This is a genomic window from Bradyrhizobium brasilense (assembly GCF_029714345.1).
Classification (GTDB): domain Bacteria; phylum Pseudomonadota; class Alphaproteobacteria; order Rhizobiales; family Xanthobacteraceae; genus Bradyrhizobium; species Bradyrhizobium australafricanum.
Window position 1 is genome coordinate 7,025,623 of the sequence record NZ_CP121669.1, and the last position, 57,671, is coordinate 7,083,293.

The 57,671-nt window shown below is 61.0% G+C and carries 52 protein-coding genes and 1 pseudogene (2 of these 53 only partly in view); 23 read left to right on the forward strand and 30 right to left on the reverse strand.

The window, feature by feature from the left end; translation table 11 throughout:
• Positions 1-265, forward strand: the final stretch of a protein-coding gene (locus QA635_RS32600; protein WP_283063762.1) for an MFS transporter. 914 nt of this gene lie to the left of the window's left edge; the window shows 265 of its 1,179 coding nt (coding positions 915-1,179); its start codon lies off the left edge, out of view; it ends in the stop codon at positions 263-265.
• 16 nt (positions 266-281) lie between these two features.
• A complete protein-coding gene (locus QA635_RS32605) occupies positions 282-656 on the forward strand; it encodes a DUF3088 domain-containing protein (RefSeq protein WP_283063765.1) in 375 nt (124 codons plus the stop codon).
• Positions 657-700: 44 nt separating this feature from the next.
• Here the strand turns inward: QA635_RS32605 and QA635_RS32610 are convergent, their stop codons facing one another.
• The 8 genes and pseudogenes from QA635_RS32610 to QA635_RS32645 all read right to left on the reverse strand — a co-directional run bounded on the left by QA635_RS32610 (position 701) and on the right by QA635_RS32645 (position 10,874).
• Positions 701-1,633 carry a LysR substrate-binding domain-containing protein gene (locus tag QA635_RS32610; RefSeq protein WP_283063767.1) on the reverse strand — a complete coding sequence of 311 codons (933 nt, stop codon included), beginning with the start codon at positions 1,631-1,633 and terminating at the stop codon, positions 701-703.
• A gap of 566 nt (positions 1,634-2,199) precedes the next feature.
• Complete coding sequence (locus QA635_RS32615; RefSeq protein WP_283063769.1) at positions 2,200-4,320, reverse strand: prolyl oligopeptidase family serine peptidase; 2,121 nt, start codon at positions 4,318-4,320, stop codon at positions 2,200-2,202.
• 584 nt (positions 4,321-4,904) lie between these two features.
• A pseudogene (locus tag QA635_RS41855) lies at positions 4,905-6,058 on the reverse strand (alpha,alpha-trehalose-phosphate synthase (UDP-forming)).
• Between the two features lie 93 nt (positions 6,059-6,151).
• Positions 6,152-6,748, reverse strand: a complete 597-nt coding sequence (locus tag QA635_RS32630; protein ID WP_283063774.1) for a hypothetical protein — start codon at positions 6,746-6,748, stop codon at positions 6,152-6,154.
• Positions 6,749-7,060: 312 nt separating this feature from the next.
• Positions 7,061-8,296, reverse strand: coding sequence for a glycoside hydrolase family 18 protein (locus tag QA635_RS32635; protein ID WP_283063775.1), 1,236 nt, complete (start codon positions 8,294-8,296; stop codon positions 7,061-7,063).
• A 649-nt stretch (positions 8,297-8,945) separates the two neighbouring features.
• Entirely contained in the window at positions 8,946-9,479 is a 534-nt protein-coding gene (locus tag QA635_RS32640; RefSeq protein ID WP_341850448.1) for a DUF2285 domain-containing protein, read from the reverse strand.
• A gap of 58 nt (positions 9,480-9,537) precedes the next feature.
• Positions 9,538-9,726, reverse strand: a complete 189-nt coding sequence (locus QA635_RS41860; RefSeq protein ID WP_425249079.1) for a transcriptional regulator domain-containing protein — start codon at positions 9,724-9,726, stop codon at positions 9,538-9,540.
• A gap of 482 nt (positions 9,727-10,208) precedes the next feature.
• Entirely contained in the window at positions 10,209-10,874 is a 666-nt protein-coding gene (locus QA635_RS32645) for a type VI secretion system ImpA family N-terminal domain-containing protein (protein WP_283063776.1), read from the reverse strand.
• Positions 10,875-11,634: 760 nt separating this feature from the next.
• Between QA635_RS32645 and aepX the strand changes: the two genes are divergently transcribed.
• The 6 genes from aepX (at position 11,635) to QA635_RS32675 (ending at position 16,421) form a co-directional block, all read left to right on the forward strand.
• A complete protein-coding gene (aepX, locus tag QA635_RS32650) occupies positions 11,635-12,546 on the forward strand; it encodes a phosphoenolpyruvate mutase (protein WP_283071950.1) in 912 nt (303 codons plus the stop codon).
• On the forward strand, positions 12,521-12,796 hold the full coding sequence (locus QA635_RS32655; protein WP_283063777.1) for a hypothetical protein: 276 nt from the start codon (positions 12,521-12,523) through the stop codon (positions 12,794-12,796). Before aepX ends, QA635_RS32655 begins: the two co-directional genes overlap by 26 nt.
• Positions 12,797-12,891: 95 nt before the next feature.
• Positions 12,892-13,695: a phosphocholine cytidylyltransferase family protein gene (locus tag QA635_RS32660; RefSeq protein WP_283063778.1), complete on the forward strand. Its 804-nt coding sequence runs from the start codon at positions 12,892-12,894 to the stop codon at positions 13,693-13,695.
• Between the two features lie 18 nt (positions 13,696-13,713).
• Positions 13,714-14,328: a CDP-alcohol phosphatidyltransferase family protein gene (locus QA635_RS32665; protein ID WP_283063779.1), complete on the forward strand. Its 615-nt coding sequence runs from the start codon at positions 13,714-13,716 to the stop codon at positions 14,326-14,328.
• Positions 14,329-14,358: 30 nt separating this feature from the next.
• On the forward strand, positions 14,359-15,495 hold the full coding sequence (locus QA635_RS32670) for an aminotransferase-like domain-containing protein (protein WP_283063780.1): 1,137 nt from the start codon (positions 14,359-14,361) through the stop codon (positions 15,493-15,495).
• 137 nt (positions 15,496-15,632) lie between these two features.
• Positions 15,633-16,421, forward strand: a complete 789-nt coding sequence (locus QA635_RS32675; RefSeq protein ID WP_283063781.1) for a class I SAM-dependent methyltransferase — start codon at positions 15,633-15,635, stop codon at positions 16,419-16,421.
• A 75-nt stretch (positions 16,422-16,496) separates the two neighbouring features.
• Here the strand turns inward: QA635_RS32675 and QA635_RS32680 are convergent, their stop codons facing one another.
• Both QA635_RS32680 and QA635_RS32685 read right to left on the reverse strand, forming a co-directional pair.
• Positions 16,497-17,855: an LLM class flavin-dependent oxidoreductase gene (locus QA635_RS32680; protein ID WP_283063782.1), complete on the reverse strand. Its 1,359-nt coding sequence runs from the start codon at positions 17,853-17,855 to the stop codon at positions 16,497-16,499.
• Positions 17,856-18,165: 310 nt separating this feature from the next.
• Positions 18,166-18,609: a hypothetical protein gene (locus QA635_RS32685; protein ID WP_283063783.1), complete on the reverse strand. Its 444-nt coding sequence runs from the start codon at positions 18,607-18,609 to the stop codon at positions 18,166-18,168.
• Positions 18,610-18,702: 93 nt separating this feature from the next.
• Between QA635_RS32685 and QA635_RS32690 the strand changes: the two genes are divergently transcribed.
• Entirely contained in the window at positions 18,703-19,509 is an 807-nt protein-coding gene (locus QA635_RS32690; RefSeq protein WP_283063784.1) for a class I SAM-dependent methyltransferase, read from the forward strand.
• A 184-nt stretch (positions 19,510-19,693) separates the two neighbouring features.
• Here QA635_RS32690 and QA635_RS32695 read toward each other — a convergent pair whose 3' ends face one another.
• On the reverse strand, positions 19,694-21,391 hold the full coding sequence (locus QA635_RS32695) for a carbamoyltransferase N-terminal domain-containing protein (protein ID WP_283063785.1): 1,698 nt from the start codon (positions 21,389-21,391) through the stop codon (positions 19,694-19,696).
• Positions 21,392-22,634: 1,243 nt separating this feature from the next.
• Between QA635_RS32695 and QA635_RS32700 the strand changes: the two genes are divergently transcribed.
• Entirely contained in the window at positions 22,635-24,179 is a 1,545-nt protein-coding gene (locus QA635_RS32700) for a carbohydrate porin (RefSeq protein WP_283063786.1), read from the forward strand.
• Between the two features lie 369 nt (positions 24,180-24,548).
• On the opposite strand, the gene QA635_RS32705 is transcribed toward QA635_RS32700, so the two are convergent.
• Both QA635_RS32705 and QA635_RS32710 read right to left on the reverse strand, forming a co-directional pair.
• Positions 24,549-25,199 (reverse strand): hypothetical protein, encoded by a 651-nt coding sequence (locus QA635_RS32705; protein WP_283063787.1) that lies wholly within the window; start codon positions 25,197-25,199, stop codon positions 24,549-24,551.
• Positions 25,196-25,690, reverse strand: a complete 495-nt coding sequence (locus QA635_RS32710) for a toll/interleukin-1 receptor domain-containing protein (RefSeq protein ID WP_283063788.1) — start codon at positions 25,688-25,690, stop codon at positions 25,196-25,198. Before QA635_RS32710 ends, QA635_RS32705 begins: the two co-directional genes overlap by 4 nt.
• Positions 25,691-25,725: 35 nt before the next feature.
• Here QA635_RS32710 and QA635_RS32715 point away from each other — a divergent pair, with 35 nt between their 5' ends.
• Entirely contained in the window at positions 25,726-26,100 is a 375-nt protein-coding gene (locus QA635_RS32715) for a helix-turn-helix domain-containing protein (RefSeq protein ID WP_283063789.1), read from the forward strand.
• 1 nt (position 26,101) lies between these two features.
• Here QA635_RS32715 and QA635_RS41595 read toward each other — a convergent pair whose 3' ends face one another.
• Positions 26,102-26,545, reverse strand: coding sequence for a hypothetical protein (locus QA635_RS41595; protein ID WP_341850399.1), 444 nt, complete (start codon positions 26,543-26,545; stop codon positions 26,102-26,104).
• A 221-nt stretch (positions 26,546-26,766) separates the two neighbouring features.
• On the opposite strand from QA635_RS41595, the gene QA635_RS32725 reads away from it, so the two are divergent.
• Positions 26,767-27,756, forward strand: coding sequence for a hypothetical protein (locus QA635_RS32725; protein ID WP_283063791.1), 990 nt, complete (start codon positions 26,767-26,769; stop codon positions 27,754-27,756).
• A 78-nt stretch (positions 27,757-27,834) separates the two neighbouring features.
• Here the strand turns inward: QA635_RS32725 and QA635_RS32730 are convergent, their stop codons facing one another.
• From QA635_RS32730 to QA635_RS32760, 7 genes are all read right to left on the reverse strand, one after another.
• Positions 27,835-28,605: a hypothetical protein gene (locus QA635_RS32730; RefSeq protein WP_283063792.1), complete on the reverse strand. Its 771-nt coding sequence runs from the start codon at positions 28,603-28,605 to the stop codon at positions 27,835-27,837.
• Positions 28,605-29,738, reverse strand: a complete 1,134-nt coding sequence (locus tag QA635_RS32735) for a DUF2235 domain-containing protein (protein ID WP_283063793.1) — start codon at positions 29,736-29,738, stop codon at positions 28,605-28,607. The genes QA635_RS32730 and QA635_RS32735 overlap by 1 nt, the downstream gene beginning before the upstream one ends.
• Before the next feature lie 107 nt (positions 29,739-29,845).
• On the reverse strand, positions 29,846-30,961 hold the full coding sequence (locus QA635_RS32740) for an aminotransferase-like domain-containing protein (RefSeq protein ID WP_283063794.1): 1,116 nt from the start codon (positions 30,959-30,961) through the stop codon (positions 29,846-29,848).
• A gap of 86 nt (positions 30,962-31,047) precedes the next feature.
• Entirely contained in the window at positions 31,048-32,157 is a 1,110-nt protein-coding gene (locus tag QA635_RS32745) for a hypothetical protein (RefSeq protein ID WP_283063795.1), read from the reverse strand.
• Between the two features lie 81 nt (positions 32,158-32,238).
• Entirely contained in the window at positions 32,239-34,953 is a 2,715-nt protein-coding gene (locus tag QA635_RS32750; protein ID WP_283063796.1) for a CehA/McbA family metallohydrolase, read from the reverse strand.
• An 86-nt stretch (positions 34,954-35,039) separates the two neighbouring features.
• A complete protein-coding gene (locus QA635_RS32755) occupies positions 35,040-36,305 on the reverse strand; it encodes an ABC transporter substrate-binding protein (RefSeq protein WP_283063797.1) in 1,266 nt (421 codons plus the stop codon).
• A 17-nt stretch (positions 36,306-36,322) separates the two neighbouring features.
• Complete coding sequence (locus QA635_RS32760) at positions 36,323-37,168, reverse strand: carbohydrate ABC transporter permease (RefSeq protein ID WP_283063798.1); 846 nt, start codon at positions 37,166-37,168, stop codon at positions 36,323-36,325.
• A gap of 423 nt (positions 37,169-37,591) precedes the next feature.
• On the opposite strand from QA635_RS32760, the gene QA635_RS32765 reads away from it, so the two are divergent.
• The 3 genes from QA635_RS32765 (at position 37,592) to QA635_RS32775 (ending at position 41,645) form a co-directional block, all read left to right on the forward strand.
• The gene (locus QA635_RS32765; protein ID WP_283063799.1) at positions 37,592-37,882 is read left to right on the forward strand and encodes a hypothetical protein; all 291 of its coding nucleotides are present in this window, start codon (positions 37,592-37,594) and stop codon (positions 37,880-37,882) included.
• 283 nt (positions 37,883-38,165) lie between these two features.
• Positions 38,166-39,158: an AAA family ATPase gene (locus QA635_RS32770; RefSeq protein ID WP_283063800.1), complete on the forward strand. Its 993-nt coding sequence runs from the start codon at positions 38,166-38,168 to the stop codon at positions 39,156-39,158.
• 189 nt (positions 39,159-39,347) lie between these two features.
• The gene (locus QA635_RS32775; protein WP_283063801.1) at positions 39,348-41,645 is read left to right on the forward strand and encodes a S8 family peptidase; all 2,298 of its coding nucleotides are present in this window, start codon (positions 39,348-39,350) and stop codon (positions 41,643-41,645) included.
• Positions 41,646-41,777: 132 nt separating this feature from the next.
• On the opposite strand, the gene QA635_RS32780 is transcribed toward QA635_RS32775, so the two are convergent.
• Both QA635_RS32780 and QA635_RS32785 read right to left on the reverse strand, forming a co-directional pair.
• Complete coding sequence (locus tag QA635_RS32780; protein WP_283063802.1) at positions 41,778-42,023, reverse strand: DUF2971 domain-containing protein; 246 nt, start codon at positions 42,021-42,023, stop codon at positions 41,778-41,780.
• A gap of 82 nt (positions 42,024-42,105) precedes the next feature.
• Entirely contained in the window at positions 42,106-42,369 is a 264-nt protein-coding gene (locus QA635_RS32785) for a hypothetical protein (protein ID WP_283063803.1), read from the reverse strand.
• Positions 42,370-42,431: 62 nt separating this feature from the next.
• On the opposite strand from QA635_RS32785, the gene QA635_RS32790 reads away from it, so the two are divergent.
• The 8 genes from QA635_RS32790 (at position 42,432) to QA635_RS32825 (ending at position 50,377) form a co-directional block, all read left to right on the forward strand.
• Positions 42,432-43,316 carry a hypothetical protein gene (locus QA635_RS32790; protein WP_283063804.1) on the forward strand — a complete coding sequence of 295 codons (885 nt, stop codon included), beginning with the start codon at positions 42,432-42,434 and terminating at the stop codon, positions 43,314-43,316.
• Positions 43,317-43,515: 199 nt separating this feature from the next.
• On the forward strand, positions 43,516-44,793 hold the full coding sequence (gene dcm, locus QA635_RS32795) for a DNA (cytosine-5-)-methyltransferase (protein ID WP_283063805.1): 1,278 nt from the start codon (positions 43,516-43,518) through the stop codon (positions 44,791-44,793).
• On the forward strand, positions 44,786-45,238 hold the full coding sequence (locus QA635_RS32800) for a very short patch repair endonuclease (protein WP_283063806.1): 453 nt from the start codon (positions 44,786-44,788) through the stop codon (positions 45,236-45,238). Before dcm ends, QA635_RS32800 begins: the two co-directional genes overlap by 8 nt.
• On the forward strand, positions 45,238-45,591 hold the full coding sequence (locus tag QA635_RS32805; RefSeq protein WP_283063807.1) for a hypothetical protein: 354 nt from the start codon (positions 45,238-45,240) through the stop codon (positions 45,589-45,591). The genes QA635_RS32800 and QA635_RS32805 overlap by 1 nt, the downstream gene beginning before the upstream one ends.
• 12 nt (positions 45,592-45,603) lie before the next feature.
• Positions 45,604-47,487 carry a DEAD/DEAH box helicase gene (locus QA635_RS32810; protein ID WP_283063808.1) on the forward strand — a complete coding sequence of 628 codons (1,884 nt, stop codon included), beginning with the start codon at positions 45,604-45,606 and terminating at the stop codon, positions 47,485-47,487.
• Positions 47,484-47,909: an EcoRII N-terminal effector-binding domain-containing protein gene (locus tag QA635_RS32815; protein WP_283063809.1), complete on the forward strand. Its 426-nt coding sequence runs from the start codon at positions 47,484-47,486 to the stop codon at positions 47,907-47,909. The genes QA635_RS32810 and QA635_RS32815 overlap by 4 nt, the downstream gene beginning before the upstream one ends.
• A gap of 67 nt (positions 47,910-47,976) precedes the next feature.
• On the forward strand, positions 47,977-49,542 hold the full coding sequence (locus QA635_RS32820; protein WP_283063810.1) for an ATP-binding protein: 1,566 nt from the start codon (positions 47,977-47,979) through the stop codon (positions 49,540-49,542).
• A complete protein-coding gene (locus QA635_RS32825; protein WP_283063811.1) occupies positions 49,532-50,377 on the forward strand; it encodes an HNH endonuclease in 846 nt (281 codons plus the stop codon). The genes QA635_RS32820 and QA635_RS32825 overlap by 11 nt, the downstream gene beginning before the upstream one ends.
• 254 nt (positions 50,378-50,631) lie before the next feature.
• On the opposite strand, the gene QA635_RS32830 is transcribed toward QA635_RS32825, so the two are convergent.
• The 7 genes from QA635_RS32830 to QA635_RS32860 all read right to left on the reverse strand — a co-directional run.
• The gene (locus QA635_RS32830) at positions 50,632-51,663 is read right to left on the reverse strand and encodes a hypothetical protein (RefSeq protein WP_283063812.1); all 1,032 of its coding nucleotides are present in this window, start codon (positions 51,661-51,663) and stop codon (positions 50,632-50,634) included.
• Between the two features lie 54 nt (positions 51,664-51,717).
• The gene (locus tag QA635_RS32835) at positions 51,718-53,124 is read right to left on the reverse strand and encodes an amidase (protein WP_283063813.1); all 1,407 of its coding nucleotides are present in this window, start codon (positions 53,122-53,124) and stop codon (positions 51,718-51,720) included.
• Positions 53,124-53,327 carry a hypothetical protein gene (locus QA635_RS32840; protein ID WP_283063814.1) on the reverse strand — a complete coding sequence of 68 codons (204 nt, stop codon included), beginning with the start codon at positions 53,325-53,327 and terminating at the stop codon, positions 53,124-53,126. The genes QA635_RS32835 and QA635_RS32840 overlap by 1 nt, the downstream gene beginning before the upstream one ends.
• 326 nt (positions 53,328-53,653) lie before the next feature.
• Positions 53,654-54,346: a cyclase family protein gene (locus tag QA635_RS32845; RefSeq protein WP_283063815.1), complete on the reverse strand. Its 693-nt coding sequence runs from the start codon at positions 54,344-54,346 to the stop codon at positions 53,654-53,656.
• Between the two features lie 259 nt (positions 54,347-54,605).
• The gene (locus QA635_RS32850) at positions 54,606-55,868 is read right to left on the reverse strand and encodes an ABC transporter substrate-binding protein (protein WP_283063816.1); all 1,263 of its coding nucleotides are present in this window, start codon (positions 55,866-55,868) and stop codon (positions 54,606-54,608) included.
• 209 nt (positions 55,869-56,077) lie between these two features.
• Positions 56,078-57,040 (reverse strand): carbohydrate ABC transporter permease, encoded by a 963-nt coding sequence (locus QA635_RS32855; protein ID WP_283063817.1) that lies wholly within the window; start codon positions 57,038-57,040, stop codon positions 56,078-56,080.
• Positions 57,040-57,671, reverse strand: partial view of an ABC transporter ATP-binding protein gene (locus tag QA635_RS32860; protein ID WP_283063818.1) — the 3' portion only. The gene runs 544 nt beyond the window's last position; only the last 632 of its 1,176 coding nucleotides appear in the window; its start codon lies beyond the right edge, outside the window; its stop codon occupies positions 57,040-57,042. Before QA635_RS32860 ends, QA635_RS32855 begins: the two co-directional genes overlap by 1 nt.

Genomic DNA, 57,671 nt, shown 5'->3' on the forward strand with positions numbered 1-57,671 from the left:
CCAGATATTTGCGGCTGCCGCTCACACCCACATGGTCTCGTCAGTGGCTCCGGAACGGGCCGGCCGCCTTTCCGGACTATTTCAATGTTGCACTTACAGCGGCGTCGCGGGAAATGGCATCGCTTTGTCGCGTTTGAGTGATCGGCTCCCCTTCGGCATGATCGTGCTGCTATGCGCGGCGAGCGCATTTGTTGCTTTCGCCGTCGCGAGCGTTGCCGTGGTCAGATCAAGACATTCTCAAGGTTCATGTCCTGTCGCTCGCTAGATCGGGGATGCACACGATGCCATTGCCATGGGATCAGCTGTTCCTTTTAGAACGCCCCTTTGCAGATCCGGCCTTGCCGGGACGAGAATTCTATTGCTGGCAATGCTTGCTGTTGGACGGGATATTGTCCGCATTTCCAAGCCGCGCTGCGAGGCTGGACGTTCGTCGGATTGCCTGGGCCAAGCCACGAACCGCACTCATCGAGAGGCTTGGCCAGGATCATCAGTCCGCACCCGTTCTCATCTTCGAGAAGGAAGGCCCCGCACCGGAGAATGCGAAGTACGCGAACGGGCTCGCCTATGTCGACGATTCATTTGCAATCCTTCATCTTTTAGCTCTGCGCCACGGGTTCCCGGCCCCTTATCCGGGAAGAGTGACGCTTTCCCCATGATGATCATCAACGCTTTGACGCCAGCATTGGCCTAACGGGAAGCTCTAATTGAGAACGGCCCGTTCGATCTCTCGAGTTACGACCTGGAAAGACGAGAGCGGATCCTGAGTGAGTATTTCTGACAGGACCCATCGTTCAAACTCTTTAACAGCCGTCATATTTCGCGCGTGCCCATTGACAAACATGTAGATTGAGCGATTGACCGGCACAAAGCCAAACGGAGCCACAAGTTCTCCCTTCTCAAGGTTGCTTCGGACCAGAATTTGCGAGGATATTGCGGCTCCAAGCCCGCTTTTGGCAGCCTCGACAGCCAAGGAAAATGTATCGAACACGACGTGGCGCGACCCCTGCAAGCATATTGCAGCTGCGCTTGCCCATTCGTTCCAGCCGTCCACCCTGGCGGCCTCGTGAAGTAGAGGAATAGATAGGATGTCTGCCGGGCTTTTGATCGTCTCAAGCATAGCAGGCGCACAAACAGGACCAATCATCTCGTTCGATACGTGCACTTCACGGACGGGAAGCGGTCGCTTCAACAGGCCCGAAACGAACAATACGTCCAAGGCCCCGACAGCCAGCGCGTCCAGATCGGCACCGGTCTCAAAGACAAAATCAATATCCTGGTACAGTTGGCGGAACCGACCGATCCGGGGCAACAGGCCGTGCGACAAAAATGTGGTTGAGCATCCCACCACTACTGAACGTCCTCCATCGCTCCTTCGTAGCTCGTAGCACCCTTTCTCCAGCATTGTGAAAGCGCTCGCACAGCTGCGCTTGAGCTGTTCGCCGTCGGACGTCAGCCGCACGCCCGAGCTATGGCGAACGAATAGCCTTCTGCCGAACCAATCCTCAAGAAGCCGCATCTGGTAGCTTACCGCGCCGGTCGTCATGTTTAACCGGTCGGCCGCCCTTGAGAAGCTTGGAAACTCGCTGACCGCCTCAAACAAATGGAGGCTTTTCAGAATAGGCAGCTTGCGCATCTGACTTACTTCATGGCCGTCGCCAACTGCGATGAGTTATTGTTATTGGGCTCGCATGCCCCATTTTCCTTAGGCACCAACGACGCTATTGCTGATTGGCCGGACGCTCTTGGCCACTGAGGCCTCTTGCCTGGCCTATCAACGCGACTTCAGCGAGCAAGCTCGCTGCCTCAGTTTCGATCTGGTCTCGATCGAGGCACACGGACGCTTCGGGTCTGGCGGCTCCTGGTGCGCTAATATGAGAATCCCGCTTGGCGGCGTGATATTGCTGCGCGATCTCTCCAGAAAGATGGAACGAGCTTGAGACATCAAACAGCAAGGCACGGCTGGGCTAGCCATACAAAAAAACGAGCTGCTAGTTGACGGGCTTGTGTTCGAACGCCTCTCGCGCTCATGGAATTGCTCCAATCATTCTCAAACTCCGAACATCACATCTTGTCCACCAATTGGATGGTTCGCTGCTATCGCCTCCCGTCCGCCTCGATCAATTCAGCCAGGGAACGTGGTGACGTCGAGATATGCAATGCCCTGGATTTACCTGCCTCGATTCGAAGCTTGCGCCGAATTTAATCAGAACAAAGCCGCTTCGATGCATAGGTATATTCAAGCGCTAGTCGACGCGCATGTTCGACCAGATTCGCCGCAGCGCTGTGTCCTCCATCGATGTTCTCGTAGTAGAAGTAGGGCTGACCGAGCGCAGCTAGTCTCGCAGCAGCCTTGCGGCCGTGCGCCGGATGGACGCGGTCGTCCTTGGTGGAGGTGAGAATGAAAGGAGCGGGGTAGGTCTTGCCCGGTACCAGCTTCTGATAGGGCGAGTAGGCTTCGATCCACGCACGCTGCTCGGCGATGGCAGGATCACCGTACTCGGCAATCCAGGAGGCGCCTGCGCCGAGGCTGGTGTATCGAAGCATGTCAAACAGCGGCACCTGGATGATCGCCGCGTTGAAGAGTTCGGGACGTTGGGTGATTGCGGCACCAACGAGTAGGCCGCCCTGGCTGCCGCCTATTACGCCCAGCCGCCGCGGACTCGTGATCTTGCGGCGGATCAGGTCCTCGGCAACGGCAATGAAATCATCCCATGTCGTCTGCTTCGTTGCCCCCTGGGCTGCTTGATGCCATTGAGGACCAAACTCGCCGCCGCCGCGCAGATTTGCCACGACATAGGCATTGCCCTGCTCGAGCCAGAGCCGCCCCACGGGTCCGAGATAGGAAGGCAGAAGCGAGGCCTGGAACCCACCATAGCCATAAAGAAGCGTCGGGATGGCGCCGTCAAACCTCGCGTCCTTCGGCCGCACCAGAAAATAGGGAATTGACGTGCCGTCACGCGAAGTCGCTTCGAACTGGTCTACGACATGATTGGACGCATCAAAGGCAGTAGGTGTCGTCTTCAATTCCTCAAGTTTTTTGGTTTCGGCATCAAAATACCAGATTGATGTTGGCCTGAGGTAGTTCGAGACGGTGAACATCGCCCGGTCCGCTTGCTCGGACGTGGCTGACACGCTGACATTTGTATGTTGCGGCAGCGGGATCAGCGTCGCCGACCAGGCTCCCCGATCGAATTTATAAGCGAATACTTTGCTCTGGACGTTCTCAAGGATCGTCAGGATCAACAAATTCTTCGTGCGACTGAGCTCGCTCAAGGCCTGGCGGGGCCCAGGCTGGAAGACAAGCGAGGCTTTGGCGCGCAGCGGATCCTCTTTCCATTCGGCCAAGTCATACGAAATCAGTGAGCCGGCCCCAAATCTGACGTCATCGGGCTTCCATTCTTCGTCAAGCTCCACAAGCAGGCGGCCGCTCGCAAGTCCAACTATCGCAGCCTTCTTCGGCAGATTGAGCTTGATTGGCCCATCGGGGCGGAACACCACATGATCACGCTCGACAGAACTAATGATCCGGATGGCGCCGGTCGCATGGACTTGACCTTCGCTGTCTCGAAGTACCAGGGGCAGCGTCTGAACATCGGTACGCTCGCCGCGAAAGATCTCGCGAGCGTCACTGAGCGGCTGAGCGCGTTTGAGCTCCTTCACCACAAAGGGGTAGCCGGCCTGCGTCAAAGACCTCTCGCCCCAGTCCCGTGCAACAAGGAGTGTGTCATCATCGACCCAGCTGACGTTCTGCTTGCCTTCTGGAAGATGAAAGCCGTTCGCAACGAAGGAGTTCGTCTCGCGGTCGAACTCGCGGATGGACGCGGCATCCTTGCCGCCGTCGGAAAGATGAATCAGGCAGAGGCGTTCGTCAGGCGGAAGGCAGCTGCAACCCTGGAAGATCCAGTTCCTGTTCTCGGCGACGGCCAACGCGTCCACGTCGAGGATGGTCTCCCACTGTGGATTCTGGCTGCAATAGCTTTCCAGAGTGGTGCGCCGCCAGATGCCACGCACATGATTCTCGTCTTGCCAAAAATTTCCTAAGCCGCGCCGTCCCAACGAAACGTAAGCAATCCGATCCTTGGCCTGCAGGATGGAGAGCGCCTGCTCGTAAAAGCGCCGATACCGGGGATCTGACTGGAGCACCCCGAGTGTCTTCTCGTTCTCGGCGCGAGCCCAAGCCAGCGCGCCTTCTCCTTCGATGTCCTCGAGCCAGAGCGATGGATCATTTGCCGCCGCCATAGTCGCTCGCTCCTGCGAAAGCGCCGTGGACGTGGCGCGGTCAATCGAAGGCAGCGCGGCGGAGAGAAGTGACGTGTTCATAAGCTTTCTCCCGATGAGCCATGCTCGCAAGCCTAGCGCCCCCCAAGCAGAAGCAGGCGGAAAGCACGCAACGCATGACACAGCGCAGCTTGCGCTACCTTGCGGACCGATTCACTGCAAACTGCGTGCCGGCTAAAGAGTCGCAGGTTTCAGCCGCTCAAGGCTGCAGGACCATGTCCCGTTGCCGACATTGGTTGCCAAGCAGACATCGGCAGCGTGCCGGCGGGATCGCGCTTGGGCTGGCCGGAAGCGAGCGTAACCCTCGCGGCGGGCCGTTCCGCAGCGGTGCTGTTGCGCCCCCAGGCAAGCGCCCATTTCCGGCGCAGAACGATCAACGGGCAGCGTCGCGCCGACTGGTGCTGCGGCCCGCGCATCTGCGCCGTTTACAGGTGACAACAAGTTGGCCGTATCGCTCCCGATCCGGTCATGACCGCTCGAATGTTGGCTTGACGCAGCTCATTTACGTCCCCGTCATGCGGGCCTGCGCGGTCCGCAAGAACCGCGCCGGCGCCCCGGATGTGGATTGTTCCGTAGTGGTCCTACTACAGACGCGTATAGTCCGCCGCGCTCTACTTCCCGCCCGATCACTCCTCGCCGGCACGAAGCTCATGACCGCGACGACCATCGAGCGGAGCTATCGGCGCCGGCAGTTCCCAGAGTCTATCCTGTGTATGGTTGAGTGGGCCCGCCAACGCCTCAAAGGCCGACTTCACGTCTGCATAGGCAGCCTCCTGCAAGGCGGCATCATCGGGATCAATCTCATTGTAGGCGGTGAGAGCCTCGGCATAGTTCTGATACAGCGGCATTTGAGCCTCGTTGGTCCAGCCAAGACCGAGATGGTGGAACTGATCAGCGGAAACAGTGACTCGGCTTTTGTCCAGCTCTCGAAGGTAATCCGTCGACCAGTCGTAGATGGTATAGGATTCAATCTTGTCCATCATCGAGCGCCAGCGGGTGACGCGCTCCTCACGCGGCATGTGGGTCGCCTTCGAAATAGCGGCTGCGATCTCTTCAGGGTGGTTCGGATCCACCAGAAGCGCTTCGTTCTCGTTGAAATCTTCAGCCGCGCCCGCAAACCTGGACAGGACCAGCACACCGGGATCCTCCGGGTCTTGTGCGGCAACATATTCTTTCGCCACAAGATTCATGCCGTCGCGCAACGGGGTCACGACGCCAACATGGGCCGCGCGGTAAAGCCGCGCGAGTGCAGCCTGACTGAACGGCTCATTCCTGAAGTGGATCGGCCTCCACTCGCTTGTGCCATGCTCGGCATTGACGTGGTCGATAGCGCTCACCACGTCGGCTCTGTAGTTTTGATACTCCTGGAGGGCGGCGCGATCTGCAACAGCGAGATGCTGTGCGGCTCCGTCCTTAGAAGCTGATTGAGCCCTTCGACCCGCTTGTCGATACCCTTCGTATAATCGAGCCGGTCCACGCCGATCGCAAACCTGGATCCCTCGCAGTTTTGCAATATTGACGAGACTTTCTCTTGCTCTGCGGGAGAGAGATCTGCAGCGAGATGTTCTGCGAACTGCCTCGGATCGATCCCGATCGGAAACTTTTGCAGTCGCGTCTGGCCTCGCGCCGTAGTCACGACACCATCCCAGCTCTCGAGCCCGAAACGGGTTCGCAGGCAGGCCGCGAAATTGTTCAGGTCCCGCTTCGTCTGAAAGCCCAGCAGATCGTATTCAAGCATCGATTTCATCAGCTCGCGATGGTTGGCTACGCGCCCTATCATGTCGGGCTCCGGCCACGGCGTGTGCAGGAAAAGCCGGTTGGCCGCTCAATGCCGAGCTTGCGCAACTCGGCCCCGAGCGGAAATAAATGATAATCATGCACCCAGAATGCATCCCGATCGCGTAGCGTGAATGCCGCGCGCGATGAAATCGTTCGTCTGCCGATAGCTGTCGTAACTTTGTTCGGTGCGCGACATCCGGTCGGACAGGGAGTGCAACACCGGCCACAACGTTGAATTCGAATAATCCCGATAGTAGCCGGGAAAATGCGCAGCCGGCAGATCGGGCCTGGCGATCTGACCTGCACCAATGTTATCGAGTGGCAGGGGCCGTTCAGTCCCGTCGCCGCGCTCTTTCGATGAGAATATCCAGGCGGCGCCGGAGCGTTCAACGACCGGCTCGAGGGCAGCAGCAAGCCCGCCGGCCTGGGGTTTATCGGGCTCGAACTCGGCGCCGCGGCTCGAAATAATGACAAGCTTCATGTCGGGTTGCTGGTTGACCACATCCGCCACCTCGTCCGGGGCAATAGAATGGTCGGGACCTGCACCGGCTGGTTCATCCAGCTCCGGCGGTATCTCGTGCAGTTGCTGGTCAAAGGCGTGCTGGTTTATGGTTTCATCTTGCTGGGCAGCGCCTGATGTACTGCCGTAGGCCAACGTTGCCGTGTCGAGCGCATCATGAATTCGAACCATCTCAAAACTCCGTTTGACGATGTTTGCGTTTGATTCAGTCGCAGATCAGCTGCGAGCGATATCCCCACGACGCCAGGGGGCAGAGCCAGCTTTCGGGAAGCTGACCAACGACGAGCCAAGTGGCTGTCGTTCAACGCCATGCATGCACTCGTCAGGGCGATGAAGGCCAATGATTCAAATCCGAGGTGCGGACGCCTCATCCGCCGCGATCAGCCGTAGTCCTGGATAGGAGAACCGGCGGCGCATCTTCCCAACTATCGCTGCGAAACTAGCGATCGCGCATCGCCGACAAGCGGCCCGCTGACCACACACCTATTCGGATTTTTGCGAAGGAAGGGTGCCGGTGCGGAGGGCCGCGAGCAGCGAACCGTCGTCGGCGAACAGGTCCCAGATCATGATCCCGGCGAGTTCACGGGCGCGCGCGTACATCGCCTTTCGTGCGATGGAGAGCGGATCGTCGTAGCTGATCCATATGCGCCGTTCGGCGTCATAGAGCCAGGGCACCTTTGCCTCATCGCTCCAGTACCGGCGAAAGCCCTGCTCTTCCGGTCGCCTGGCGACGATATCCCGATAATCGATGCCGTCGCTCCCTCCCCACTCCTCGCTCGCCGCCGCGCCCTTCTGGAAGAGCCCCCCGTTCTCCTGCGGAACGTCCGCAACAGCCCGGCCATAGAAGGCCACCCCGAGCGCCACCTTGGCAGGCGATACGCCGGCCCGGATCAAGGCATTCACACTTGCATCGACATTGAGATCTGGATCTGGATCGCCGGCGCAGGCGAACAGCGGAGCATTGAAGCCGGCAAAGGCCGAGCCGGCGCGATAGTCATAGGCCATCAGATGAAGCCGCTCGACCAGCCGGGCAAGGGCGGCCACCTCCAGATTGACAATCTTGTCGGGAACGGCCGACACAGCGATGGTGAGCTCCAGCTCCCTGTGCTCCGATGCAGAAAGCTCGTCAAGCTGTCGGCGCAATTCCGCTATCAGGAGTGTGAAATTCGGACGATCCTCAGGGTGCACGAGGTTATCCACACGTCCTCCCGAGACGGGAAACTCCCAATCAATGTCCACACCATCGAAGAGGCGAGGATAAGGCCGAAAGAACGCATCGATCACGGATCGCGCGAACCGCGCGCGAGAGAGCGGCGTGGCAGCGGCGGCCGAGAAATACTTCGATCCATTCCAACCGCCCAGCGAGATCAGAATCCGCAGCTGCGGATTGTCCCGCTTCAATTCGGCGAGTTGGGCGAAGTTACCGCCGAGCGGACTCGAGAGCGAGGTTCCGTCGCAGGCTCCCGCGTCGAGGCAACGATCCGCAAGTTCGGCCAGTCCTTCCGTCGAAACGATACCGAACGCATACATCAAGTGGGTCAGCTCGCGAACCGGGATCGTCCGGATGCCTGGACCGCCTGCCCGGGCTTTCCATGGGGCGACATAGCCTGCGATGACGGCGCTCCGGGCCGGCGCGGTCCGCCCCTGTTGAACCAGCGCATATCCGCCCACAAGCGCAGAAAACCCGCCCAGAGCGAAGGTTCGACGATCAAATGCCACGGCCTACGACCCTTCCTCTGTCAGATTGTACCCTGCTCCAAACGACAAGGTGGTCTGCGCCACGGATGAACAGTCCTGCTTCCCCGCACCTGTCGGCTCAGAATGATCAGCCCGAATTTCACCTCGCCGGACGGCCGATTGATCCATCGATCCCGAGCGCGCGCTCCAGATTGATTGCACCACACGGCCTGCTGCATTCCGGTCCGAAGCTGATTGAACCGGAGCCAGCGCGCAATTCCGGAGTTGGCAAGAATTCCGATACACGCGAACTGTTCGTTGGGACGAGAGCATAGCATGGCGGCAAGGTCTCGAAACGTGTCCTGATCTTCGCTTGATATAGCTCTTCGCACAGCGCGCACGCGGAGATGTTCAACTTCCGACAGGCCTGGCTGGTCTGCGCCATGACATTGCGGACGGCCGATGATGTCTCATTCCGGCTTCGCCCCCGTTCACTGAGCTATGATCAGCATGCTTGACGCCCTGCGAAAACGGTTTTGCCTGAAACAGGGGACGGCTTTCCACCAGCAACCACGAAACCGTGTCAAGTCGCCGTCCATAATCGCTCGCCAATTGATCACGCCATGCAGACGCAGGTCCAAGGCCGACCACGCCATCGGTGCCGCGCAGAGCAGCCAGCCTGTCAGCGTGCTCAGGAGGTGTCGTCCCTGTCCCGGCGCTTGCGACGGAGCAGGTCACGATAGCCGCCTCGCATGAGACGCAATCCAGTCTGGACAAGGCGAATGGTCCGGCTGCGCAGATCATGCGTTTTCCAGCCTCGATCGGGAATGCTTGAATGACCAAACAGACCCTGCGCGATCTTGCGGTAACTGTTGCCTTCCAGCCACCCGTCCATTGCACGCAAAGCGAGGATATGCCGATGCCGGGTCCCGATCGATTGAGCGAGTGGGGGCCGCCCAAGAGGACGCTGTTCGAGCGCCAGCCAGAACCGGTGCGCGGCCTGCAAGCGGAGATCGAAGTCGCGGTCGAGCGGCAAGTCAACGGCAACCGTTGATCCGCTCGCGGGAAGTTCTTTCAGCCAAAGCCGATGCCTCGCGCCTCCGAGGGGCACGATGGCGTGCCATCCGTCCGGCGCCTCACGAAGCTCGCAGCCTGCCAGGTCGGCAAAATCGAGTTCGTACGGCCTGGACGCAGTCGGGCAGATCGCCGTGCGGATCGTCAGCACGGTCGACAATGCCTCGGGCGACCAGAAAACAGTTTGTTGGTCGAACGCCTGTTCCGGATCAGCCGCGAAACGTCAGCCCCCACTTCCGTCGGAAGTGATCTGTCGCGCTGGATTGTTTGCTCCCGAGGGCCTTGAAGTCTGCTTGATACTCACGATCGCGGCGTAGCCACTCCCAGGCTATGTCGTCCGCCCCGGCTTTCCCTATATCGCGATATGCGCGCTCTGATCTCCAGTCCGCACCTGACATTTGCACTATTTCCCCGCATCTTGTGAATGCACGCGCAAGGAAACTGCAGGCCTGTGACGATTTATGGTTGCAGTCGGATAATCATTCAACGTTCCACGCACTTTTGCGATGGAATGATCAACTTTTGCGATCTGAAGACTCCGGCTTCCGCTTCAGATACCGTCACACCTCACTTTTGTTTCAGGTCGGCGGAAGTCAGGACGGGTCCGGCGCACCATCCCCGGCCAGACAAGGACCCCATGCGTCGATTCTGGAGACGGTGTTCGAAGATCCTGCAGGTTTGCCGTTCGCCGACGAAGAGCCGAACCTGTGATGGACCCGCCACCGGGAAAATCCGGCGCCAGCGGGGACGTGCAAGACGAACGCCGTAACGACGAAGCCCGGCACGGCAAAGAGCAAAAAGCGGACCCGACGGCGCGAGGCAGCGAAATACCAGTACCGCCACGTGCAGCGCTATATTCCGTGCTACTCGTTGAGCAGCTTCAGCCGGAGAGGGGCGTTCCGCCAACGCGGCCCTGGCCCGGCCCGGCTTGCATCGTCTCGGCCGCATGTTCGGCCGCCGCGGCTACAGCGCCGGTTGCCCGTTCGTAATACGACTGCAGCGACCGGAACAAGACATCCAGAGTAACCTGCCGGTTGACCAGCCTGGCGCCGAGTGCGCCAGCGAATCCATCAAGCGCATCATATGCGGCAATCACGGCTGAAGCATCGGCTTCGGCCGGCTCGTTCCCGGCCAGCGCGGGGATGAGGTGAAGGAGCCAGTCGACCGCCCCTGCCCGCGCATCTTCCCGCGTGACCGGCGGAAATAACCGGTCCCAGTGCGCATCCACCATGCCCCGCAACACGCCGAGACCGACGGCAAGGCCCTGGTATCCCTCGACCCGAAACAGGCCATAGGTGGCCCAGGAGGCGACGAGGATGTCCTTTGACCGGTTCGACAGAATATCGAGCGACAGCATATTGACCGTGCCCCAGTCAACCGCAGCCGCTCCCTCAAGGTTCATGCGCCGGATCTCGGATTCGAGTCGTTTGAATATGGCTGCCTCCCGGATATTGTTGCCGGCAGGCAGAGGACCAGGCACAGGCGCAGCGCCGCAACGCGAACGCGCAGCGACATTGTCGCGGACCACGATCCAGTAATCGATCATGCTGACAAAACCGGATGCGCGTTGCGAACGGTCGCGTCACTCGAATAATCGAGTTCGTGCCAGGCCCGGACGATCCGCGAGGAGCCGATGATGTTGTTGGCCACCACTGCCACTCCTTCAACCGGGGCTGCCGGCATGCTCAATCAAGGCTCATGCCAGTTCCTGGAGTTGATCCCAGACGCCGTTTTCCGGTCGGGCGTGTCATGAGCCCGACAGCGTGTAGCACGCCCGACATCAGAGCACTTGGCGGCCCTTGAGGCGCCCGATCATCGGTGCGCCGGAGGCCTGACCGGGGTACACTGCGCGCCGACGCCACTGCCAAAACGTCAACATACAAGGATTGCGGCTGAAGACTTGCGGAACGGCAGCGGAAGCCGGCCGCTGACGACCACGCTGTCGCTGCCTGAACTCGAGGCCGATCAACGGGAGCCCTCCCGCCCGGCTCCGGCGGCGTGCGCCTCCACATGCCCGGTTAGCCACCCGCCTGCGGGACAGTCCGACGGGCGCGGACTGCGAGTGACTGAGGGCTCGCGCGTGCAGCTGAAGACCACACGCCAGAACTCTTGCGTATCCCGAGCGGTGGCCGGCAATTCAGCATGCGTCAACTACCAACGCTGATCATTGCTCCAGATGACAGACACATGTCACCGTCACTGACGAACATCGGCCGGTCAAGCGCACAAGGATTGGCATGCAGGCTCCATCACCTTCTGTCCTCGCCAACGGCCGTATCCGGTCCGCCACCCCGTCATTTGCCGAGATGCTGCGCGCGCAGGTCTGCTGCAGCAGTGAAATCTCGTTCCTCATGGAAGCGCATGACGGCCTCTCCGCCGCGATCGCCGGACGCGCAGGTTTCAAGGGCCTCTGGGCATCGGGCCTGTCGATCGCCTCCTCGCTGGGATATCGCGACGCCAGCGAAGCATCCTGGAGCCAGCTCGCCGGGGTCGTCGAGCGAATCGTGGACTCGAGCCAGCTGCCGGTTCTGGTCGACGGGGACGGCGGCTTCGGGAACTTCAACAACGCCCGTCTGCTGGCCCGCAAACTCCGCCAGTGTGGTGCTGCCGGCGTCGCACTGGAGGACAGCTGCTTTCCGAAGACGAACTCGCTCCTTGGCAACCGGCATCCCCTTGCCGACGTCGATGAGTTCTCAGGCCGCCTGCGCGCCGTAAAGGACACGGTCGCGGACGATCTGATCCTCGTGGCCCGTATCGAAGCGCTGATCGCCGGGCACGACATCGACGAAGCAATCTCCCGCGCCCACGCCTATGCCGAGGCAGGATCTGATGCGATCCTCATTCACTCGCGAAGGACCGCCGCGGACGAGATCTTCGCATTCGCCAGAGCCTGGCAGAACAAGTTACCGGTCGTGATCGTTCCAACGAAGTACTATCGAACGCCGGTTTCGGCATATCGCAGGGCAGGGATTTCCACGGTGATCTGGGCCAATCACTCCATGCGCGCTGCAACAGCGGCAATGCGGCAGGTCTGCAGTCGCATTGTCGCCGAGGAGAGTACTGCCGGCATTGAGCCTGCAATAGCGACGCTCGACGAGATCTTCGAACTGTTCAGGTACGACGAGCTCGCTGATGCGGAAGCGCGATATCTGTCCCGGAGACGACGCCCGGAGCGCCATGAACAGAGCAGCAATGATTTTGAAGGATTGCTGTCATGATGTCGTCTGGCATCCGGTCCGGAGCAAGCGGCTCAAGGTTCTTCTCAACCGGCATAACGTCGAACGACAGACAGCCTGTCCCGCCGTACCGTCTTGCCGTATCGCCATCCCTTTTTCTCTCAATCGTTCACCGTTTGAAGGGCTCGCCATCAACCCGGAGCGGCTGCTCTGCAAGATGAACGGCCTTCCCGAGAGGAATGGTGACCAGCTGCGCTTCGCTCCACAGCAGCAAACACAACCAACGCGCTGAACGAGGCGTCAGACGCCTGGCCCGACGCCCGGCTGTCTCATCCAGGTCTGCGACCCGAATCGACACGTGGCCCCGGGGCAACGAAAGAGAACCGAATGGCAAGCACCGCTCCCAGACATGCCGTCGTTCTTGCCGCCGGCGCCGGTTCCCGCTTGCGACCCCTGACCGATCTGCGGCCAAAGCCATTGGTCGAGGTCAATGGAACGCCGATACTCCACAACGCACTGCGACGTCTGGAGGCGGTCGGCGTGCAGGAGGTGACGATCGTCATCGGTTACCGGAAGGACGCAATTCAATATGCGTGCGGCAAGCGCTTCGGCAAGCTGAAAATCGACTACGTCGAGTCTTCGGTTTTCGACCGCACGGGCAGCGCATATTCGCTCTGGCTGGCGCGCGAGGCGCTCCTGCGCGGCGACATCTACCTCCTCGAGGGTGACGTCTTTTTCGAGGAGGACACGCTGCACTGTCTTGCCCGGGGCAACTCTCCCGACGCAGCAGCCGTCGCACCATTTCGGGCAACAATGCAGGGATCTGCAGTCCTGCTTTCCGAGTGCGGGTTCATCTCGTGCTTTCGCATGAAACAGTCCGGCGCCGACCTGCCGGCCGGTGGGCCGATGGTTTTCAAGACACTCAATCTGTTTCGATTCTCGGAATCGACCCTGCGGATGACGATTGTGCCTGCGCTCAAGGACATTATCGGTTCAGGAGCTACGCAGGCTTATACCGAAGAACTGCTGGCGTTTCTGATCGAACGACGGGGCCTGCGGCTCGCGGCAGCGCGATGCGATCATGTGCGCTGGTGGGAGATCGACACGGCCGAAGATCTTCGCATCGCAAGCAGCCTGTTCGCCGACGAGAGCACCACACAAGGCGGCAGGCCGGCCCCCCGGAATGATTGATTGCGGCGAGTGAGTATCATGCTCCGGTATCTGCTCGATCCGGCCAACGCGATCACAGCATCGGGCATGATATTGTCCGGGGTCGCCTTGTCTCTCGTGACGGACGGCCGCATCGAACTTGCCGTTGCAGTCGCACTCTGGGCAATGCTTGCAGACCAGCTCGACGGGATTGTCGCACGCCGGATCCGGAACCGTTCAGAAACAGCCGCAACGATGGGCAAGAGTCTCGACGGCTTCTCTGATCTCATTTACGGTGCGGTATTTCCCTCGATCGCGTTGCTGCAGCTGCACGGCGTTACCCTTCTGTCTGCCGCTGTGGGTACGACGCTGCTTGTCGCAGGTGCCCTCCGTCTGAGCTACTTTGGAATCACTGGCCTGTCGACGGATCGTTGCTTTACGGGACTGCCGTTATCCTATGACGTTCCGATCCTTGCACTCCTCGTGCTGGCAGAGCCCTTTGTGCAACAGCCATTGTTCTCATGGCTGCTTCCTGGCTCCTTTGCCACACTCGCCGTGTTGCACGTTTCATCCATTCGTGTTCCGGCCCCGACCCGATCGATGTACATCGCAATTCTGTTGTTCAGCGTCGCGGCTTCAGCCGCTCTGTCGATCCGTGCGTTGTTTCTTGCCTAGCCGGATCCCCTCATGCGCCAGGAGGCACCAATGCAAAAGGACATTATCGACCTGTCACGAGCGGTACCACCGGTCGTTCCGGCCCTGGAGGCCGCGCTCGCAAACAGCATCGAGGCACGAGTTCACCGTCCCGACGCCGGAGGACTTCTGAGGACAAACCGGCCGCGCGGAACAGAGGAGGATCGACGAACCGGGGCGGAATGGATCTCCCAGCGCCTCGGATTCACGCCGGACATCGACCGCATGATTGTCACCAACGGCACCCTGAATGTCCTGTTCCTGCTGCTGAACCACCTCGTGGGCAGAAGCGGCACATTGCTTACTGAAGAGATGACGTACCCCAACATGCAGGCGCTGTCCGGCATTCTCGGCTTCAATATCAGGGGAATACCGATGGATCGTGAAGGGTTGAAGCCGGACGCGTTCGAGGATGTTTGCCGCAAGATCAACACGTCCAAGGTTCTCTACACGATTCCTACTGTGCAGAACCCCACGGCGACCGTCATGCCATCCGGAAGACGCGTCGAAATAGCCACGATAGCGCGAAGATACAATGTTCTCATCATCGAGGATGACGCACAGGCACTGATGGTCGAGGATGCGGGAGCTCCGATTGCAACGCTCGTCCCGGAGCTTACCTGGTATGTGATGGGGCTGGCCAAGACGGTCGTGATGGGAATGCGGGTGGCCTTCCTGATGGCTCCGCGAGCAGGGGATGCCACCGCACTGATGGAAAAGTTCGGCAAGATGTCGATGTGGTTCGTGGCTGCACTGCACGCTGAACTTGCCCAGGCCTTCGTTGCGAACAGGACCGCACATGAGGCAACAACAAGCATCCGGAAGATTGCCGCCTCACGGCGCCGGATTGCCGCAGACGTCCTGCAAAAGCCTGATCTTGCCGGCGGGCCGCTGGGACTTCACGTCTGGGTCCCGACCCGACCGGACGCGAGGAGCCTGGCGACCGAGGCTCTGGCGGCGGGTGTACTTGTGCGTCCAGGTTTTCAGTTTGCGGCTGAACCGGTGCCGACCGGAGCAATGCACGGACTTCGGGTGTCATACTGCGAAACGCGCAACGAGGACGATCTGCGACGCGGTCTGGCGATCCTGGCAAAGATCATCTCGGCCCGGAACGCCTGGCCGGATACTGCCGCTGCCCGCGGTCATTGATCCCTGTGCGGCGGTTCGACCATTACAGTTTACGAAAGGCCTGATCGCGACTGACAACGGCCCGTCGGCGGAGGTTACCACGCCGGCAGGCACACTTCACGGCAGCTGTTGCGGGATCAGGTCGAGGAGAAGGCCGCATGACGGAAGCAAGCGAACTGTTTCGCGGAGCGGCGCGCTACTACACGCGACACAGGCTCGGTTATCCCGAAGATCTGTTCCGGTCATTATTTCGCGTCTGCCGGCTTGCAGACAGGAGCCGCGCGATCGATCTCGGTGCGGGGACCGGACAGATCAGCATTCCCCTCGCCCATTCGATTGCGGATGTGCTGTCCGTCGATCCCAATGATGAAATGATCGAGGAAGGCAGGCGAAGGGCGAAGGAAAAAGGACTTGCGAACATCCGGTTTGTCGTATCGCGATCTGAAGATCTGCCCGAACCTGGGCCCTTGTTTCACATTGCGACGATTGCAAGCTCATTTCACTGGATGGAGCGAGAGCGGGTACTGGCAAAGCTGTGCCGGATGCTGGAGGCGGACGGGTGCGTTGCGGTGATCGATCGCGAGCGGCGCGGTTCGCAGCCCGACGGATGGACCACAGCGATGTGGAACGAAATGAGAGATTTCTGGGGAGGGAGCTTTCCGGCGGGTCCCGGGACCGTCCGGCAAATGACCGTGTCGCACCTTGAGATGCTCCAGGCTTCCGCCTTCAATGAAGTAACAGAACTACGTCACTACTACGAGCACGAATGGAACATCGATGATCTTCTGGGTTACCTTTATTCCACGTCTGCCGGTGCTCCGGGTACTCTGGGTCCTCGTCGTGACGAGTTTGCGAGGCGTATGCGCCGCCTGCTGCTGTCCTGCTCACCCTCGGGCTCCTTTGTAGAACAGGGCTACATCACGACATTGCTCGGATACAGACCCTGATCGTCGCAGGTCCGTACGCCCGCCTGTCGCGCTCACGCCTTCGCGCTTCCCAGCCCCGGAACAGCAGTCGTCACTTCATGGACGTCCGCTTCTGCCTGCGCGCAAGAACCCGTTGGGCGGCCGCTTCAGACCGATGTTCTCTCTCAGGGTTTGTCCGGAGTAGGCGGATCTGAATCGTCCGCGTCTGCGCAATTCGGGGACCACAAGCCCGATGAAGTCCCTGAGTCCGCCGGGAACGGTCGCCGGCATAACGTTGAAGCCATCGGCCGCCCCCTGATCAAGGAACTCCGTCATGACATCTGCGATTTCGTCCGGTGTCCCCACGATCATCAGGTGGCCCTTGCTGTCCGATATGAAGTCGATCAGCTGCCGCCAGGTCATGTTCTGCCTTGCCGCCACCTCGAGGAGCAGTTTCTGCCGGCTCTGGACGAGATTTGTCTGCGGCAAGGCCGCGGGGACCCTGGCGTCAAAATCGATCGCGCGCAGATCCACAACGGAGCCCAGTACGCGATCCGCCAGTCCAATCCGGGTGTCGATGTGCGTATAATCCTGCAGCCTTCGGAGAATCCCGGAGGCCTCCTGCTTCGTTCTCCCGACGATCGGGACAAGGCCCGGCATGACCAGCACCTCGTCCTCTTCCCGCCCGAGCGCGCGCGCTTTCTTTCTGATCGTTGCGTAGAACCTCTTGCCGCCCTCCAGAAGCGGCTGGGCGGTGAATACGACCTCGGCGAATTCTGCAGCGAACGACATACCGGCGTCCGATGCGCCGGCCTGGACCAGTACGGGATACCCCTGCGGCGGCCTTGCAACGTTCAATGGACCCCTGACTGCCAGAAATTGCCCCCGGTAATTCAAAGGGTGCAGCCTGGTCGTATCAACAAAAATGCCCGTCTTCTTGTTGCGAATGAAAGCATCATCTTCCCATGTATCCCAAAGTCCCCTGACGACCTGGACGAACTCTCTCGCGCGTGCATAGCGGGCGTCGTGATCCGGCAGCTCCTGCTGGCCGAAATTGCCGGCCTCGAACTTGTGACCCGAGGTAACAACGTTCCATGCCGCGCGGCCGCCAGACATGTGGTCGAGCGAGGCGAGCATGCGTGCAAGATGATAAGGCTGCTGGTAGGTCGTTGTCGCAGTCGCGACAAGGCCGATGCTCGTGGTTCTCGACGAGAGCGACGACAGGAGGGTGATCGGCTCGAATCCGTCGTTGCGGCCCGCACGGGCTATTGCCGCCGGATCTGGTTCCATTACGCTTGGCGTATCGGCCAGGAAGACGAAGTGAAATGCAGCATCTTCGGCGAGCCGTGCCAGAGACGCATAATGTTCGATATCGATTCCGCCATTTGCGGGTACGTCCGGATCCCGCCATGCGCCTTCGTGATATCCTGCCTGGTTGAGAAACAAGCCCAGCTTCATTTCGCCCCTGTCTGGCATGCCTGTCTCCAGTTCGAAGAAGATTCGCCGGCACGGTGCCCGTCAGCTGTTCATCGGGGCCAGGGGCTCGCGCCGGCCGGCAGCTCAGGTCGTCCGGATTCATTTTGGTCCCCGAGCCGCTTCCCTGACAAAGCGTGCAGAGATGATGGAGGGATATGTCCTCGCTCAAGTGCATCGAAATGTCGAACCACTGCCGGTCTGATTACTCCAGTTGAAAGACAAAGCGTGAAATCGTCACCGCTGAACACTGGTAGGCCCGCAGATCCGTTCCGGCCACACCGCTCACCGGGATTCGCTGGTGCAGACTTGTTCACCTGACAACCTGATCGCGTGTTGCCCGGCGGAAAGCCTGGCCGGAGATTGCACCATTGCAGTCAGTTGACGAAACCGCGCGGCGATTGCGAACGAATGTCGCGTCTGCCGAAGCGACGAGGATCGCACTGCAGTCAACTACCGTGTTGAGCAATTGATGCAGCCGGCGAAGCGTGGCATCGCTCGAAAGGAAGCCAGGATAGAAATACAAGCTCAGCATCGCCTTGACCACCGTCAGTTCACACACGCGATCCGCCGGATGCAAGCTGCAGAAGGAGCCGGCGAGCGGAGCCACTTCAGCCCGCAGCGTCAAGGTCGCAGTGTCTCCCGGGAAAACGATCCGGCGCCTGCCGGGCCGGTCGGGGTCCCGGACCAGCAGGAACCTTCTTCCTGGACAGCCGCGCTTCCGGCGACTGATAGCGATAATGGCAAATTGCAACATCGAACATTTCGATCCACGGCCGGCGGGTTACTGCCCGATTGCCCGAAGGGCGGCGGAGCATACGGGGACCAGAGCAGACGTCCGGAGGCAGTCATGTTTGCAGCGAGTGAGATATTCAGCGGTGCTGCGCCCTACTACGCGCGGCACGCGGTACCCTATCCGGAGGATGTCTTCAGATCGTTGATCCGGCTTTGCCGCCTCACCACCAGTACTCGTGTACTCGATCTTGGTGCCGGCACGGGACAGATCGGCCTTCCCCTGGCGCAATCCGTGGGACACGTGTTTTCCGTCGATCCCAGCAGCGAAATGGTCGAGGAAGGCAGGCGAATGGCAAACACACGTGGAGTCAACAATCTGGACTTCCTCGTGTCGACGTCCGAGAACCTGCAATTGGCCCCCTCATCATTTGACCTCGCAACCATTGCCCTCTCCTTCCACTGGATGGATCGAGCCGCGACACTGGCAACGCTGTCACAAGTCGTGAAACCTGATGGATGCGTCGCGATCATCGATCGCGTGCGGGAGCATTCCGAACCGGGAGAATGGTATGATGCAATGGTGAACGACATTACCGACTTCTGGGGCGGAAGCCTGCCCGCCGGTCCCGGAGGCGTACGGCCAAGGCTGACAGGATCGCATCGGGAAGTCCTTGGTGCTTCCGATTTCAACGAAATCACAGAACTTCGCCACTACTACCAGTATCACTGGATCATTGATGACCTTCTTGGCTGGCTGTCCTCGACCGCAATGGGCGCACCGGGCACCTTGGGCCCCCGTCGCGACGGGTTTTTGACGCGCATCCGTCAGCTTTTGCTGTCGCACTCGCCGTCGGGCTCTTTCATGGACCGGGGTCACATCACGACCTTGATTGGATACCGATCCCGAAGCAAAAGCCTTTGAGCGAGAGCCGGCCGATTTCCGGTGTAGTCCTGCAGACGTGCCGACGGAGCTCCGCGGCAACTTTCCATGCAGGTTCGAAAACAGATTGTTGCGCTGGCCAGCCAGCATCAGGGCGATCAATCGAGGTCACGTCATTCATGACGCGTTCTGATTGAGCCCACCAGGCGAGGAATGCGCAATCGCCCTACCCGGAATGGCACATTTCGCTCGCCCGGGTCCTGGTCCAGAGCAGGCCCTCGCTCCATATGTGTCCGACACGTCCCCACCGGCAGGCGGCTGCAACGTCGGGAAAGAAGCCACATCCGTGGTGATTGGCGCTCGTATTGCAGAGCAGCGGAAGTCCCGTAAGGCTTTCATACTCGACGAGAAGCCTGGCGATCGTGTGCCGGGATTCCCGGGGCACCGTCTGCAATCGCGCGGACCCGTCGAGATGCACGACGGCAGGAATCCTGTTTCGCAATTCAGCCAGCGTCCGGTGCTCGAAAAGCATGTAGCGGTCCGGCGTTCCGGGGCTGAAAAATTCCGGTGCCCGATCCTCAAGGCAAACCGGCGCCACGGGTCGGAAATGCTCCCGCCGTTTGATGTCGTTGAGATGGTTCTTCATCCCTGCAGAGGTCGCGGCAGCAAGAATGCTCCTGCCCCCCAGAGCTCTCGGTCCGAGCTCCGCCCGACCGTCAAGGAAGACCACGGGGTGGTCGTCTGCCAGGACGGTGGCAAGTTCCTGCATGCTGCAGGGCGACGCCTCCCATTCGGGTGGTACATCGCCGCGCAGCAGGGCCGGACCGCTATAGACGGACCACTCCAGCGGCACGAAGCCCCTGTCTGTCGCCAGGGCGGAGCAGGCAGCACCGATTGCCGAGCCGCTGTCGTTGGGAAACGGCGGCACCCAGACAGAATCGAACAGGCCTGACGCACGCAGCGTCGTATTCCATTTGATGTTGAGACCGCAACCGCCGGCAATGCACAGATTTCGGATCCCTGGCAGACACGAATTCCGTTGCAGGAAGACCGTCATCTCGCGGACGAGCATACGCTCGAGGAAACAATGAAATGATGCGAGCACATTCTCAGGCGAGTGATCCCTCAGCCTTGCGATGCTGACCTCGAGGAGGTCGTGCCACGCTGCAAGCGCATAATCTATGCTTCCGACCTCCCCGCGGTAATTGCGACCGAGCCTGTCGTCCGCCGCAACACGCTCCTCGTAAAGCTCCTGAAATATCGCCACGACCGCTTCATCAAGGGACCCGAGCGCGATATAGGCCATCACCTTGCCGGCAATGCTGCGGTCTCCCCCTCCGGAGCGGTTCGATCTCTTGTAGGGGCCAAACTTGTGGCCGGCCAGTACATAGGCATGTCCGATCACCGGAAACAGCGATTCAACAAAGCGGGCCTCGTGGCGCTCTACATGATAAAGACGCGGAGGTATGCCGCCGTCCCACACAAGACAGACGGCGGGTTCTCCTGTCTGCGCAAACGGGCTGGTGCAATAAGCCGATGCAAGATGCCCTGTCACATGCGGGTAGCTGCTGTAAGGCAGGACTTCGCGACCGAGCATCAGGCCCGAGCTTTCGCATGCAGCCAGCAGACCGCCGGCGTACGGCTCAAGATAGGGCGCCGCCTTGAGAGTGACAGGCTTGTTGCCACTGACGACATCGAACCGCGTCTGCGGGTCACCGGGCCAGCCGTCGATGACGTACTCATCGATGTCCTTCGTACCAAGACCCTGCGTGGCCAGGGCGACGACAATGTCATCCAGATTGCCAATGTGCAGGTAGCGCGGATTGTTACCCCGCTTTTCCTGCTCAATACAGAAGACAAGGCGCCCGTCCTCGACGAGGGCGATTGCTCCATCATGTGTCAATTTGATACCGCAGATGCGCATCGTGCCTCCATCCTGTTGCTGCGCCCCGCCCCGGGTTCAAGGATCGAAGCCGTCGCGACTGCTACGGATCACTGGACTGCTGCTCCAGAGTTTGCGAGAGCTCCGGACCACTCGCCATGATCTTTCACTTGCATGCGGACGTCGTTGTTCCCGAAATGCGTCCGGCCTCCTTCCATCGCAGTCCGACATACGCGTTGCGCCGGCCGCTACAGACGCACGCTGCGTTTGCGTTATCGCATTCCGGATCCGGAGCGATGCAGTATGCAGGCCAGGTGCGGGCTGTCAGAATCGCCTGACGCAGGAAGCCCGATACCGCGGCTGCAGAATCGCGTGGCGCATTCCGCACATCGGAAAGGTCGATTACGAACAGAGGTGGGCGAGGTCGGCCAAAGCCCGTTTTCGAACTGCTGTTCCGTGCACGCATCACAAATCAGGACTGGCGGCCGAAGCGGTCTTCACGATTGCGCGCGTTCACGAACATCGTTGATCACTCCGGCCCGCGAGCGGCCATCCACCTGGCCGCAGACTTCAGGCGCATTAAAGCCTGCGCGCCCCATCGCAGAAGCGCGCCACAGAAGGCGATCTTTAACACGGCTCGCCATCGGGTCATCTCTGCCTCTTCACCCTGACGTCCGATGGCTGGCAATCAGGGCCTGTGACGCGTTGCTCGTTCCGCGCCTCGCCGGCTCCTCTCAGGCGCAAGGCTTTCTGTCGTTCGCGCCCGCCGTCCGGCTCACATGCAACTGTGAGCTGCGCCACCATCCGGCCGGTTGCAGCAAGATCAGGAGCGCCGATCCGGGCAAGCGCTGATGAACTGACGCCGGCTCCGTGAGAACACCAGAACGCGCACCGGCAGACTCAACGAGGATCAAGTAAAGCGTCTCACGCCTGTCCTGCATGCCGGACTCAACTTCACCCGTCAGACCGGGCGTGACAGAAGCTCACGGCCGCGATCTGCATAGTTCGGATTGCATGGAGACAACGCGCAGGAACAGATCTGCCTGCGTCGGGACAGGATCGTCGCGCCTGGCCTGATGTCGCTTGTTTGCAGGCTTCCCGAACCATCGCATCTTCCGGAGTTCGCATCGAATTAGTTGATTATAGTCATCCATTTGTAGCGCTCCGGATGCGATGGATCACGCGCCAAGGGTCCTATCTGTTCGGGGGTATTATGCGAGTCAGCATCAAAGACCGTGCTACGGGCGCAAACGTTCGGCACGTGCATCACAGTGAGCCGCTGTACGTGGCTGCAGACAAAGTCCGGTTTCGACCAGTCACCAAACAGGGCGGCCTCGCCATCGCGCTGTCGACAGCAGCGTGGCTTGTCTGCAACCCGCTGTCGGCACAGGCAGCCAGCGTTCAGGACCGGAAAAGCGATCCTCAGGATGAGGCCGGGAAGCGAGCGCTCACGAAAACAGAGTCGGTCCCGGGAGCCGATCATCACCGGAAGAAAGCAGGCGCCGCTTCGGCATCGCGATTGCAGACCGGCGTTCAACGGCGCAAGGCAAATGAAGTTGCGGACAGTTACACGATTCAAAAGAAGCCCGATCCGTTCGCAAAATTCCAGAACCTCCGTGAAAAGGGACTGGTCGTCAACATACCAGGTCCGGCCGATACGGTGGTTCAGGATGCCGGCGGCGTGAGATCTGCGCTGGCCGAAGTCGGCATCGGTTATCTGCTGTGGTCACAGGTCACCTACACAAACAATCTCTTGCCGAATTCGGCCAGAAGCACCATCGCGAACCAGCTCTACAACGGACAGAATCCGACGTTCAGCACCGTAAACTACATGTGGGTGACCTATGACCTCAGTCGATATGGTATTCCGGACGGCCAGATCGTCGTGGGTGCCGAGGAGCAATCCTGGACATGGCAACCTGGCGGGCCGGATCGACTGGGCATCAACACGATTTCGTACTATCAGACTTTCTGGGACAGGAAGCTCGAACTCAAGGTCGGCTATCTCAGGAATTCACATGAATTCGCCGGCACGGTGGTTGGCGGAAATGCGGGATCAAATGTTTTCGGTCCCTCGTCGAGCATACTTTTCCAGGGAGGCCTGAGCGCCGCCCCGGCACCAACCCCGGCTCTCAACCTGAAGTACAATTTCGATGATCACCTGTACACCAAGGTGTCCTTCCAGCGTGCTGACAGTCCGGACGGGCTCTTTACCCAGATCACCGAGAACCCCACGGGCCTGAACTGGAGCACGACGCATGCCGGCGTTCTCTACCTTGATGAAACCGGCTATCTGAACAAGGCTGCTCCAGGCTCGCCGCAGACCTGGCTGAGGGCGGGCGCAGGTTACAACACCAGCAGCTACAAAAGTCTGGCGCTTCCAAATCAACAGAGAACCGATCCGAACACCTTCTATTACATCGCCGCGGACAGGCAGTTCCTGCAGACGAATGTTCAGGACTCCGCATCTCGTGGCATCTACGGCGGATTCTCGGTCATGGGAGCTCCTCCTGATCTGAATACGGTCAGCCAGTACTACGAGCTACGCTTTTATGTGAACGGACCTTTCGACTGGCGGCCGACCGATCAAATTTCCATCGTCGCGACTGACACGGTGTGGAGCAAGCTGGCGGTCGACGCCGCGCTGGCGAAAGGAAAGCTCGTTCATCGGGACAGTCAGGCAATCGCGGTCACTTACACCGCCCATCTCGCAGCGGGAGTCTATACAAGCGTAGGACTGACCTACATCAACAATCCGACCAGCATTACGTACACCCCGCAGATCGGACATGCCCTGAATTTCTCCGTGTCAACGAACATCTTCTTCTAGGCAGGTTCTTGTAGAACGGGCGCTGCCGATCAGGAGGCGATCGAGCGGCAGCACCCGCTTCGGCAATGTGCTGCCGGGTCGTTGTAGTCCGTGCGGCAACACGAAGGGCCCGCAGCTATTCCGGAATAGGGTCGAGGAGCTCAGGCAGCGACGAGCTGCGGCACGACATCCCTCATCGCAATTTCCGCCGTCCCGTTCGCAACCGCCTTCAAGGCGTAGCGCGTCTTGGCAACAGCCCGGGCGTGACGACTGCCGCAGCCAGTCGCGCCATGGTTCATCCGAAGGCATTACCGAAAGGATGCCGCTGCGACGGTCATTTGCGTGCGCGGCGCCTCATTATGCCCACACAATAAAAGCAGGGCGATCAAGTCACTGATATTGCTCACCTCCACCCCTGAAGATAGGGCGACCAGAACGGGTCGATTGGCCTCCTTTTACTTTAGGACCGGGTCGAAGCCCATAAGTCGTTAAATTACCAGCTCGAACCGATCGAGCTTGCCGCGGCAGCCGACCTTCCCAGGACGACCACATTCGGTCAGATGTCGAGATGGTATTCCCAAAAATTGAGGTCGTCAGGATCGGTCGGGACGTCGTCGTCCTGCTGCCTGGACCATGCCGCCCCTCCTCGGATTCGAGGAACTCCTGGACTGCCTTGATCGCATTCACAAAGACCTTCACCTTGATGCGGCTCCAGTCGACGTGATCACTGTCCGCCGCCAGCAGACCGTATTTTCTCGCGTCTTCAAACTCCTCCTTATAACCGTACCAGTCGATGGTCCCTGCGCGCCCGTAGCGGTCCAGGATGATATGCTTGTCGACGATCTTGTACCCCGATGGTCTGGTGTTCTTGACGGCTTCGATCAGTTCCTCGAACTGCGTTTCCAGGTTCTGATTGCCAGGCTCGTTCTTTTCGAGGGCAGCGACCTCTTTCTTATCCTTCAGTTTCGCGAGCTCCCCGTAGCGGTCCGCACGCGTGAGCGCCTCCCTAAGCTGCTCGATCTCTTCTTCGCCTTCCTTCACCTGCGAAAGCACTTCCTTGTGGACGGCTGCGTCGACCTTGGTAGCCTGCTGCAGCTTCGAAACGGCCTTCTTGATGTCCGCTCCCCACAGAGGGCGTTTATCCTCCCAAACGTGCCCGGACCTCTTCTCCTGGCTCGATACTGATGACTGAACGAGGGTCTTGACGTCGATGAGCCGTTCGTGGCGTCGATCTTCCAGGCCTGCCTCAAGTCCAGAGTCTTCGTCACCACGTCGAAAGCGACGGGCGGCACGACGATCGGAAGGCTCTTACTGCTCTGCACCCAGGCGGCACCGAGCTCCATCAAGCAATACAGGCTCTCCATGTAGGCGGGCGTCATCAAAAGGATGACCAGATTCGGCGTTTCGATCTGGTTCTTGATGTAGGCGTTGAAATCCTCGGGAGGAATGTTGTGGCCATCCACGCTGGAACAGAAGATCGAGTCCTGTAGTATCGTGATGGTGTATCGATGATCCGCTTTTTCGGCAGTCATGAAGACTATGACAAGGTGGGCGCGGAGACGGTGTGATGAAGGCAACATTGATAATTATCCAGAACCAGGCCGATCATGAGGCGGCCAAGGCGCTTGTCGGCAAGCTGATGCAATCGAACGAGGCTGCCGATCGAGCGCGCATGGTAGCGCAAGCTCGCCTTATCGAGGCGTATGAACGCGCACGCTGGCCGCGCAAAGCGCCGCCGTTGCCGGACTTGCTGGTCTATCTGGTGGAACAACATGGTTTGACGCGCGCTGATCTTGTGCCGCTTCTGGGCACTGCGAGTCGCGTCGGTGAGGTCATGTCCGGCAAGCGCGAATTGAGCATGACGATGGTGAAGCGTCTGCGCGAACGGTTCCATATTCCGGCGGATTTGCTGATTTCCGCGAGTGGAAGTGTTGCGGCTTAGGTCAATCGGGACCATGACTTTCGTTAGGGGCGTACTTTGCTTGGCGCCGTCGCCTCAACGCGAGAAATTCAGCGCATGCGATTCCAACGACTTGCAGGGGGATTAGGGGACGCATTTCGACCGGCGCTGCAGTGAGATGCCGAGGATCTGGCTGGCAGTGCGGCTGCGGCAGGGGCCGCCGCTGCAGCGCAGTTACATTGCGCAGCAGCCAACTCCAGAGAGTGCAAGACGACCCAGAAGGCTCATCATCAGCCTTCTTCGCAGCCGTCATCATTCGCTCAAGGCAGGTCACGGCTTTGACGAACGCCGGAAACGCTGCGCGTACTCTTGCGAGGTCCTCGTCGACTTTTCGCGGATCAAGATCAAACCCGTACCGATGCCGGGCGACGTGACGGAAGCCCTTGCCAGGCAAGGCAGGACGTTTGCCGTCGATTGCGGCTGACATCTGATCCAGTAGGTCCTGGTGAGCCGACTCGCCAGTCGGCACATAGCCGTCGGCGCGAGGAGCGTCTGTTATCGAGCATTCACGCGATCGGTACTGAAGCCATGACCCCCTTGATCAGGAAACTACGGAAAGTCGAGGTTAGCGGCGCTTTGTATACAAGTTCGCTTCGCGCTGTGTTATGAGATCGCGTCTTCCTCGACAAACCTGACCATGTGCAGCCGATGATAAAAACCTCCGGACCCAGCGCGCAGACGTTCGCACAGTTCATGGCGAGCCTTCCAAGGTCAGAGATCGACCGCGTCAATGAACTGAACCGGAAGGAGGCCATGGCGCAGCACAAGGCGTTCCGCGAGGCGTTCAGAGCGGGCTCATGCAGCTTTTGCGGCAGTGCCTTGGTAAGCTTTGACGCCAATAAGCCATGCCGGCATTGGCTTCTGAAACCGGACGGGGTCCGCAAAGAACACATCGAACAGCTGGCGACGGACCTGAGCTGGAGCTCCCTCGAAAACTACGTGCGCTGGGTCGCCAACGAGGAAGCCTTCGCCCAGAACATTAACGATCTCGCCGCTGAGGGCACGGGCAAACTGCTCGAGCTCACCGTCAAATACAAGAATTTGGAGTGGTCGTTCTCTTGCGGGGAGACCGATCTTTCCGGTCACGACGGCGGCGGCGATCACTCGAAGAAGCCCCATTGGCACTTCCAGATGTATGTCGATGGCAAACCGTTCGTTCGCTACAATGATTACCATCTGCCACTATCCGAGGCGGACGCTGGCTTCCTGGAGTTCATGCGTGCTCACCCCGGCAAGGTTCACCGGCGGCTGGCTGGCGGGGCGGGCATGAGCGAAGTGTTCCACGAGTCCAAGCTCGAGGCGCTTGTCACGCAGGCCCGGTCCGGCACCAGCGAAGAGGAAGCTGACCGCGCCCCGATCAAGCTCGACACCATCATCATGGCCGACCCCGGCACGAGCATCCGCGGCGAGGATATCTATAACCTTCTTCAAGCAGCACGCGCGGAAGGGGTCACCGCGACAAGAAAAATGCGAGAATTGAAGAACGTCAGCGTGAAGACCATGGTGTCCACCGGCCCCGGCGTCGTTCATCAGGCGCCACGGTCAAAACGCAAACGGCGGCGCGACAGAGGGGTCGAAAAGCGCGATCGCGCGAGGGACGAGCAGCAAAAGCGCGAAGCCGAAGAGCGCGAAACCTAGGATGCCTTCCCTGGCGTCGAAGGGACGCTCCTGGGCCGACCAACAGTCTCTTGCAGCTCGGTCTTTGCACCGGCGATATCAACCGTTCCGCAGACCCGTTGTCTCGACAAGGAACGGAAATCTCAGATCGTCGATGTCCTGGGCATTCTCGACCTTCGCCACCAACGTCATCGTCAATTCGTCGCCGACATAGCGCCGGAAGATCGCGGAAGCGAAACCGAACGTGAATTGCGACAGATCGTTCGCGACCGGCGCCATCTCGCCGAGAAGCTGGCGATGGGCCTCATTCACGTCCGGTTCGGACAGCGCATCGGCCATACCATGGGCGAAGACGTAGTCGGAAACGAAGAAGAATGTGTTCAGCAGAGCCTTGTTAAAATAGGCCGCCCAGTCCGCCTGCTCGCTATCGCTTTCGCTCGCCGCCTTTTCGAACGCCGCGTCGATATCGTCGATCCCCGGATGATGGAATGCGTAATTGTTACGGATCGTCGAAAGACCGCTCCCTTTGCCAAAGCGCTTCTTCAGCCGGTCCAGCGCATCGGCCGCCGGGCGATCGAGTGTCGGCAGAAACTCGTTGCCGAGCGGACGTCTCAGGAAACGGTCGTCGACCAGCCGCCAGGCTTCCCACATCGCGCCTATCGTCAGCCTGACGAAGATCTGGGTCTGCGCGCCCTCCAGACGTTGCTTCACGGGATCGTTCTCGTCGCCGTTGGTCAAGACGATCACCAGCTTCCACAGCGCGTTCACCTGGTTCGAAGCATGGCCGAGCGCGAGGAAGAGGCAGCGCTCCTCCTTCGCCATCTTGCGCAGCAGGTCCGTCGAGACGTCCATTCTCAGGATGTTGAGCATCAAGGCACACTTACCTTCGGATCGTCTGCGCGGACCGCGCCGGCGAGCCCGGCGGGATCAACGCCCCTCGCCTTCGCCCAAGATGCCAAGTTCTCCGGACGGTAGAACTCATCGGCACGCCATCGGTCGAAGACCGAACCGTCAACGGTCTCGTTGATGCGGGAGGTTGTGGCCTGCGACCCTTTGTCCGGAGCCAAACCGAGGGGCCGAAAGAAACGCCGCGACACGAAACGGTAGAGACCCCAAGCGAACACGCGATAGGAATCCGTGACCGGCGGCGCGACCTGCGAGACGTCGACAGAGACCGCGTCACGGAAAATGAGCCCCAGGCCAGCCGCTTTCTCCATCAGCCACTTCAGGGGCCGCTGCGCGAGCGGGTCGCTGGCGTAGCCGCCGCCCACATTGGCATGAGCACCGACGAACCAACGCTGCTCGACCTTGTCGATCTGCCGCACGGCCGCTCCTTCGTGCCCTGCTCTGTCGGTCCTGGTCCAGAACGTCGGCTCGAAGTTCCTGCGGTGCTCGTCCAGCGCAAGCGCGTGGAAGGCGTACTCGTTGTCGAGCCGTAGGTGCGTGTCGAGAAACCGATATTTGCGGACCTTGGCCGCCATGCTCCACACCGGAAGGCCGAGCGAACCGACAGTGTCCCATACGCCGACGAACTTGACCTTGGTGGGACGCGAATAGGTCGTCAGCCAGCGCTCCTCGAGGGAAGCATCGTCCGGCAACGGCTTATCTAGCAGGGACCTGATAGTCGGGGCATCGTAGATTCGATACCGGGCATATAGCTGCTCGATGGACAGCGGCGCGCCAAGCCGGAGGATACCGCATTTGCAGATCAGCCCCGACAGGCTGCGTGCCGTATACGCTCCACGGCTGAAACCGAAAATGAATATCTCGTCGCCATCGTCGAAGTTCTGGATGAGCCACGTGTAAGCTTCGATGATTTCGTCGTCGATACCCCACCCGGTGACGCCGCCTCGCGCCGATTCGCCACGCCGGGTGCCGACGCCCTGCGAATAGTAGACACGCTGGTCGGCGGTCTCGGCGGTCAGCGATTTCAGGCGCCAAACGTTCGTATTGTTGTTCAGCGTATTCCAGGTGCCGTCCAGGAAGATCGCGAGACGCTTCATTAGATATCTCCGATAGCGACCTATGAAATCGCGCCCAGCACATGGCGTCATAATGGTTGTAGTATCAAGCCCATTGACCTGTCTGGCCGGCCATCCGGCCGGCAGATTTATGGCTTTACGGCCTGCATCGCGCCACCACACCGGTCCGGGCCGATTATTCGTGCAAGGCGGGCAAGGCCTTCCTCCAGCGATCCGGGCGAAACGTCGGCAAGAGAAACCCGAATTCCGTCCAGACAGTTCGTCTTCTCAACTGCGAATTCAGAGCCACTTCGTACCAGCACGCCCTCCATTCGGGCCTTGTCGACAAGTTCATCACCTGAAAGGACATCGCTCTTCAACCAGACATGCAATGCGCCGATGCAGGAAGCGGAGATCCCGGGCATCAGCTTCACCACAAGTTCGCGTCGTCGTCCTGCTTCGAGGCGTATTGCCTGAAGCAGATCGTCGGCTGCGCCCTCCAGAATGGCGCGGGTTGCCATGGCGGCAGAAGGAACGGACGCATACCACATTGCCATCGCACCAAATCGCGACATGACCTGCTCGATTGCGGCCCTGTCAGGTGCGACGACGTACGCGATCCGCGCACCGACGAAAAAGCACTTCGACAATCCCATCACTGTCCATGAAATATCCGGAGCAATGTCGGAAAAGCCCGGCGGGAAATCTTCGCGAACGAGGCCCTGCGGGTCGTCCTCGAGGATCACCACATCATGGCGGCGCGCGATTTCAGCGATCTGAGCCCGCCTGCCCGATGGAATTGTGCATGCGGTCGGATTTTGCGCGTTCGGCACGCAGTAGAGGAGTTTGGGCTGGTGAACATGACACGCCTTGTCAAACGCTTCAGGAATCAGCCCGTCGGCGTCGAGCGAAACCGGCACGAGGCGAATTCCGAGGATGTTCGCCGCGTCGCGTACCTGGGAGTAGGTAGACGCTTCAACCGCAATCGAGTTGCCCCGCCCGACCAGCGTCTCGAGAAGGATGAGCAACACGTTCCACGTGCCGTTCGCCAGGAATATCCTGTCGGTTGGGACAAGGCCCCTGTTGCCCCTGGCGAGGTATCTTTGCGCCGCGAGCAGATCGTCGCTGCTGCCGAGCCGCCGGTGATGACGCATCTCGTCGGCACCATCCCATCTCATTGCCAGCGACAGCAATGTTCTTCGCAGATACTCGTCCGCCCCAGCTACTCTGGGAGAGGTAATACGCCGAAGATCAATCATGTTCATGTTTCCCGCGCCTTGGTTGCGACCGGAACGTTGGCGGCATCAGGTTTCTGCCGGAGCGGCCTCGCCCCGGCTGTTTCAGTCGAGATTCAGCGATACGAGTCCTCCGCCGGTCGCGGCGGTACACCATCCCTGATAGCCTGCAGTTCGTCCGTCAGGGCTGCCAGTTGCCGGTTGAGGTCGGCCAGTGCGCTGGCCGTGGCGCCGGCGCCCGTTTCTCCGACAAAGAAAAAGTGCCCTCCCTCGACGGTACGGTTCATGACCCTCGGCCACTCCCCGGCCAGGGCGCGCAGCCTGGTCCAGCTCTCGCGCGGCAACCGGTTCAGGTCAGCTCCTGCCAGATGGTTGCGCAACAGGCCCATCAGACCGATGACGCTCCATATCACGGCATCAGCCAAAGCGTGCTCCGCATCGCTCGAGGCCGTCGGCGAGATCGTTGCGCATAGCGGCGCCTGTTCGAAGGCGAAGGCCTGCGAGTCTGCGAGGGCAGCTTCAATGCTCGTGAACCGTCCATCCACATCGAGGCGGTCGACCTCGCCGCGAAGCATGAGCGGGCCCTCGCCGTGATAGTGGATGCTGTGCGTTTCCTTGCTGATGATCGTGCGGCCGGCCAGCCGGTTGACCTCTTCAAGGCCCGCGATCGTGCTGTAGTGGTACAGGCTGGAATCCCACAGACCGTCCGCCCGGACCGGCTCGCCCTCCGCCAGACGGGGCGAAAGGCCCGGCCATGGCGGGCGCGCGCAAAGCGATACAAAGCCGGTCACGGGGACACCGCGTTCCTTCAGGGCACGGTTGAGGCGGAGCACACCCTTGCCAGCCATGCTCCAGCCGGCGACCAGCACCGGGCGCCGGCCAGCCATATTCGCCGTGACTTCCGCGACACCCGCCGCCCACCGCGACAACGTCATCAAGGGATCCGGCCTCGAAAACACCGCATTGCTGGTCGGATAGGAAATGGCGAGCAGCGCCAGTCCACGGGCTTCGAGATGGTGGTCCAGAAAATCCTCTCGCCGCGCTCCGGGATGACCGTAGGCCACGCGTGCCAGGTGTGCTCCTCCTGGCAGGAACAGCACGACAGGCCCACCGCCTTCGAGGCGGGCATGCACAAGGAACTCGCCTGCGGCATTCGCGACGAGCTGTTCCCGGTCGAAGGGCCGCGATCGCTCCCCTGCCCTTCGTTCGAGCCCGGACAAGGTCATGAAAGGTCCTCCCGGGATGCAGTCGCACGCTCTGACGCCAGCCCGGCCTTGCTGGCGATGTTGCGATCGCTCGCGCAGGCATCAGTCATCGGAGCTCCCGCCGGTCAGAGCCATCCAGTGCGGGCGTGCCAGTGGATGATCGCGCAGGATCGCCTGCCGCCCTTCATCGAGGCGCGCCAGATGACGCCGGCGCTGGCGCTCGCTGCGCCAGACGGCGAGCTTCTCCAGGTAGGCTGCGCCCCCCTCGAGCAGCGTGAGCAGATAGCTTGCATCTTTTGTCGAAGTCTGACGCCGGTTACCGACGAGGACGTAGACAGGTGAAGTATGGGCACCGATGTCGATGGGATGTTGCGTGTGCAACCTGCCGCGGCCGAAGCAACGCGCCGCAAGCCATGAGCTGCGGTCGATGGTTACCGTTGCATCCAGGGTAGCCGAAAGTCCGTCATCACCTGCATTCGCGCTGGCGACGACCTGACCATTCTGCACGAGGTCGATGACTTCAAATGGCTGGGCCGAACGGGCCTGCGCCGTAATACGTATCTGCCCGCCCCCCTCGGCCAGCTGAATCTCCTCGCCGGGCATCCTGCCGTCAACGTCCAGTTCGAGCAGCGGGCCGGTGGAGACAAAGGTATGTCCATGCGCAATGGCGCTGCACCAGCTTGCGTAATCGAATTGCGCCCCGTCGCCGAGAAAAGCGTAGGTGCGCAGCGCGCCCAGCGCGGTACCACTGGACATCTTGTCGGTGCCCCCGACAGCAGGCAGGCGGTAGCCCGCATTGAGGTAGGCGTACCATTGCCGGACGCCGGGACAGTCAAACGGCGTATCTCCCCAATGGCCGTCGATGTGCAGATGGGCGGTGAAGTCGAAGTTGAACCATCTGACTTCCACAGCGTCGATCAACCCGAGCACAATGGCCGCGGTCGCCTCCGCATGCGGCGTGGGGATCAGCTGGTTGAACACGAGGCCACCCTGCATCTTGCAGGCCGCACACCAGTCGACGAGGCTGACGTCTTCCCAACCGCCGATTTCATCCCGCTCGGCCCCGCCGCTCGACAGCGGCAGGACAGGTTCGTTGAGGTTCAGCAAAAAAACGTCCCCCATCATGTGATGGCGATTTTCGCTGTCGATGCGCACGATTCGATCGGACAGGCCGCTGTTGTATTCGCGCGCGATGCCGTGCCCGACACCTGTGAAAGCGCGCCCCCATTGAGCGGCCAGAAGGTTGGTGACATTGACGTCTTCCGCCGCGCTCTCCAGCGTCGCCGTGACCGGGTCAAGAAAGTGGACATGGACATCGCCGCAATACCAGCCGCGCCGGCGGATATCGCTCCACCGCTCGAGCGCGAAGAGCAGTTCGGTTTGCCCTTGCCGGATCTCGAGAGCTGTGCGTATGACCTTGTATTCAAAGCCGTGAACGATTTCTGCGGCGACCTTTCCAACGGGCAGCACGATTTCGAAACGGCCCGGAACGTAGGCGTAATCCATGCTGCCCAGCCTGAGATCGCCACCGACGTGCTGTCCCCAGGCATCGTCGACAAACGCGGTATGAGCGAGCGGTGGCAAATACTCGCCGGCGGCGCCGCGGAAGTGAACGCGTGAGGGCAGCTCCTGGCCGTTGCTGGCATCGACGACCCGCACCTTGAGCCGTACCCGGTCGTGAGCGGCCAGCCTGACGGGTGACCTGTTCTCGAGAATATCCTGCCAGCGAAAGCTGAGCAGCGAACTCCCCCTGCGCAGGAGCAGGCGGGCCTGTTGCGCTGCTGTGATTTCGGCATGGACCAGCGAGGCGGGCTGTTTCGTCACCGGAGCTCCCCACCCCTTGACCGGAGCCGCCAGCCACTCGTCGAGCGATTCCGGCGGCAAGGCCGAGCATCGGGTAATCGTCCCCAGATCAACGGCCATAGCCAGCTCTTCCGGGGCAAAACCATCGACCGGGACAAACCGGAGCCCCGGCGTGCAGTCGTCCGGACAGGCCTCGCTGATCTTCGTACCGGCCAGGGCGGCAAGGTCGATGATCACGCCTTCCCGCGGCCCGCGGCGCAGCGGATTGGCTGACTCGATCGAGAGGGTGATGCCTGCAACGAAAACCACATCGGCATGCCGGGCTGTCAAGGCGATCGCAACGATCTCTTTCATCGGCGAAGGGTTTTCGAGCGCCATCAACCAGCAGGTCTGGCGGCTGCCCGCCGGCCCGGTCGTGATGCCGGTGAAGCGGGCCCGGCTGTCGACCGGCCCGTCCTGACGCTCCGGGCCGCGGTGCACCGGCTGGTAGGCGGTATGAGGCAGTGCGGCACAGGCTTGCGTGCCGAGTGTCCCCTGCCGCCCCGCGATTTCAAATCCTCGTCGCACGGGAATTTCCGCACGTCCGCCATCAGCGAACAGGATCGTATAGGTCGCCAGCAGTTCTCCGGTCCTTGCATCTGACTGCTCGAGGTCAGTGAAATGAGCAACCAGAATGCCGGCAGCGCGCTGCGGCCGGTGCAAGTGGATTGTCGCGTGCTGCGCGAGGAGACCGGCCTGGTCAGTCAATGCAAGCCAGCGGCGCCCGCCGTTGAGCGCGGGATCGACGAGGTCAAACGGAATGCCGTAAAAGAACTGATGGCCCGCCAGGAAGCCTTCGAGGTGGGCGCCGCCACCGGACGGCCATTGCCGCACCGCAGGTCCCCTCTCGCTCCAGCGCCATCGGGCGTCCGCGGCCTGTTGCGGTCCGGCATTCGCATGCGGGCCCAGATCGACCGGAATAAAGCGGCGAGCGCCCGTTGCGGAAATCTCAAGGTCAGGCTGAACAGGCTTCATTTCGCAGGATCGATTGCCGGCAAAAGAGGCCGTCGCATGGGGGCACGGATGAACGGTAGAGTCGCGGACAACCGTACCGGCCATCCTCAGTGTGGCAGCAGCGCATCGACGTCCTTCCCGAGGCTCGAGAGCGCCGCAGCCGGATCCTGCTTCTGCGAGACCACGAGATAGCAGTGATCCTCGATGGCCTTGATGATCCTGGAGTTGTTCTCGCCCGGAAACGAGAACCAGCCTGTCATCATCGCAAGGCGCTGGCTGGCGATGCGATGCTCCGGGTGCGCGTCGAAGAACCTGCCGAGCCCGGCAGGATCGCTGATCGCGGCGAGATTCACCGGCACGTAGCCGGTCGCCTCGACCATGACTTTCTGGCCGGCCGGCCCGACTGCGAACTTGATGTACTCCCAGCAGGCCTTCTGCCTGTCGGCATCGTCAGTCAGCATGACAATGCCGTTGCCGCCGGCCGGAAGTCTGTCTGCCGTCGAAGAGACCGGCAATGATCCAACCTTCAGCCGGAAATTGCCGGCGGCCGACTGCTGGAAGCCGGTCAACAGACTGCTTGCGGTGAACAGGATACCGAGCTTTCCCGCCCGGAACGCCTGCCGGGCCTGCTCTGTATTAAGCGCCGGCTGGCCCTCCTTTCCGAGACGCTGCAACAGCTGCAGCGCCTGAAGGCCGGCCGGGCCGTCGAAGGTGATCCTTGTTTCGTCCTCGCTCATCATCCGGCCGCCGAAGGCAGCCACCAGCGTCTGGAACGACCAGCCGTTGTTGGTGTATTCGACATAGAGGCCGCCGGTCCCCTCGCCGAGGGCACCGATTTTCCTGCCGAGCGCGATCACGCCATCCCAGTCGTCAGGCAGCCTGTCAGGATCACCGCCGGCCTTCTTCACGAGATCCATGTTGTAGAAGAGCACGGGAACGGAAATTGCGAACGGCAGGGCGCATGTCTTGCCGCCGTATGACGCAAAAGACGTCATGGCCTGCGGAACGCCGATCGTCTTCCACGCCGGATCGCCTGCGATGAAGCGATCAAGCGGCACGACTATCCCGCGATCGGCAAGGGGCCGGATCTGGTTCAGCCCCTGGTGGGAAATGTCGGGCAGCTGCTTCGTTATGTTCTGCCGCAAGGTCTGCTGGACGAGGCCGTCATAGTCGACGGCGGGGCTGTCAAGAACGACCCTGATATCGGGACGGGTCTCCATGAAACGCTGCGCAAGCGACTGATACAGACCCCTCGCAGGGGCGGACGCATAGGAAAGGCGGATCGTCGTCTGCGGAAGCGCGGCGGCGCCAAGGATCGGCGTTGCGGCCGCAGCCGTTGCCGTCGACAGGAAGGTCCTGCGTGAAAGAGGCATCGATCTTCTCCGTTGGCCTATTGTTTGACGGCTCCGCCGGTCAGCCCCTCGACGAACCAGCGCTGCGCAGCAAGAAAAGCGATGACGAGGGGCAGCACGACGAGAGTGGATGCGGCCATGAGAGGACCGTAGTCATTGCCGGCCTCCCCGTTCCGGAAGGCCACAATGCCGAGCGGCGGCGGCATCAGCGACTGGTCGCGCACCGCGATCAGCGGCCAGAAAAGATCGTTCCAGTGACCGACCACCGAAAAGACCGAGAAAGCGATGATCGCCGGCAGCGCCATCGGAACCATGATCCTCCAGACGATGGCGAGTTCGGAGAGACCGTCGAGCCGCGCGGCGTGGACCACGTCATCAGGAACGGTCCTGAAGAACTGCCGGAACAGGAAGATGCCGAAGGGCGAAACCATGTAAGGGAAGACGAGCGCCGCGTAGGTGTTGAGGATGCCGAGCTGGTAGGCGAGGACGAAAAGCGGCAGCGAGAGCACCTGTTGCGGCAGGAGCAGGCCGATCATCACCATGCCGAACAGCAGATCGCGGCCGGGAAAGCGAAGCTTGGCGAGCGCATATGCGCAAGGGGCGCAGACGATAATCTGGAGCGACAGGATGAGGGCGCAGACGATCAGGCCATTGCTCATATAGCGCGGCAGCGGCGCCTCGGTGAGCGCCCTCGTGTAATTCTCGACGCCATGGAATTGCGCCGGCCAGAACGATGCGTGGAAGATTTCGCCCGGCGGCTTGATCGACAGCGATACCATCCAGACAAAAGGAGCGAGCATCACCGCTCCGGTGGCAAGCAGCACGGCATGTCGAAGAGCCGCGGCACCCGGCGACAGGTGGCTGGTGGATGTGGCGCCGCTCATTGACAGGATACCGCGCCGTCCATGGCGCTGGCCTTGGCCATGGCGAGCGTCGCAAGTCGGGCAGTAAAGACAACGGCAGCCGTCGCCCGTTCCGATACCCTCGATACATGTGTGGCCATCATCATTACCCGATTTTCAAGCGCTTGCAGAGCACGTCCTTGCGCTGCCTCTTCGCTTGAACGCGTCGCCGCTGTGAGAGAGCACACACACCTGAATTGCTACAGGTGGATGACGCGCATCGAATAACTCGATCGCCTGTTGCGGAAATGCGATGCCACCTTGCAGAATGAACCTTCGAAAAAACAGGTCCGCTACTTTGTTGCAATGTATCGCATCGTCTCCCGCGGCCGGGACGCGTCGCGGCAACCCGGGACACGGCAGCATAAACGAAAACAGGCATGAGCGAGGGCTGGCATTGACGGCATGTGCCACGCACAGGTTCGGCGCAGCAAACAACTCTTGCAGGCGGTCGAGGTGAATCACGACGACCTCATCACGACCGGCCGGCACTTCGATGTGCGCAACGAGATCTGGCAAAAGGCCCCCGCGCAAGAATCGATCAAGACAGCCGCAGTCAGATCCCGCTGCATCGATCTGGATTCTGCATCTTCTTGCCCGCAGAACGGGATGATGCATCTTATCCAAGTCCATCGCGCCGGAAGAAAAATTGACAAAATCAATGGCTTTACCACGAAGGGAGTTGAGCCAGTTTGAGCGTTCCCGAGGAAGCCTTTACCGGCAATCTCGAGCAAGCTGGCAACAGGAATGTGTAGAAAGCAGACGGGCCCGCAGCGGTGAACGGATAGTGCGGACCACAAACGCCGGGTTGGCGGCGGCGAAAGCCGTCGCTGGTACAAAAATCCGTTGGGATTGCCCGTACCGGTTCGAGTCCGGCCGTCCGCACTTATTCACCAGATGAGGGCACAGCAAATCGTAGTGGTTGCCAGAATCTGCAACCTGACAGTAGAGTCGCACAGTGAGCAGCAAAGTACGTCCCATGGCCAGCGCAGATCAACTCAAGGCGCTTCTGAAGGCATATGCCGAAGGCGATGCCACCCAGTTCCATTCTATCGCCATGCAGATTGCTGCCGGCGAGGCCCGCAGCGGACACGGCAAGCTGGCTGAAGAGTTGCGCGACCTGATTGACAAGTCACGAGCCAGGGTGCCTTCTCCGGGGCCATCCCCCATTCCGCTTGCGCGTCCCCGGGGCGAAATTGCCGATCTGCTGACCGTTACCTACCCGCAGACGCGCCTTCATGACCTCGTGCTGGGCACGAAAACCGGGGCCATTCTCGAGCGCGTCGTCCGCGAGCACAAGACGATACGAGACATTCGTGCTCATGGATTGGCGCCGCGCAAGAAGCTTCTACTGGTTGGGCCGCCGGGCACCGGAAAGACGCTGACCGCCTCGGCAATCGCCGGTGAACTGTCATTGCCGCTCTTTGTGGTTCGTCTTGACCGGTTGATCACCCGCTTCATGGGTGAAACAGGCGCCAAGCTGCGTTTGATCTTTGACGCTATCGCCCGGACCAGAGCCGTCTATCTGTTTGACGAATTCGACAGCATCGGCTCCGAGCGGGGCCTGAGTAATGACGTGGGTGAAATCCGGCGCATCGTTAACAGCTTCCTGCAGATGGTGGAGCAGGACGAGTCGGACAGCGTCATCATTGCAGCCACAAACCATCCGACGATTCTTGATCGCGCCCTCTTCAGACGGTTCGACGATATTGTTGAATATTCGCTACCAGGTGAGCAAGAAATTATCGCAGCCCTGAAGTTCAAGTTTGCTTCCCGGAAGATCGCGGATGAAACGAACTGGCCTGCGCTGGCGAGAAAAGCCAAAGGCCTCAGCTATGCAGATGTTACTCGTGCGGCCACCGACGCCATCAAGCATGCGTTGATTGAACGTCGTGACATAACCAGCAAGGATCTCGCCTCGGCGATCTCCGAACGCAAGAGCGCGCTGGCTCATCGAAAGCCGACGAAATAGTTCAAATCCTGAATGCCACGTTATCCGCACCTGTTACTGGATACTCCTGCAGAGGCAGCCCGTTATACGGCAACGCGAGGGCATTCACCTCGCTTCAATCTGCCGGACCGTAACCGGGCTACGCACGCGGCGCATCTACGCGGGGCCCTGGACACAGCGCGCGCGCAGAGGGACCGGTTTCCGGTTCAGGTGGGAAACGGATTCTACGAATCTCCCGGCATCATCCTCGCTTTCGAGAGCGATCCGGATTTCCCGCTGGCGTTCGAGAGTCTCGAGCTGAGAAAAAGCGGCATCGAGCTCCTGTCGGTTATCACCGCTGATCAGAACCGGACAATTGCGACTGTCATCGTTCCTGACAACAAGATCACGCGTTTTATCAAGGTGCTGGAAGCTTACCGGGATGCCGTTCCTGGCAAGCGGGACAACAAGAAGCTTGTCGAGAGTATTGCCAACATCAAGCTTGCCACCTTGCGCGAGCTCTGGACCGATGACCCGGTCCTTTACCCGCCGGCCAACACAAACCTCTTCTGGGAGGTCTGGCTGCGGTCCGCCCAGGAAGGCGAAGACCCGCTCGCGCGGATGCGGGAAGCCGCTGGCGACTTTGGCTATGAAGTCATCTCAAATGAACTCAGGTTTGTTGACCGGACAGTTGTGCTCGTGCGCGGCACTCGGGAGCAACTGTCGAGAAGCGCCGGGATCCTTGGAGTTATAGCTGAAGTCCGCAAAGCCAGGGCTACGGCCGATCTCTACTCAACCCGCAGCGCAGCGGACCAGACCCTCGAAATCGAGGATACCCTTGCACGCCTTACGCCGGCTTCCGCTGGCTCGCCGGTCGTCGGCTTGCTCGATACGGGCGTTAACCGGGGTCACCCTCTCCTCGCTGCGGTTATCAGTGATAATGACGCGCAGACACTGAAGCAGGCGTGGGGTGCCCACGACGGCAATCAGGGCGGTCACGGCACCCAGATGGCCGGACTCGCGCTGTACGGGGACCTGACAGAAGTCCTGGCGGGCGACGGGCCCGTAGAACTCACTCACGGACTTCAGTCCTTGAAGCTTATTCATCCGGCCGACCCTCACGACCCCGATCTCTACGGCGCTGTTACGATCGAAGGCGTTTCTCGTCTGGAAGTAGATACCACTCGCCGGAAAATTTACTGCATGGCCATCACAACAACCGACGGTCTCGACAGGGGACGACCATCGTCGTGGTCAGCCGCGATCGACAATCTTGCTTTCGGGACGATCAACGATACCCCGCGGATGATTCTGATCTCCGCCGGCAACACCGGACTCGATGAAAGAGCAGACTACCCCGAATCCAACGAAACATCGCCGGTGCATGATCCTGCCCAGGCCTGGAATGCGCTGACCGTTGGCGGATATACAGATCGCGCCCTTATCGACGCTGACTCGAACCCGGGGTGGACTGCTCTGGCAAAACAGGGAGACCTGGCACCGGGCAGCACCACTTCGGTCACCTGGCCGCGTTCCGGCAAGACGCCCCTGAAACCGGATATCGTGATGGAAGCCGGGAATATGGGATTGCCGCCCGACGCCAGCGACCCCGACTTTCTTCCTGAACTGCAACTGCTGACTACCAATTACGTGTTCGAGGCCGGCCGACCGCCACTTGCGGAGTTCAGGGATACGAGCGCTGCGACTGCACTCGCCGCCAACCTCGCTTGTCAAGTTGCGGCGCGTTATCCTGACTATCGTCCGGAAACCATCAGAGCGCTCATGGTGCATAGTGCGCGCTGGACGGACGCCATGCGCGACCGCGTGGGGTATCCGGACGGTTCGCTCGACACAACCCGACTGCTCCGGACTTTTGGCTACGGCGTGCCCGATCGAGAGATGCTGTTTTACAGCGCGCAGAATAATCTGACGCTGATCGCCGAAGAGACGATCCAGCCGTTCTTTCTCGACGAGGAAGACAGCGCCGTCAAAAGCAGAGATATCAATTACCATCACTTGCCCTGGCCGCAAGAAGCGCTGGAAGCCCTGCCGTTCGACACGCCCATAGAGATGCGCGTCACGCTCTCTTATTTCATTGAACCCAGCCCGGGTGAGCGCGGGTGGGACCGAAAATACGGTTATCCCTCACACGGTCTGCGCTTCAAGGTCATCCGGCCGACCGAGACGCTTCAGCAGTTCAAACTGCGTATCAACAGCTTTGACCGTGACGAGGACTATGACGAGGACCACGCGGGCGAAACTGGCCGCTGGGAGTTGGGCACCGGCAAGCCGACCAACGGTTCGCTCCACTCCAATACCTGGCATGGAACTGCGGCGGAGCTTGCTCGCCGCGGACACATTGCGGTCCATCCAACCCTGGGTTGGTGGCGAACGCGGAAGAAGGAGGGCCGTTACGAGCGGTCCGTCCACTACTCTTTGGTAGTATCCATCCTCGCGCCCCGGCAGGACGTCGACATCTACACGCCCGTTGCTGTTCAGATTGGTACCGCAGTTCCGATTGAAATTTGACGAGGCCGCCCCTCTATCATCTTGCCAGCTGAAGCTGCGCAGCCATATCAAGCGAAGCACTATCGATGATCAGGGTATAAATATCCGATGAACGTCGTGCTGCCCGCGTCGGGACATCGCCGTATTCCTTTTTCACAATCGCAGTGAGGCGCGCGAGATAATCCGCGGGCATTCTTTCACCGTCATATGGTAATCTTCCTGGTCATGCGCGACAGCGAGACAGGCAACATCGGTGATGTAGCCTTCAGGTCTCGCCCCGACCATCAGCTTTTCATCGAACACAATGCAGAAGCCGCGCAGCCCGTCTCCATAGTGAGACCACATGAGCAAATTGTCCCGCTCGGAACCAAAGCACGCGATCCTGATGCTATCGGCCATTTGCTCGAATGGCGGCTGCAGTTCTTCGATTGACTCGAAATTATCCCTGGAGTGTTCCAGGGCTGCAGACAGACTCTCCTCGCTAAAGCCCCGGGCAGTGATAGCGGCTATGAAACGATGCCGCTCCTTTCTTAAGGTCGGGAATGCCATCGCGGAAGTCAGTCCAGAACTCGAACGGATACTTGAAGCGCTCGTAGTGCTGGCAGTAGAGGACCCTGTTCCGCAAGTTTTCCGGCACGCGGGTGGTCGGGCCGGAGAACTTGAGCAATTCTCTCCGCGTCTTCTTCATTTCTGTATTCTGTCTGAATGCTGCACGCAGGTGGTATTGCTGACCTTGCCAGGGCATTACGGAATCCCGGACTCCATCTGCAATTGCGAATCGCCTAAAGGCATCTCCGGGTATTCGCCATGGATTGTTTGCACCCGCACTGTCCTGCAGGGCACGGCGCAAAAAGCTGGAAGGATGTCGTCGAATCGCCGCTTCTCCGGGCGCGAAAGGGCGACAAGCCCGTCCTGCTGGCTGCCCTTGCGAAAGACTTCGGACCGCTCTCGTCGCCGCCATACGCAAGAATGCTGCCTGTTCCGAACGCCGCGCTGATCGAGCGGCTTGTCCGGCTCTGCCCCTGCCTTTTCAACCAGCTTGACCTGGCTGCGACTGCCGAAGCCATCGTGCATCTTTGCGAGATATCGCTTGGAGCCATCATAACATCGGCCAACGTCTATGATGCCTTTCAGGTACAATACCCAGGGCGGGAGAGCTTTGCGTTTCCGCCGGTAAAGGGTTCGGCGATCGGCGGCACGGTCATGGAGATGTTCTGCAGCGAGGTGCTGCAGAACGAGCAGATACCGCGGATGGAGACGGATGCCGAGGGGTGGCCGAAATGGCGGATGCCCGGGCACATCCTGCTCAACCAGAAGAAGATGAAGGACCGTCAGGCCCTCGGCGACATCATGATCCCCTGCGCGCCGACCAACCTGCTGATCTCCGTCAAGACGGAAGCAGCCAGGGAGCGCCTCCTCTATTCGGCAAACAGCATCGAAGGTATCGGGTTCGGGTTTTTCAGCCAGCCGCACGAGTTCTGGACACCGGGCAGGATGCGTCTGTTCAAGCGGATGGGATTCAGTGCCATCTATCTGCCGGACAATACCCATCAGGAAATCGCCGGCAAGCTCGACAAGAACGGGGAAACCCGGTTTGCCGTAAACCTCAATGGCACTGCGCTCTACCGACCACTGAGCCAATTCGGCTCCGACATGCGGCGGGTCGTCGGACGGTCAAGCTTCGATCTGTAAATAATCTGCCGGCAAATGGATTGCCTTGCCGGCGCCGATGCTTCTCCTGGTCGCACACTGCGGCTTCGAGGCAACCTGTTTATTGTGGGCATTCCAGTACTGGTCCGGACATTCCGGCCTGTTCCCGGGGGCATCTGAATTGTACTTTGGGACACTCAGTGTCAGGGTGTCAAAAATCGACACAGGATGATTCGGAAGCATGAGCCTGAAACCGACGAAGAAGCGGACAGAATTCAAGGGACTGCGTGAACGGGCCGGGCTGACCATCCCCGAGACGGCGGATTTGCTGAAGGTGGAGCTGCGCACGGTCTACCGCTACGAGCGCGGCGAGACCCGGCCCACAAAGCTGGCCCTCGACCAGATGCGCCAGGCTGTCGACAACCGTTTCGCCGAGGTGCCGACGGCGGCGCCGGGCATCCGGTTCGTCGACCTGTTCGCCGGCATCGGCGGCCTCAGACTTGGCTTCCAGTCGATCGGCGGGCGCTGCGTTTTCACGTCCGAATGGGACCTCAAGTGTCAGGAGACCTACAAGCACAATTTCGCCGACAATCACGACATCGGCGGCGATATTCGCGAGTACTCCGGTAACCCCGACAGGATTCCCGAGCATGACCTGCTGCTGGCCGGCTTCCCGTGCCAGCCGTTCTCCATAGCGGGTGTGTCGAAGAAGAATGCCCTCGGCCGGCCCCACGGGTTTCTGTGCGATACCCAGGGCACGCTGTTCTTCGATACGGCGCAGATTATCGCGCATCACCGCCCTGCGGCATTCGTGCTCGAGAACGTCAAGAACCTGGAGCGCCACGACGGCGGCCGCACGTTTGCGACCATCATCAATGTCCTGAAGAACGAACTCGGCTACCACGTCCAGCACCGGGTCATCAGTTCGGAGCCCTGGGTGCCGCAGCGCCGCGAGCGAATTTTCATCGTGGGCTTCCGCGAACCAACCGCATTCGACCTGAGCAGGCTGAAACTGCCGCCCAGAAGCCAGTGGCCCAGGCTCGGCAGCATCCTGCAGTCGCCTGACGAGGTGGACGCGAAGTACACGCTCACGCCGCATCTGTGGAAGTACCTGCAGGCCTACAAGGAGAAGCATACGGCGGCTGGCAACGGGTTCGGCTTCGGCCTGTTCGGGCCCGACGATGTCACGCGGACGCTTTCGGCCCGCTATTACAAGGATGGCTCGGAAATTCTGGTCAGACAGCCCGGCACACGTCCGCGCCGGCTGACACCGACGGAATGTGCGCGTCTGATGGGTTTCGAGACCCAGAAGCGCAAATTCAGGATCGTGGTCTCCGATACCCAGGCCTACAGGCAATTCGGCAACGCGGTCGTGGTGCCCGTGGTCGAATTTCTGGCGAAGGCGATGAAGACCCATCTTGAGGCGGCGCTCGCAAGACAGGCTTCCGCTCCGGCGAGGCCCGTCGTCGTCCGCAAGGTCACCCGTCCCGATCGCCAGCCGGTCGCCGTCAATGGCTGACGTCGTTACCCCTGACGTGCGCAGCAGGATGATGGCTGGCATCCGGGGGGCCCACACGAATCCGGAAATGCTGCTCCGGCGCGGGTTATTTGCAAAGGGCTTCCGCTACCGGCTGCATGTGAAAGGACTGCCCGGCAGGCCCGATCTGGTATTTCCCCGGTACAGTGCCGTCCTGTTCGCGCACGGGTGTTTCTGGCACGGCCATGACTGCCATCTGTTCAGGATGCCGTCGACGCGGCCCGAATTCTGGAAAGCGAAGATCGCGCGCAACCGCGAGGTCGATGCACGGAACGAGGCCGCGCTGCGCGAAGCCGGCTGGCGGTGCGGCGTCGTCTGGGAATGCGCACTCAAAGGCAGGATCCGGCTGCCCTACCCCGAGGTCATCAACCGGTCGGCATCGTGGCTGCGTTCCCGCAAGGACTGCCTTGAAATCCGCGGTGTCTGATGAACTGGCGCCGTGGCATGCTGTCGGACTTCGCCGAGGGCGTGACAGTCAGCAAGCTGGCGCTGGTCAAGACCGTCGGCCCCGGATCCGGCCGGCACGAAATCCACGCTACGCAATCCAGGGCGCTTCCGCCGCAACGATGTTCGACGATGGTTCCGCCGACCGCCCCACCATGCGGATTTCCGCCGGGCATCTTCCTGTATCTGCGGCCGGGCATCATGCAACAAGGCATGAGGCGGTTGCAGCCGGTCATTGCCCATGCGATCCCTTCGGCGTTTACGTCCGCGCAGCAGTCCGGACCTGTGGACGTCCCGGACTTTCCCGGTCTTGTGCGGAAGCGGAGGGGCGGTTAAGCGGGGCGCGGCATGTACAGCTGGTTTGTGCGCGACGGCATTCTTGGCGTTCGTTCGCCTGCGGGCGAACAGATTCCGTCTGCCGAAGACATCTTTCGATACTTCGGTGAAGGCGACCGCAGTTTCATTCCGGAAGCGGTCGACGGGAGCGCGGTCGAAAGTCTGCGGTTCTCCAGATATCCACTGCAGCTCGGGCTTTCCCTGAAACAAGAGGACGGCGCGGAATTGCTGGTCCTGACCGGCACACACCGCGGAAAGACGATCCCGATTCCCGACATCAGGGCGCTCGATGCCGGTCACTTCCTCTATGACGGGCGCTGGTATCCACTCGACGGCCAGTCCGCCGCGGAAATCCGGCAGCTCCTGACGAAGAACAAGATGCATCCAGGCGAACGTGTTTCGCTACAGATGTATCTGGCCATGCGTCAGGCCGGTTTCGAGGCCGGCGGCGACACGCGGCCTCCGGGCGCGCTGTCCTTCCTGACACCGTCGGATGCGACGCCACAAAACGTGCATGCGACGCTCTATCCCTACCAGCTCGACGGCTGGCGCTGGTGCCGGTTCATTGCCGCCGAAGGTCTGGGCGGCATCCTTGCCGACGAGATGGGCCTTGGCAAAACGCTTCAGGTCATCGGCGCGATCGCCGACCCGTTGAAGCCGCGTGAGGAGCCCGTTTTGATCGTGGCGCCCGGCTCGCTTCTCGAGAACTGGGTTCGCGAATTCAAAAAATTCGCATCACAGATCCGCACGCTCAAACATCATGGTCCCGGCCGAACCGGCCGCCCTGCGGACCTGAAGCAGTTTGATGTCGTCATCACGGCCTACGATACCGTCGTCCGCGACAATTCCCTGTTCATGATGATCAACTGGTCGATGCTGGTCTGCGACGAGGCGCAGTACATCAAGAACAGCGAGTCGCTTCGCGCACGGTCGGTCAAGAAACTGCGGCGCAGCTCGGCCATTGCAGTGACCGGTACGCCCGTCGAGAACCGGCTGACCGACCTGTGGTCCATCACCGATCTGGTTCTGCCCGGTTACCTCGGCACCGCCGGAGAATTCCGGAAGCGCTTCGAGGACGACCTCGATGGCGCCACCAGCCTTGAACGGCTGGCCTCGCCCGTCATGCTGCGACGGCGGGTGTCGGAAGTTGCAAGGGACCTGCCCGGGCGCATCGACATTCCCCAGGTGATCGAGCTGGAGGACAACGAGGCGAAGACCTACGAGGCCATGCGTGAGGAGATCGCAGCACAGTCCGGTGCCTCGGCAACGCTGGTGGCGCTGACTCGCCTGCGGATGTTCTGCAGCCATCCACGGCTGGTTGACGGTACGATCCGCACCGAAGATCCTGCCGGCTTCTCGAAATATGGCCGGCTGGTTGATATCCTCGAGGAAATTTTCGAGGGCGGCGAGAAAGCTATCCTGTTCACCGCCTATACCGGGATGACTGATATTGTGGTCGCGGATATCGCGGCGCGTTTTGGGGTATTTACCGGCTACATCGACGGCCGCGTGGCGATCGACGAGCGCCAGCCGGTCATTGACCGCTTCTCCGCGGAAAGTGGCCCCGCCCTCCTGGTCCTTAATCCGAGAGCCGGGGGCGCCGGGCTGAATATCACTGCCGCGAACCATGTGATACACTACACGCTGGAGTGGAATCCTGCCCTCGAGGACCAGGCTTCCGCCCGGGCTTACCGGCGCGGCCAGAGCCGGCCGGTCACGGTTCACAGGCTGTTTTGCGGGGGGACAGTGGAAGAAGTGGTTGATGACCGGCTGGGCAGGAAGCGAACCCTGTCGGAGGCTGCCGTTGTCGGGATCCGTGGCGAGTCCGATGATTACGCCGACATCCTTGCGGCCCTGCAGCGTTCGCCGCTGGCGGAGAGGTCGCCGGGGAAATGAAGCGTCCAGGCCAGATTTCCAAGATTCTGAGCGCCAACGATGCCGGCGAAACCGGGGCGCACCAGGCCGGTATCCTCATTCCCAGGAGTTCGGGCGTCGTCTCGTTTTTCCCGCATCTCGATCCGGACGAATACAATCCGCGGGTTCACCTGTTCTTTGCGGACGCAGCCGGCGAGCGCTGGGAATTTGCCTTCATCTACTACAACAACAGGCTTCACGGACGCGGTACGCGCAACGAGTATCGTCTGACCCGGATGACACCCTACTTTCACCGGCATAATCTCAGGCCCGGTGACGAAATCATATTGAAGCGCTCCGGGAGCGACCATTTCTCGATAGGGCATCACCGCAAGAACCAGGCAATGCGGACAGCGGGCGGCGTATTGCGGCTCTCCGCCGGCTGGAAGATCATTGATATCTAGGAGGGGCTGAAAAGTGGCAGAGAAAAAGAAGCAGGAAGGCATCATTCTTCCGCCGGATCCGAAGCGGATGATCATGGGCCTGCGCGACACCGGCTATGAATTCGACACTGCGGTCGCCGACATTCTCGACAACTCGATCGCGGCAGATGCGAAGAACATCGATTTGCGCATCGACATGGACCTGCGCGGCAACATCACGCTGTCACTGGCTGATGATGGCTGCGGCATGAACCGCGACGATCTGCTCAACGCAATGACGTACGGCGCGAAACTACGTCCGAATCCGGCGAGCCTCGGCAAGTACGGTCTGGGCCTGAAGACGGCCTCCACTGCCTTCTCCCGCAGGCTGACCGTTGCGTCGCGCGCATCGGCCAGGGCGAAGGTGCTTGCAGCGACCTGGGACCTTGACCATGTCGCCGACAGCGGCAAGTGGGAGGTCCTGCTCAGCGATGATGTCGACGATGAAATCGTCGAGCATCTCGAGGAGGTCGCGGAGAATTCATCGGGCACCGTTGTGGTCTGGCAGAAAGTCGACCGCCTGCTGAAGGACTATGCGGATGCAGGCGGCAAGCCGGCCCAGAAGGCGCTGAAACAGAAGGAAGAGCAGCTGCGCAGCCACCTTGCCCGCGTTTTCCAGCGCTTTCTCGATCCGAAGGACAAGCGTGCGCGAACTGTGAGCGTCAGGCTGAACGGCACCGCCGTGAAGGCCTGGAATCCCTTTCTGCCGGAGCTTTCGGAGCTGGTGGCGACCGAGGACGTCGCTGTCGAAACCCCGACCGGGAAGGATGCATCGTTTTCGGTCAAGGCCTATATTCTGCCGCGCCGCGAAGAATTTCCCACAGCGGAGATGGCCAGGGAGGCCGAGATATCTACAGACAATCAAGGCATCTACATCTACCGCGAAAACCGCCTGATCAAGGACGCCGACTGGCTCGGCATGTACCAGAAGGAGCCGCACGCCAATCTGCTGCGCATCGAGTTTTCATTCGATCATCGTCTTGATGAAGTCTTTCATCTCGACATCAAGAAAAGTCAGATCGCCCTGAACGAGGAGCTCTGGACCTGGCTGAACGAGCAGTTCCTTACCGCCCCGCGACGTATGGCCAACCAGCGTTACCGCGAAGGCCAGAAGAAGGATATTTCCAAAGCTGCGCAGGGAGCGCATGACGCATCGAACAAGACCATCAAGGAACGCGAGGCGGCAGCTGGCGGCGCCAAGGTCAATGTCGTCAACCCGAACACGGGTGAGTGCCTGGTTCAGAACTCGCACGGTCAGTTCAGGATCAAGTTGCCTGTCGCAGCGGCTGCGAAGCCTGGAGAAGTATACGTTGCAACGGTCGACAGCATCGAAAATGGATTGCTCTTCGAGCCGACAATCATTCAGGGGCACCGGGGTGTTCGCATCAACCAGTCCCATCCCTATTATGCCAAGGTCTACGTTCCGAATCTGAACAGGAGCGTGCTGGTGCAGGGCATGGACTCCCTGATGTGGGCCCTTGCCGTCGCAGAGTGGTCAGCTTATCACGACGAGACGATGGAACACTTCAAGGATATGCGCTTCGAGCTGTCGAAGATCCTGTCAAAACTCGTCGAAGGTCTGCCTGATCCGGAGCTGAACGAGAATGCCGCTTGAGCCTGGCGCGCTGGCAAGGCTGGTCTCCGGCAGCTGCGGATTGCCGTTCGAGGGACGACGCCTGACGGGAGCCGATACGCTCCGGATCTTTCCATCAGGTCTGCCGGTCCAGAACACCTTCATCATCCAGACGGCGGTCGGCTGGCGCAATGTGGAAGTGAGCTTCGTCCCCGGCTCGTTTGCGGGCGACTTCGTTCGCCATATGGGCCTCGCCGATCGCGGCGCGCGCAGCAGCTGCGCGGCTGTGCTCGCCGGATGCATCCGCGACGGCGCAACGGTCACCCTGAAGATCAACGGTCAACCGGCGAAGCCGGAGGATCCGTCCGGCTGGGACGCCGAATGGGTGCGGTTTGAACTGTCCGTGCGTCGCGGCCAGCTCGATCTCGGTAACGGGGAGGCAGACAACGAAAAGATCTGTGCGTGGACCCAGCAGGTCACCGCCGCGATCATCGCGCTGCTGCCGCTCGAGCAGGACGAGCCCCTGAGCGAAAACCTGCAGGCCGGTTTTCCCGAGGGAGCAAGAACGCAGGTCGAGGTCAACCGCTACGAGCGCGACCGGCGCAACCGCGCGGCAGCGCTCGCCATCCACGGCTATGCCTGCGTTGTCTGCAGCTCCGACCTTGGCGACCGTTACGGGGTCGCGGCCGTCGGGCTCATCGAGGTTCATCACCTGACGCCGGTTTCGAAACTTGGCCCGGACTACTGCATCAATCCTGCAACCGATCTTGTGCCGCTCTGTCCGAACTGCCACCGGGTGGCTCATCGCCGTGACCCGCCGTTTACGGTCGAGGAGCTCAAGGCAATGCTTGTGACGGCGCCCGCAGCCGCGATCTGAGAGCGCTGCATGCTGGCCGTTTGAACGATGCCAGATGTCATTCAACGGTCACTGCCGTGGGCCGATGCGGCCGCCGCCTGCCGGCAACGTCGGGCGCCATGAGCAGCTTTTCCGATAGCGGTTTCGGATCGCAGGTAACGATCTTCCCTCACACGACATTCCTGATCAGGAGCAATGAAGACTTCCGGCATCGGGGTGATCTCGCGAAGGCTCTCGCGGGCCCTTTGTTCAAGACTTCCGGCAAGCGGCGACTTTCATTCAAGAAGCGCCCTGATTTCGGTGCGAAGGCTGCGCACCGCGGAATATAGTTCCGTGATATGGTGGGCTGTTTGCTCGGCCCCGTACGCGCCTGCAAAAAAGAAATGCCCGCCGGCGACGTCCCTGGACAGGCGCGAGGGAAGCGTCCGGGTCAGCGCACGTAACTCCTTCCATTGCCCGTCATCGAAATCGAGCGCCCGGGCCTGTGCGCGGATCATCTGTATATTGAAGAAATTCCAGTTGATCGGGTCACCGAGGGCGTGCCCGTCGTCGGACCTGTCTGTGGGACTGATCGTTGCGGTCAACGGAAATTCGGAAAAAAAAGAGGCCCTCATGTCGTCATGAGCGTCCTCGAAATTCCAGAATGTGCCCTGATCCGAGAAGCGCTGGGGCGTGCCCCGAAGCATGACAGGCGTGTTGCAGAGATAGTGTTCCAGATAAAGCTGTTCGTCGAGAATCCTGTGTCCGTTGATCTGGTTCTGCTGCGAGAGGCCCGGCAGAAAGCCGTCGATATATACGCCTCCTGTCCAGAGGCCGCCCGACGTCAGAGGATCGCCCCCCGGCTGCACAAAATTGAGCCCGGCAATCGGTGGCGAGGCGGCCAGCGACAGAAAGCAGACGGCATCTATACCGGCGGCCTTCAGGGCCGTGTTGACGGCGGCAACCGAGCGACCGGCCATGCTCCACATTGCGACCGCGACGGGACGATCCGGCGTTTCGCGCAATACATCCAAGGTAGCAGACGCGATCCAGCTGGCCCAGCCCGCGATGGTCAGGTCAGGCACGATCGCGCCAATGGACGGATGATCGGTCGGATACGACAGGGCGAGCAACCCGATACCCTTCTGCTCCAGCCAGTGATCCAGGAAGTCGGCACGGTCGGAAAACGGGTCGCCGTAACTGATGCGCGCCAGATGCACGCCGCCCGGCAGGAATACGACAAGCGGGCAATCACTGTTTCCAGGTCTGAAGTACCTCAGGCCCCGCACACCGGAATGCTCCACACGCTCTTCCCCGGCGAACAACATTCCGGTTTGCGGTCTTCTCATAAAATTGTCTTCCCTGTTTTCGAGCGTGGTCGGTCAAATCTGCGGCGAGCGGTGGTGCCAGTCGGTGAGGCCCTGATAGGCATGGGCAACGGCCAGCAGTGTCGCTTCGTCGAACGGCCGGCCGACGAGCTGGCAGGCGACCGGCATGCCGTCCGCCGTGAAGCCGCAAGGCACGCTCAGCGCGGGCAGCCCCAGATAGTTGAACGGCCTCGTGTATATGTTGATGACGCGGCTGCGATTGAACTCGTCGGCGAAGCGTTCGTCGCGCATCTTCTCGATCGCCGGCGACGGAAGAGGCAGGGCCGGCGTCAGCAGCACATCCGCATCCGCGAATACCCGCTCGCAGAATTCACGCAGGTGGCGGCCGCGCAGCGCCAGGGCCTCCAGATAACGCGGCGCCGGGATAAAGTTGCCGCGCTGCAGCTGGTTGCGGTTGGCTTCCGTGATTTCATCGCCGCGCTCGCGCAGATCGCGGCCGAACACGGTTGCGGTTTCACAATCGCTGAGCACCGAGGCGAGGTCCCAGAGCAGGTGCCCGTCGGGAAGATCCGCCGGCCTGATCGCGGCGCCTTCGCGCGCCAGGATCTCCTGGAAGCAGGCCAGCGCATCGGCCACATCGGGATCGACCACGGACCAGAACCGCCGCTGCACGGCAAACCGGATGCCGGCGAGCCTTGTGGAGAGGCCTTGCTCATAGTCGGGGACCGGCTCGTCGCTGGAGGCCGGATCGCGCGCATCAAAGCCGCCGATGCAGCCCAGCAATCTGGCCACGTCCCGGGCCGTTCGCGCCATCGGCCCGATCGTATCGAGAGACCAGGAGCGGGTCAGCGCGCCGTGCCGGCTGACCCGGCCGCAGGTCGGCTTCAGTCCGGTCACGCCGCATACGGCGGCAGGAATCCGGATCGATCCACCGGTGCAGGATCCAAGGGAGCCGAAGATCAGGCGGGCGGCAAGCGCCGCAGCCGGGCCATACGATGAGCCGGGGTTGAAACGTTGGGTATTCCAGGGGTTATGGCATGCCCCGAGCGGCTCTTCTCCCGGCGTATCGGAGCCTGCCAGCTCGGTCATGTTGAGAGTGCCGATCTCGACGGCGCCCGCGCTGTCCAGCCGCTCCAGCACGGTTGCTGTCTCTTTTGCGACCTCGCCCGAAAAAATCCGGGAGCCGCAACTTGCGGTGCGTCCGGTTCTTGCGAACATGTCCTTGTGCGCAAGCGGCACACCATGCAAGGGCCCAAGGATGCGACCTTCGGCAAGGCTGCGGTCGGCGTGCCGGGCCGATGCCAGTGCTCCTTCCCGATCGACCGCAACGAATGCGTTTATCCGCGGCTGCCAGGCATCGATCCGCTCGAGACATGCCGTGACCGCCTCGCAGGAGGAAATGCGGCCTTGCCTGATCGCATCAGCGAGCTCGCACAGGCCGAGGGAGGTGATCTCCTGCATCACGTACCCGCCGGACGCTTCAACAGGGCCAGCATCCGGGCGAACTGCGCCGGCTCGTCACCTCCCGCCAGCTGCGATGCGCTCGCCCGGACGAGCGAATTCAGCCGGACAACATGATCGGCCAGCGCCGCCGCCCGCTCTTCATCCAGCGGCAAGCCGTGCAACTCGTTCGCCAGATCCGCTATTGTTTCCTTCTTCAGCATGCCAATGCGCTCACACCTTCCATGGCGGGTAGCCGTCCGCAATCAGGCGGCGCCTTTCGCGATGATGCTTGCGCAACCGGCGCGGAATTCCTCGATGCGTTCACGTGCATGCCGTGGAGCAACTTCCTCCGCCTTCGGCCAGGACGGACCGCGAGCGCCGGGCGCAGTGCATGACCTAAGCAAAGGCGACCGGCGGCAGGACCCTTTTCCCTGGAAGCAACGCTGTCGCTCGCATGACGGCCGTGAGCACGGGAGTTCTGCAGGGCCGTCATGGCCTGCGAAGTGCGATCGCGTCTGCATGAAGGAGAGCAGCAAAGGCACGGACCTTATTCGTCCAGCACAGCGACCGCACGGATCGGGCTTGCAGTACCGCCGCGGATCCTGAGCGGAAATCCGATGAAGCGGAACCGGCCCTTGCCGACGAGCCGGTCGAGATTCCACATGCACTCGATGTGGGTGATGCCGCGGGCCGCGCAGGCAAGGTGCGCCTTGTAGTTGGCCTCGCCTTCCGGTGCCGGGCTGATGGCCTCGACGCCGAACATCAGGATCTTGCGGTCGGCGAGCCAGTGCACGGCGTCGACATGCAGCCCGGGGAAGTCATGCAGATAGCCGGGCGTACCCCACAGACGCCTGTTGACGCCCATGTCGATGAGCACCGTGTCACGCGGCCTGATCTGCTGGCCTGATCGTTTGAGCGCCTCTTCCATGTCGGCAGCCGTGATCTCGTGTCTCAGGGGCGCATGCGACAGATCGAGGCAGATCGCCCCGGTATAGAAATTCTCCAGCGGAATCTGGTCGATCGAGGGAGCATCAGGATCCGGATTGAAATGACAGGGCGCGTCCACATGGGTTCCCGAGTGATCGCTGAGCGACAGCGCCCAGGACTTCGAGCTGAAGCGCGTCGCGCCGGCCTGCTTGATTTCGCTGTGATCGTTCCAGACGCCCATGATGATCGGCGGATGCATCTGGGGCGCCGGGGCGCGATGGTGAAGTTCCCGGCTCAGATCGATCAGCTGCATGTCTGACATCTCCTGTTAAATGCGTCTCTCCCGAGACCGCCTGCACGGCTGGTCGCGACACGAGCCCCCTGCCGGGGGAATGGATTCCGCTGGCGGGATCGTTCTCGCCGCAATCGATGGATCGTTGGCATCTCTTCAGACCTCAATCGCAAGCAGTTCATTTCCGGAAGACACCAGGATTGCCGGCGCGCGAAAGAAGAGATCTCACGACATCAGCAACCATGAAGGGTGGCTTGCCGGCGCTCCCGCACCGGCGTCCTCAGTGCGGCAGCAGCGCATCGACGTCCTTCCAGAGGCTTGAGAGCGCCGCGGCCGGATCCCGCTTCTGCGAGACCACGAGATAGCAGTGATCCTCGATGGCCTTGATGATCCTGGAGTTGTTCTCGCCCGGAAAGGAGAACCAGCCTGTCATCATCGCAATGCGCTGGCTGGCGATGCGATGCTCCGGGTGTGCGTCGAAGAACCTGCCGAGCCCGGCAGGATCGCTGATCGCGGCAAGATTCACCGGCACGTAACCGGTCGCCTCGACCATGACGGTCTGACCGGCCGGCCCGACTGCGAATTTGATGTAGTCCCAGCACGCCTTCTGCCTGTCGGGATCATCAGTCAGCATGACGATGCCGTTGCCTGCGGCCGGAAGCCTGTCTGCCGCCGAAGAGACCGGCAATGATCCGACCTTCAGCCGGAAATTGCCGGCCGCCGACTGCTGATAGCCGTTCAGCGCGCTGCTAGCGCCGAACAGGATTCCGAGCTTTCCCGCCCGGAATGCCTGCCGCGCCTGGTCCCGTTCAAAGCCTGGCTGGCCTTCCTTCCCGAGACGCTGCAACAGCTGCAGTGCCTGACGGCCGGCCGGGCCGTCGAAGGCGATCCTTGTTTCGTCCTCGCTCATCATCCGGCCGCCGAAGGCAGCCACCAGCGTCTGGAACGACCAGCCGTTGTTGGTGTATTCGACATAGAGGCCGGTCCCCTCGCCGAGGGCACCGATCTTCCTGCCTAGCGCGATGACGCCATCCCAGTCGTCGGGCAGATTGTCAGGATCACCGCCGGCCTTCTTCACGAGATCCATGTTGTAGAAGAGCACAGGAACGGAAATTGCGAACGGCAGGGCGCAGGTTTTCCCGCCGTATGACGCAAACGATGTCACCTCTTGCGGAACGCCGATCATCTTCCACGCCGGATCGCCTGCGATGAAGCGATCAAGCGGCACGACTATCCCGCGATCGGCCAGGGGCCGGATCTGGTTCAGCCCCTGGTGGGAAATGTCGGGCAGCTGCTTCGTTATGTTCTGCCGCAAGGTTTGCTGGACGAGGCCGTCATAATCGACGGCGGGGCTGTCAAGAACGACCCTGATATCGGGACGGGCCTCCATGAAACGCCGCGCAAGCGCCTCGTAGAGACTCTTCAGAGAGGCCGGAGCATAGCAGACCCGGATCGTCGTCTGCTGATGCGCACGGGCCCTCACGACCGGCGCTGCGGCCGCAGCGGTTGCCATCGACAGGAAGGTCCTGCGTGAAGGAAACATCGATTGCCTCCGTTGGCCTGTTGTCTGACAGCTCCGCCGGCTCCTCCGACGAACTGTCGCCGGGCAAGGAGAAGATTTCGGAGGCTGGCCTGGCGGGCGGGCATACCATTCGCGCAGATCGACGAAGCCAGCCGCCGCGGTGACGGGCAGCACGACATTCCGGAAAATGGCGGAAACCGGCGACAGCCGGCTGGCAGACGTGACAGCGCTCATTGGTAATGCACCGTCCGGTCCATGACACGGGCCTGAACGAGCGTGAGCGTCACGACGATGGCGAGAAAGACGACGGCAACGGCGGCACCATATCCCGTGTGCAGATATTCGAAGCTCTCCCGGTACAGCGTATAGAGCAGGACTTCCGAGGCGTGGCCGGGCCCGCCCTGTGTCAGCACTTTCACGGTGTCGAAAGTCTCGAACGCTCGCAGCGCCACGACAATGACGACGAACATCGAGACCGGACCGAGCATGGGAAGTGTCACGGTACGCAGCCGGTCGAGCGCAAGATCTGCACCGTCTATATCGGCCGCATCATAAAGGTCCTGGGGAATGCTCTTGAGGCCGGCGAGGAACAGCACCATGGCGTAGCCGAGGTTCTGCCAGACCCCGATGACGGCGAGCACCGGCAGCGCGGTGTTCTCGTCGCGCAGCCAGTTGGCAACAGGCAGGCCGAGGGCCGCGAATGTCTGGTTGACGGGGCCCATCGCGGGATGCAGCAGCGCGTCCCAGGCGATCGCCGTGGCGGTGATCGTCGCCATGAAGGGCAGAAAGTGAACGGCGCGGTAAAAGGACCGGCAGGATCTGCCGCTTTCGACAAGAAGCGCAACGAGAAGACCAAGCACAACGGTGCCTGGCACAACCATCGAAACGTAGAAGACCGTATTGAGGAGCGAGGTCCTGAAACCGGCGTCGGCAAGGACCTCGCGGAAGTTGGCGAGGCCGACGAAGGAGAGCGAACGCGCCCCGAACTGCCAGTCCGTGAGCGCGATGACGAAGACGCCTGTCGCCGGCAGAAAGAACAGGATGACCAGAAAGAACGCGGCAGGCCCGACCAGCGTCCAGCCCGCCAGCACTTCTGCAACAGCCCGTCTGCGCGCCGCAAGGGACGACGTTCGCCCGCCACCGGCCGGGCACGCCCCGTCGGCAGCACCGGAAAGCGCAACGGGCCTGCCCATCAGGCAATCTCGCGGAACGGGGCAACCGATCCCGGACCCTGCCCGGCCTCGCGGCGCAGACGACGTCCGTCACGGGTAAAGAGCAGCACGCGGTCCGCCCGGACGCCGAGATGCAAGGTCTGTCCCGGCGCGATCCGGGGCGCCCGTTCGGCGAGCAGCCTTGCGATCAGGGGGTGATCGATGCCCGGCAGGTCGAGATGCACGAAGAGATCGGATCCCATATGCTCGATCAGGCGCACGGAACCGGTCAATGTGTCCGGGCCGCGATGTTCGGCGAGTTGAAAAGCCTCCGGACGAATACCGAGGGTAAGAGGCACTCCGGTGAGCGCATCAGCCTCGATCGGAAGCGTCGATCCGGCGACATCGATCAGACCGCGCTCGCGCACCACGCCGTCGAGGATGTTGATCCTGGGCGAGCCGATGAATTCGGCAACACGTCTGTCATCGGGGTCCGCATAGATGTCCTGCGGCGGCGCGATCTGCAGCAACTCGCCGTCGAGCATCACCGCGACCCGGTCCGACAGCGTCATGGCCTCGGCCTGATCATGCGTGACATAGACGAAGGTGGCGCCGATCCTCCGGTGCAGTTCCTTGATCCCGGCGCGCATCTGCACGCGCAGCTTGGCGTCGA

Excerpts from the sequence above, each read along its gene's own strand:
- QA635_RS32785 (WP_283063803.1), bottom strand. The coding sequence starts at position 42,369 with ATGCCCTGGCAAGGTCAGCAATACCACCTGCGTGCAGCATTCAGACAG.
- QA635_RS32820 (WP_283063810.1), top strand. The coding sequence starts at position 47,977 with ATGATCATGGGCCTGCGCGACACCGGCTATGAATTCGACACTGCGGTC.
- QA635_RS32815 (WP_283063809.1), top strand. The coding sequence starts at position 47,484 with ATGAAGCGTCCAGGCCAGATTTCCAAGATTCTGAGCGCCAACGATGCC.
- aepX (WP_283071950.1), top strand. The coding sequence starts at position 11,635 with ATGCTGCGCGCGCAGGTCTGCTGCAGCAGTGAAATCTCGTTCCTCATG.
- QA635_RS32835 (WP_283063813.1), bottom strand. The coding sequence starts at position 53,124 with ATGCAGGAGATCACCTCCCTCGGCCTGTGCGAGCTCGCTGATGCGATC.
- QA635_RS32615 (WP_283063769.1), bottom strand. The coding sequence starts at position 4,320 with ATGAACACGTCACTTCTCTCCGCCGCGCTGCCTTCGATTGACCGCGCC.
- QA635_RS41860 (WP_425249079.1), bottom strand. The coding sequence starts at position 9,726 with ATGTCAGGTGCGGACTGGAGATCAGAGCGCGCATATCGCGATATAGGG.
- QA635_RS32760 (WP_283063798.1), bottom strand. The coding sequence starts at position 37,168 with ATGAGCGGCGCCACATCCACCAGCCACCTGTCGCCGGGTGCCGCGGCT.
- QA635_RS32750 (WP_283063796.1), bottom strand. The coding sequence starts at position 34,953 with ATGAAGCCTGTTCAGCCTGACCTTGAGATTTCCGCAACGGGCGCTCGC.
- QA635_RS32655 (WP_283063777.1), top strand. The coding sequence starts at position 12,521 with ATGATTTTGAAGGATTGCTGTCATGATGTCGTCTGGCATCCGGTCCGG.
- QA635_RS32765 (WP_283063799.1), top strand. The coding sequence starts at position 37,592 with ATGTGCCACGCACAGGTTCGGCGCAGCAAACAACTCTTGCAGGCGGTC.
- QA635_RS32810 (WP_283063808.1), top strand. The coding sequence starts at position 45,604 with ATGTACAGCTGGTTTGTGCGCGACGGCATTCTTGGCGTTCGTTCGCCT.
- QA635_RS32800 (WP_283063806.1), top strand. The coding sequence starts at position 44,786 with ATGGCTGACGTCGTTACCCCTGACGTGCGCAGCAGGATGATGGCTGGC.
- QA635_RS32665 (WP_283063779.1), top strand. The coding sequence starts at position 13,714 with ATGCTCCGGTATCTGCTCGATCCGGCCAACGCGATCACAGCATCGGGC.
- QA635_RS32645 (WP_283063776.1), bottom strand. The coding sequence starts at position 10,874 with ATGATCGATTACTGGATCGTGGTCCGCGACAATGTCGCTGCGCGTTCG.
- QA635_RS32755 (WP_283063797.1), bottom strand. The coding sequence starts at position 36,305 with ATGCCTCTTTCACGCAGGACCTTCCTGTCGACGGCAACGGCTGCGGCC.
- QA635_RS32855 (WP_283063817.1), bottom strand. The coding sequence starts at position 57,040 with ATGGGCAGGCCCGTTGCGCTTTCCGGTGCTGCCGACGGGGCGTGCCCG.
- QA635_RS32845 (WP_283063815.1), bottom strand. The coding sequence starts at position 54,346 with ATGCAGCTGATCGATCTGAGCCGGGAACTTCACCATCGCGCCCCGGCG.
- QA635_RS32790 (WP_283063804.1), top strand. The coding sequence starts at position 42,432 with ATGGATTGTTTGCACCCGCACTGTCCTGCAGGGCACGGCGCAAAAAGC.
- QA635_RS32690 (WP_283063784.1), top strand. The coding sequence starts at position 18,703 with ATGTTTGCAGCGAGTGAGATATTCAGCGGTGCTGCGCCCTACTACGCG.
- QA635_RS32605 (WP_283063765.1), top strand. The coding sequence starts at position 282 with ATGCCATTGCCATGGGATCAGCTGTTCCTTTTAGAACGCCCCTTTGCA.
- QA635_RS32680 (WP_283063782.1), bottom strand. The coding sequence starts at position 17,855 with ATGCCAGACAGGGGCGAAATGAAGCTGGGCTTGTTTCTCAACCAGGCA.
- QA635_RS32830 (WP_283063812.1), bottom strand. The coding sequence starts at position 51,663 with ATGTTGTTCGCCGGGGAAGAGCGTGTGGAGCATTCCGGTGTGCGGGGC.
- dcm (WP_283063805.1), top strand. The coding sequence starts at position 43,516 with ATGAGCCTGAAACCGACGAAGAAGCGGACAGAATTCAAGGGACTGCGT.
- QA635_RS32770 (WP_283063800.1), top strand. The coding sequence starts at position 38,166 with ATGGCCAGCGCAGATCAACTCAAGGCGCTTCTGAAGGCATATGCCGAA.
- QA635_RS32695 (WP_283063785.1), bottom strand. The coding sequence starts at position 21,391 with ATGCGCATCTGCGGTATCAAATTGACACATGATGGAGCAATCGCCCTC.
- QA635_RS32710 (WP_283063788.1), bottom strand. The coding sequence starts at position 25,690 with ATGACTGCCGAAAAAGCGGATCATCGATACACCATCACGATACTACAG.
- QA635_RS32725 (WP_283063791.1), top strand. The coding sequence starts at position 26,767 with ATGATAAAAACCTCCGGACCCAGCGCGCAGACGTTCGCACAGTTCATG.
- QA635_RS32670 (WP_283063780.1), top strand. The coding sequence starts at position 14,359 with ATGCAAAAGGACATTATCGACCTGTCACGAGCGGTACCACCGGTCGTT.
- QA635_RS41595 (WP_341850399.1), bottom strand. The coding sequence starts at position 26,545 with ATGTCAGCCGCAATCGACGGCAAACGTCCTGCCTTGCCTGGCAAGGGC.
- QA635_RS32825 (WP_283063811.1), top strand. The coding sequence starts at position 49,532 with ATGCCGCTTGAGCCTGGCGCGCTGGCAAGGCTGGTCTCCGGCAGCTGC.
- QA635_RS32840 (WP_283063814.1), bottom strand. The coding sequence starts at position 53,327 with ATGCTGAAGAAGGAAACAATAGCGGATCTGGCGAACGAGTTGCACGGC.
- QA635_RS32610 (WP_283063767.1), bottom strand. The coding sequence starts at position 1,633 with ATGCGCAAGCTGCCTATTCTGAAAAGCCTCCATTTGTTTGAGGCGGTC.
- QA635_RS32660 (WP_283063778.1), top strand. The coding sequence starts at position 12,892 with ATGGCAAGCACCGCTCCCAGACATGCCGTCGTTCTTGCCGCCGGCGCC.
- QA635_RS32730 (WP_283063792.1), bottom strand. The coding sequence starts at position 28,605 with ATGCTCAACATCCTGAGAATGGACGTCTCGACGGACCTGCTGCGCAAG.
- QA635_RS32735 (WP_283063793.1), bottom strand. The coding sequence starts at position 29,738 with ATGAAGCGTCTCGCGATCTTCCTGGACGGCACCTGGAATACGCTGAAC.
- QA635_RS32715 (WP_283063789.1), top strand. The coding sequence starts at position 25,726 with ATGAAGGCAACATTGATAATTATCCAGAACCAGGCCGATCATGAGGCG.
- QA635_RS32780 (WP_283063802.1), bottom strand. The coding sequence starts at position 42,023 with ATGGCCGATAGCATCAGGATCGCGTGCTTTGGTTCCGAGCGGGACAAT.
- QA635_RS32740 (WP_283063794.1), bottom strand. The coding sequence starts at position 30,961 with ATGAACATGATTGATCTTCGGCGTATTACCTCTCCCAGAGTAGCTGGG.
- QA635_RS32850 (WP_283063816.1), bottom strand. The coding sequence starts at position 55,868 with ATGTTTCCTTCACGCAGGACCTTCCTGTCGATGGCAACCGCTGCGGCC.
- QA635_RS32745 (WP_283063795.1), bottom strand. The coding sequence starts at position 32,157 with ATGACCTTGTCCGGGCTCGAACGAAGGGCAGGGGAGCGATCGCGGCCC.
- QA635_RS32805 (WP_283063807.1), top strand. The coding sequence starts at position 45,238 with ATGAACTGGCGCCGTGGCATGCTGTCGGACTTCGCCGAGGGCGTGACA.
- QA635_RS32675 (WP_283063781.1), top strand. The coding sequence starts at position 15,633 with ATGACGGAAGCAAGCGAACTGTTTCGCGGAGCGGCGCGCTACTACACG.
- QA635_RS32630 (WP_283063774.1), bottom strand. The coding sequence starts at position 6,748 with ATGGTTCGAATTCATGATGCGCTCGACACGGCAACGTTGGCCTACGGC.
- QA635_RS32685 (WP_283063783.1), bottom strand. The coding sequence starts at position 18,609 with ATGTTGCAATTTGCCATTATCGCTATCAGTCGCCGGAAGCGCGGCTGT.